This window comes from Priestia sp. BR_2 (assembly GCF_041954005.1).
Classification (GTDB): domain Bacteria; phylum Bacillota; class Bacilli; order Paenibacillales; family Paenibacillaceae; genus Paenibacillus_AQ; species Paenibacillus_AQ lautus_A.
This window is the reverse complement of sequence record NZ_JAVFHM010000338.1, coordinates 171,006-228,676: the sequence shown is the minus strand read 5'-3', so window position 1 is coordinate 228,676 and position 57,671 is coordinate 171,006. Positions and strand designations below refer to the sequence as shown.

Annotated in this window: 55 protein-coding genes and 1 other annotated feature (1 of these 56 only partly in view); of the genes, 51 read left to right on the top strand and 4 right to left on the bottom strand. The window is 54.0% G+C overall.

Annotation, left to right across the window (positions count from 1 at the left end; translation table 11 throughout):
* The 6 genes from RB298_RS30265 to RB298_RS30240 all read left to right on the top strand — a co-directional run.
* Positions 1 to 15, top strand: partial view of a Na-translocating system protein MpsC family protein gene (locus RB298_RS30265; RefSeq protein ID WP_009592183.1) — the 3' end only. 360 nt of this gene lie to the left of the window's left edge; 15 of the gene's 375 nt are visible here — the last part of the coding sequence; its start codon lies off the left edge, out of view; its stop codon occupies positions 13 to 15.
* A gap of 149 nt (positions 16 to 164) precedes the next feature.
* Complete coding sequence (locus RB298_RS30260; RefSeq protein ID WP_009592193.1) at positions 165 to 944, top strand: ABC transporter ATP-binding protein; 780 nt, start codon at positions 165 to 167, stop codon at positions 942 to 944.
* A 30-nt stretch (positions 945 to 974) separates the two neighbouring features.
* Positions 975 to 1,856: an ABC transporter permease gene (locus tag RB298_RS30255; protein ID WP_090911916.1), complete on the top strand. Its 882-nt coding sequence runs from the start codon at positions 975 to 977 to the stop codon at positions 1,854 to 1,856.
* A gap of 53 nt (positions 1,857 to 1,909) precedes the next feature.
* Positions 1,910 to 2,953 carry an ABC transporter substrate-binding protein gene (locus tag RB298_RS30250; RefSeq protein ID WP_192569255.1) on the top strand — a complete coding sequence of 348 codons (1,044 nt, stop codon included), beginning with the start codon at positions 1,910 to 1,912 and terminating at the stop codon, positions 2,951 to 2,953.
* A 38-nt stretch (positions 2,954 to 2,991) separates the two neighbouring features.
* Positions 2,992 to 3,654 (top strand): cysteine hydrolase family protein, encoded by a 663-nt coding sequence (locus tag RB298_RS30245; protein WP_213577386.1) that lies wholly within the window; start codon positions 2,992 to 2,994, stop codon positions 3,652 to 3,654.
* 100 nt (positions 3,655 to 3,754) lie between these two features.
* A complete protein-coding gene (locus RB298_RS30240; RefSeq protein ID WP_096773498.1) occupies positions 3,755 to 5,158 on the top strand; it encodes an MFS transporter in 1,404 nt (467 codons plus the stop codon).
* 74 nt (positions 5,159 to 5,232) lie between these two features.
* On the opposite strand, the gene RB298_RS30235 is transcribed toward RB298_RS30240, so the two are convergent.
* Complete coding sequence (locus RB298_RS30235; protein WP_486050049.1) at positions 5,233 to 6,306, bottom strand: M42 family metallopeptidase; 1,074 nt, start codon at positions 6,304 to 6,306, stop codon at positions 5,233 to 5,235.
* A 559-nt stretch (positions 6,307 to 6,865) separates the two neighbouring features.
* Here RB298_RS30235 and spoVAC point away from each other — a divergent pair.
* The 20 genes from spoVAC to leuS all read left to right on the top strand — a co-directional run bounded on the left by spoVAC (position 6,866) and on the right by leuS (position 27,218).
* Positions 6,866 to 7,354, top strand: a complete 489-nt coding sequence (gene spoVAC / locus RB298_RS30230) for a stage V sporulation protein AC (RefSeq protein WP_015734151.1) — start codon at positions 6,866 to 6,868, stop codon at positions 7,352 to 7,354.
* A gap of 7 nt (positions 7,355 to 7,361) precedes the next feature.
* Positions 7,362 to 8,375: a stage V sporulation protein AD gene (spoVAD, locus tag RB298_RS30225; RefSeq protein WP_096773012.1), complete on the top strand. Its 1,014-nt coding sequence runs from the start codon at positions 7,362 to 7,364 to the stop codon at positions 8,373 to 8,375.
* A 4-nt stretch (positions 8,376 to 8,379) separates the two neighbouring features.
* Positions 8,380 to 8,730, top strand: coding sequence for a stage V sporulation protein AE (gene spoVAE, locus RB298_RS30220; RefSeq protein ID WP_015734153.1), 351 nt, complete (start codon positions 8,380 to 8,382; stop codon positions 8,728 to 8,730).
* 179 nt (positions 8,731 to 8,909) lie between these two features.
* Entirely contained in the window at positions 8,910 to 9,866 is a 957-nt protein-coding gene (locus tag RB298_RS30215) for an AAA family ATPase (protein WP_009592163.1), read from the top strand.
* Positions 9,867 to 9,868: 2 nt separating this feature from the next.
* The gene (locus RB298_RS30210) at positions 9,869 to 11,116 is read left to right on the top strand and encodes a DUF58 domain-containing protein (protein ID WP_192569252.1); all 1,248 of its coding nucleotides are present in this window, start codon (positions 9,869 to 9,871) and stop codon (positions 11,114 to 11,116) included.
* A complete protein-coding gene (locus tag RB298_RS30205; protein ID WP_486050046.1) occupies positions 11,113 to 13,353 on the top strand; it encodes a transglutaminase TgpA family protein in 2,241 nt (746 codons plus the stop codon). The genes RB298_RS30210 and RB298_RS30205 overlap by 4 nt, the downstream gene beginning before the upstream one ends.
* 235 nt (positions 13,354 to 13,588) lie before the next feature.
* Positions 13,589 to 14,119: a YqeG family HAD IIIA-type phosphatase gene (locus RB298_RS30200; RefSeq protein ID WP_015734156.1), complete on the top strand. Its 531-nt coding sequence runs from the start codon at positions 13,589 to 13,591 to the stop codon at positions 14,117 to 14,119.
* Positions 14,116 to 15,243, top strand: a complete 1,128-nt coding sequence (gene yqeH, locus RB298_RS30195; RefSeq protein WP_119849350.1) for a ribosome biogenesis GTPase YqeH — start codon at positions 14,116 to 14,118, stop codon at positions 15,241 to 15,243. The genes RB298_RS30200 and yqeH overlap by 4 nt, the downstream gene beginning before the upstream one ends.
* 53 nt (positions 15,244 to 15,296) lie before the next feature.
* Complete coding sequence (locus tag RB298_RS30190) at positions 15,297 to 16,163, top strand: shikimate dehydrogenase (RefSeq protein WP_452519834.1); 867 nt, start codon at positions 15,297 to 15,299, stop codon at positions 16,161 to 16,163.
* A gap of 100 nt (positions 16,164 to 16,263) precedes the next feature.
* Positions 16,264 to 16,554, top strand: coding sequence for a ribosome assembly RNA-binding protein YhbY (yhbY, locus tag RB298_RS30185; protein WP_009592173.1), 291 nt, complete (start codon positions 16,264 to 16,266; stop codon positions 16,552 to 16,554).
* A 64-nt stretch (positions 16,555 to 16,618) separates the two neighbouring features.
* The gene (nadD, locus tag RB298_RS30180; RefSeq protein ID WP_486050043.1) at positions 16,619 to 17,209 is read left to right on the top strand and encodes a nicotinate-nucleotide adenylyltransferase; all 591 of its coding nucleotides are present in this window, start codon (positions 16,619 to 16,621) and stop codon (positions 17,207 to 17,209) included.
* Complete coding sequence (yqeK, locus tag RB298_RS30175) at positions 17,193 to 17,771, top strand: bis(5'-nucleosyl)-tetraphosphatase (symmetrical) YqeK (protein WP_015734160.1); 579 nt, start codon at positions 17,193 to 17,195, stop codon at positions 17,769 to 17,771. The genes nadD and yqeK overlap by 17 nt, the downstream gene beginning before the upstream one ends.
* Positions 17,768 to 18,115, top strand: a complete 348-nt coding sequence (gene rsfS, locus RB298_RS30170) for a ribosome silencing factor (protein ID WP_009592160.1) — start codon at positions 17,768 to 17,770, stop codon at positions 18,113 to 18,115. Before yqeK ends, rsfS begins: the two co-directional genes overlap by 4 nt.
* A complete protein-coding gene (locus RB298_RS30165) occupies positions 18,112 to 19,014 on the top strand; it encodes a CvfB family protein (protein WP_486050040.1) in 903 nt (300 codons plus the stop codon). Before rsfS ends, RB298_RS30165 begins: the two co-directional genes overlap by 4 nt.
* 41 nt (positions 19,015 to 19,055) lie before the next feature.
* Entirely contained in the window at positions 19,056 to 19,826 is a 771-nt protein-coding gene (locus RB298_RS30160) for a class I SAM-dependent DNA methyltransferase (RefSeq protein WP_009589238.1), read from the top strand.
* A 434-nt stretch (positions 19,827 to 20,260) separates the two neighbouring features.
* Positions 20,261 to 21,127 (top strand): sugar phosphate isomerase/epimerase family protein, encoded by an 867-nt coding sequence (locus tag RB298_RS30155; protein WP_096773021.1) that lies wholly within the window; start codon positions 20,261 to 20,263, stop codon positions 21,125 to 21,127.
* Positions 21,128 to 21,152: 25 nt separating this feature from the next.
* Positions 21,153 to 22,322 carry a Gfo/Idh/MocA family protein gene (locus RB298_RS30150; RefSeq protein WP_486050037.1) on the top strand — a complete coding sequence of 390 codons (1,170 nt, stop codon included), beginning with the start codon at positions 21,153 to 21,155 and terminating at the stop codon, positions 22,320 to 22,322.
* A 24-nt stretch (positions 22,323 to 22,346) separates the two neighbouring features.
* Positions 22,347 to 23,420, top strand: coding sequence for a Gfo/Idh/MocA family protein (locus RB298_RS30145; RefSeq protein WP_096773022.1), 1,074 nt, complete (start codon positions 22,347 to 22,349; stop codon positions 23,418 to 23,420).
* Positions 23,421 to 23,504: 84 nt separating this feature from the next.
* Positions 23,505 to 24,386: an AraC family transcriptional regulator gene (locus RB298_RS30140; protein ID WP_096773023.1), complete on the top strand. Its 882-nt coding sequence runs from the start codon at positions 23,505 to 23,507 to the stop codon at positions 24,384 to 24,386.
* A 40-nt stretch (positions 24,387 to 24,426) separates the two neighbouring features.
* Positions 24,427 to 24,687 (top strand) — a binding site (T-box leader).
* An 89-nt stretch (positions 24,688 to 24,776) separates the two neighbouring features.
* The gene (gene leuS, locus RB298_RS30135; RefSeq protein ID WP_096773024.1) at positions 24,777 to 27,218 is read left to right on the top strand and encodes a leucine--tRNA ligase; all 2,442 of its coding nucleotides are present in this window, start codon (positions 24,777 to 24,779) and stop codon (positions 27,216 to 27,218) included.
* On the opposite strand, the gene comER is transcribed toward leuS, so the two are convergent.
* Positions 27,199 to 28,041: a late competence protein ComER gene (gene comER, locus RB298_RS30130; RefSeq protein ID WP_096773025.1), complete on the bottom strand. Its 843-nt coding sequence runs from the start codon at positions 28,039 to 28,041 to the stop codon at positions 27,199 to 27,201. The two genes, leuS and comER, sit on opposite strands and share 20 nt — an antisense overlap.
* A gap of 171 nt (positions 28,042 to 28,212) precedes the next feature.
* On the opposite strand from comER, the gene RB298_RS30125 reads away from it, so the two are divergent.
* From RB298_RS30125 to holA, 6 genes are all read left to right on the top strand, one after another.
* Positions 28,213 to 28,875 carry a ComEA family DNA-binding protein gene (locus tag RB298_RS30125; protein ID WP_192569245.1) on the top strand — a complete coding sequence of 221 codons (663 nt, stop codon included), beginning with the start codon at positions 28,213 to 28,215 and terminating at the stop codon, positions 28,873 to 28,875.
* Positions 28,876 to 28,923: 48 nt separating this feature from the next.
* The gene (locus RB298_RS30120) at positions 28,924 to 29,442 is read left to right on the top strand and encodes a deoxycytidylate deaminase (RefSeq protein ID WP_009590851.1); all 519 of its coding nucleotides are present in this window, start codon (positions 28,924 to 28,926) and stop codon (positions 29,440 to 29,442) included.
* Positions 29,443 to 29,557: 115 nt separating this feature from the next.
* Positions 29,558 to 32,272, top strand: a complete 2,715-nt coding sequence (locus RB298_RS30115; protein WP_255250443.1) for a ComEC/Rec2 family competence protein — start codon at positions 29,558 to 29,560, stop codon at positions 32,270 to 32,272.
* Positions 32,273 to 32,456: 184 nt separating this feature from the next.
* Positions 32,457 to 33,005 carry an RNA polymerase sigma factor gene (locus tag RB298_RS30110; RefSeq protein ID WP_009590814.1) on the top strand — a complete coding sequence of 183 codons (549 nt, stop codon included), beginning with the start codon at positions 32,457 to 32,459 and terminating at the stop codon, positions 33,003 to 33,005.
* On the top strand, positions 33,002 to 34,270 hold the full coding sequence (locus RB298_RS30105; RefSeq protein WP_096773027.1) for a zf-HC2 domain-containing protein: 1,269 nt from the start codon (positions 33,002 to 33,004) through the stop codon (positions 34,268 to 34,270). Before RB298_RS30110 ends, RB298_RS30105 begins: the two co-directional genes overlap by 4 nt.
* Before the next feature lie 287 nt (positions 34,271 to 34,557).
* A complete protein-coding gene (gene holA, locus RB298_RS30100) occupies positions 34,558 to 35,577 on the top strand; it encodes a DNA polymerase III subunit delta (protein ID WP_096773028.1) in 1,020 nt (339 codons plus the stop codon).
* 242 nt (positions 35,578 to 35,819) lie between these two features.
* Here holA and rpsT read toward each other — a convergent pair whose 3' ends face one another.
* Entirely contained in the window at positions 35,820 to 36,092 is a 273-nt protein-coding gene (gene rpsT / locus RB298_RS30095; protein ID WP_009590780.1) for a 30S ribosomal protein S20, read from the bottom strand.
* Between the two features lie 162 nt (positions 36,093 to 36,254).
* Between rpsT and gpr the strand changes: the two genes are divergently transcribed.
* The 18 genes from gpr to RB298_RS30005 all read left to right on the top strand — a co-directional run bounded on the left by gpr (position 36,255) and on the right by RB298_RS30005 (position 55,025).
* Positions 36,255 to 37,256, top strand: coding sequence for a GPR endopeptidase (gene gpr / locus RB298_RS30090; RefSeq protein ID WP_015734174.1), 1,002 nt, complete (start codon positions 36,255 to 36,257; stop codon positions 37,254 to 37,256).
* Between the two features lie 162 nt (positions 37,257 to 37,418).
* Positions 37,419 to 38,792 (top strand): stage II sporulation protein P, encoded by a 1,374-nt coding sequence (locus RB298_RS30085; protein WP_486050031.1) that lies wholly within the window; start codon positions 37,419 to 37,421, stop codon positions 38,790 to 38,792.
* Between the two features lie 54 nt (positions 38,793 to 38,846).
* A complete protein-coding gene (locus tag RB298_RS30080; RefSeq protein ID WP_090911872.1) occupies positions 38,847 to 39,260 on the top strand; it encodes a hypothetical protein in 414 nt (137 codons plus the stop codon).
* Between the two features lie 89 nt (positions 39,261 to 39,349).
* Positions 39,350 to 41,167 (top strand): translation elongation factor 4, encoded by a 1,818-nt coding sequence (gene lepA / locus RB298_RS30075; protein WP_036666087.1) that lies wholly within the window; start codon positions 39,350 to 39,352, stop codon positions 41,165 to 41,167.
* A 206-nt stretch (positions 41,168 to 41,373) separates the two neighbouring features.
* Positions 41,374 to 42,540 carry a radical SAM family heme chaperone HemW gene (gene hemW / locus RB298_RS30070; protein ID WP_096773030.1) on the top strand — a complete coding sequence of 389 codons (1,167 nt, stop codon included), beginning with the start codon at positions 41,374 to 41,376 and terminating at the stop codon, positions 42,538 to 42,540.
* 75 nt (positions 42,541 to 42,615) lie between these two features.
* Positions 42,616 to 43,077, top strand: a complete 462-nt coding sequence (locus tag RB298_RS30065; RefSeq protein WP_036666086.1) for an N-acetyltransferase — start codon at positions 42,616 to 42,618, stop codon at positions 43,075 to 43,077.
* 108 nt (positions 43,078 to 43,185) lie between these two features.
* Complete coding sequence (hrcA, locus tag RB298_RS30060; protein WP_015734180.1) at positions 43,186 to 44,220, top strand: heat-inducible transcriptional repressor HrcA; 1,035 nt, start codon at positions 43,186 to 43,188, stop codon at positions 44,218 to 44,220.
* A 13-nt stretch (positions 44,221 to 44,233) separates the two neighbouring features.
* The gene (locus tag RB298_RS30055; protein WP_096773031.1) at positions 44,234 to 45,769 is read left to right on the top strand and encodes a TCP-1/cpn60 chaperonin family protein; all 1,536 of its coding nucleotides are present in this window, start codon (positions 44,234 to 44,236) and stop codon (positions 45,767 to 45,769) included.
* A gap of 59 nt (positions 45,770 to 45,828) precedes the next feature.
* Positions 45,829 to 46,443, top strand: a complete 615-nt coding sequence (gene grpE / locus RB298_RS30050) for a nucleotide exchange factor GrpE (RefSeq protein ID WP_486050027.1) — start codon at positions 45,829 to 45,831, stop codon at positions 46,441 to 46,443.
* An 84-nt stretch (positions 46,444 to 46,527) separates the two neighbouring features.
* A complete protein-coding gene (gene dnaK / locus RB298_RS30045; protein WP_009590812.1) occupies positions 46,528 to 48,366 on the top strand; it encodes a molecular chaperone DnaK in 1,839 nt (612 codons plus the stop codon).
* Positions 48,367 to 48,458: 92 nt separating this feature from the next.
* Entirely contained in the window at positions 48,459 to 49,577 is a 1,119-nt protein-coding gene (dnaJ, locus tag RB298_RS30040) for a molecular chaperone DnaJ (protein WP_009590783.1), read from the top strand.
* A 235-nt stretch (positions 49,578 to 49,812) separates the two neighbouring features.
* A complete protein-coding gene (locus tag RB298_RS30035; RefSeq protein WP_486050024.1) occupies positions 49,813 to 50,184 on the top strand; it encodes a hypothetical protein in 372 nt (123 codons plus the stop codon).
* 50 nt (positions 50,185 to 50,234) lie between these two features.
* Positions 50,235 to 50,435, top strand: a complete 201-nt coding sequence (locus RB298_RS30030) for a YfhD family protein (RefSeq protein WP_009590798.1) — start codon at positions 50,235 to 50,237, stop codon at positions 50,433 to 50,435.
* A gap of 185 nt (positions 50,436 to 50,620) precedes the next feature.
* Positions 50,621 to 51,598 carry a 50S ribosomal protein L11 methyltransferase gene (gene prmA / locus RB298_RS30025; protein WP_009590801.1) on the top strand — a complete coding sequence of 326 codons (978 nt, stop codon included), beginning with the start codon at positions 50,621 to 50,623 and terminating at the stop codon, positions 51,596 to 51,598.
* A gap of 2 nt (positions 51,599 to 51,600) precedes the next feature.
* Positions 51,601 to 52,293 (top strand): site-2 protease family protein, encoded by a 693-nt coding sequence (locus RB298_RS30020; RefSeq protein WP_119849328.1) that lies wholly within the window; start codon positions 51,601 to 51,603, stop codon positions 52,291 to 52,293.
* Positions 52,294 to 52,365: 72 nt separating this feature from the next.
* A complete protein-coding gene (locus RB298_RS30015) occupies positions 52,366 to 53,136 on the top strand; it encodes an RsmE family RNA methyltransferase (protein WP_009590785.1) in 771 nt (256 codons plus the stop codon).
* A gap of 2 nt (positions 53,137 to 53,138) precedes the next feature.
* Positions 53,139 to 54,482, top strand: a complete 1,344-nt coding sequence (mtaB, locus tag RB298_RS30010; protein WP_192569242.1) for a tRNA (N(6)-L-threonylcarbamoyladenosine(37)-C(2))-methylthiotransferase MtaB — start codon at positions 53,139 to 53,141, stop codon at positions 54,480 to 54,482.
* A gap of 87 nt (positions 54,483 to 54,569) precedes the next feature.
* On the top strand, positions 54,570 to 55,025 hold the full coding sequence (locus RB298_RS30005; RefSeq protein WP_192569241.1) for an NUDIX hydrolase: 456 nt from the start codon (positions 54,570 to 54,572) through the stop codon (positions 55,023 to 55,025).
* Here RB298_RS30005 and RB298_RS30000 read toward each other — a convergent pair.
* Positions 55,022 to 55,993, bottom strand: a complete 972-nt coding sequence (locus RB298_RS30000; RefSeq protein WP_096773036.1) for a Na/Pi cotransporter family protein — start codon at positions 55,991 to 55,993, stop codon at positions 55,022 to 55,024. The two genes, RB298_RS30005 and RB298_RS30000, sit on opposite strands and share 4 nt — an antisense overlap.
* Positions 55,994 to 56,203: 210 nt before the next feature.
* Here RB298_RS30000 and RB298_RS29995 point away from each other — a divergent pair, with 210 nt between their 5' ends.
* Positions 56,204 to 57,577 (top strand): class I SAM-dependent rRNA methyltransferase, encoded by a 1,374-nt coding sequence (locus RB298_RS29995; protein WP_486050020.1) that lies wholly within the window; start codon positions 56,204 to 56,206, stop codon positions 57,575 to 57,577.
* Positions 57,578 to 57,671: the final 94 nt, after the last annotated feature.

Below are 57,671 nucleotides of genomic sequence, written 5' to 3'. Positions count from 1 at the left end.
CCGGAACTCGGGTAGAGAGCGGGCCGATCGTCAGTTTGGTACCAAGGTACACGTTGGTGTGCGGCTTGGGGCTGGACTGGCGATTTTTTGTTACATCCGCTTTTGAAAATAAATGTGTGTTGTTACTGAAAAAACATGAAAAACAAAGTAGAGGAGGAAGGGCCATGACTCACAAAATCGAAATTTCGGGCGTCAGCAAATGGTTTCGCAGAAACGGGGAAGAGATTCCGGCCATGCGGGAGACGAGTCTGGCGATCGAGGAGGGGCGTTTTGTCAGCATAATCGGTCCCAGCGGTTGCGGCAAATCCACCCTGTTCAACATTATCGCCGGCCTGATGCCTCCTTCCACGGGCAAAGTGATGGCCGACGGAAAGGATATCGTCGGTACGACCGGTTATGTGGGTTATATGCTGCAAAAGGACATGCTTCTGCCATGGCGCACCATTCTCGATAACATCATTCTGGGCATGGAGGTTCGGGGCGTTCCCTACAAGGAAGCCGTGGAGAGGGCGCTGCCCTTGATGGAAAAATACGGTCTGAAGGGCTTTGACAAGCATTATCCGAAGGAACTCTCTGGGGGGATGAAACAGCGTGCCGCGCTGCTGCGGACGCTGCTCTACGACAGGGACATCATTTTACTGGACGAGCCGTTCGGTGCGCTTGATGCACAGACCCGGTTGACCATGCAGAACTGGCTGCTGCAGATCTGGGAGGACTTTGGCAAAACGGTGCTGTTTGTCACCCACGACATCGATGAAGCGATTTACCTGTCGGATGACATCTACGTATTCTCGTCCAGGCCCGGGCGGATCAAGTCCAAAATCACCGTGACGATGGAGCGTCCACGCAAAACGGAAGACATGACGTCGCCGGCATTCATGGAGCTGAAGCATCATCTCATGGACCTGCTGTCGGCTGGGCATGAGGAAGAGCAAATATCGTAAAGCGAGAAGAACGAAAGGAGAGGGAGCCTGATGGAAACTGCACGCAAAGAGGCTTTTATCGTACATGCCGTGACACCCGCGGAGTCTGCCGCGGGTTCGTCCAAGCGGCCGGAGGTCGTGCCGTACATATTGGATGAAGAGGGACTGGAGCGCCGCAGGAGCCGGCGGATCGTTTGGGGAAGGGCCGCTGTAGCCGTGCTTGTTTTTCTGGTATGGGAAGTGTTCACCCGAATCGGCCTGCTGGACTCCTATTATTGGAGCAGCCCCAGCGCGATCCTTCGCACAACCTGGACCCAGATCACCGAGGGGACCCTGTTAAGGGATATTACGTACACGTCCGGTTCAACCATACTCGGGTTTGTGTTCGGCACCTTCCTCGGTGCACTGCTCGGGCTATCATTCTGGTGGTCGAAATCGTATGCAGGGATCAGCGAGCCGTACCTAATCATACTGAATGCGATGCCAAAACTCGCCTTAGCGCCCGTACTCGTCATTCTGCTCGGAATCGGATTCTTCTCGAAGGTGGCTCTGGCTTTCTCCATGACGGTTGTCGTGTCGGCCCTGTCGGCATACAGCGGCGTGAAGAGCGTGGACCCGGATATGGAAAAGCTGATGTACTCCCTGGGCGCCAAGCGGCATCAGGTCTTTACCAAGGTCGTTGTACCGTGGTCCATGCCCTGGATCATCAGCAGTTTACGGATCAATATTGCCCTTGCGCTGGCAGGTGCCATCGTGGGCGAGTTCATTGCCTCAAGCCAGGGCGTCGGCCGGATGATTATGTATGCAGGAACGATACTGGATATCAACCTCGTGTGGGTGGGCGTCGTCGTCCTGTCGCTGCTGTCCATGGTGATGTACTGGGGCGTGGTCGTACTGGAGAAGTGGTTATCCAAGGGCTTGACCAAGCAATAGCACTGGACACATCCACCAAAAACGAACTATTTCTATTAAAAAGGGGAATTCATATGAACAAAAAAACGAGGAAACGTTCACTGCTGTTCGCACTGGTCATGGTCACCGCCCTGCTTGGCGCCTGCGGCAACGAGAAAAGCGACGGCAGCACCGTCTCCGCTTCCGGCGACGGGAAGCTCAAGAAAATCGTGATCGCCGAGCCGCTCCACTCCACGGGCTATCTTCCCCTGTACGTCGCACAGCGCGAAGGCTACTTCGAGAAAAGAGGGCTGGACGTCGAGGTTATCCAAGCGGCAGGGGGAGCGCACGTAACCGCCGTGGTCAGCGGTGATGCCTGGGGCGTTATCGGCGGGACGGAGTCCAATGCCTTGGCCAACAACAACAATTCCGACCCGATCATCTCGGTCGTCAACGTCGTCAATCGGGCGAACGTGTATTTAATGGCTAAGAAGGGCACCGCGCCTGCGAGCGATTCCCCCGAGGACCTGAAGGCATTTTTGCAAGGAAAAAAGATTAACGCCGGCCGCCATGGAGGGACACCGAATCTCTTAACCCGCTATCTGCTGATTCAGCTGGGGCTCGATCCGGAGAAGGATGTGCAGCTGCTGGAGCCGGCCGACGGCTCCACGGTGGTGACGATGGTTCAACAGGGCGCAGCCGATATCGCCAATGGAGCCGAACCGCAAATCAGCGACGGAATTTCGAAGAACGTGTGGGAGGAGCCGTTTTACAAATTTCATGATCTCGGGGATTTCTCGTATTCGGTGCTCAGTGTGAAGAAGTCTACCATCGAGAAGGATCCGGAAGCCGTTCAAAGCTTTACCGATGCCATCATCGAAGCGCTTGAAGTCGTCCAGTCGGATAAGGAACTGGCCAAGAAGAATCTGAAAGCCGAATTCCCCACATTATCCGAGGATGCGATACAAGCTGCGCTGGACCGTGCCTATGCGGACAATCTGTGGAGCTTGGACGGGATGATTTCGGAAGAAGCGTTGAAGCATGATATGGATGTCATGATAGAGACCGGAATTTTTAAAGGGGATTATACCTATGATGCCCTGGTGGATATGCAGTTTGTGAACCAATCCAAGAAGTAAAATTTCAAATATACGGGCCTGAAGGGGAGAGTGTCACGATGAAATCTTTGAATCAACTGATGCTGGGAAGCAAAGCGGCGGTGATCGTGGTGGATGTGCAAAACGATTATTGCCATCCGGAGGGGGCATTGCCTAGAGCGGGCTGCGATGTTAGCGGGGTGGCAGAGATGATGCCGCAGCTCCATAAGCTGCTTCATTCCGCCAGGGAGCTGAATGTGCCGATTATCTTCATCCAAACGCTGCATGAAAGAGCGACGGATTCCGAGGCCTGGACGACCAGGTCCTCCGGACGCTCGGCTCAAGTGTGCCGGAGGGGAAGTTGGGGAGCGGAATTTTACGAGATCACGCCCGAGGCGGACGATATCATTGTCAATAAACACCGGTACAGCGCATTTGTGAATACTAGGCTGGATTCGGTATTAAAGACGCTGAAGATCGAGACCTTGATCATGACGGGGGTCAGCACCAATGTGTGCGTGGAATCGACGGCCCGGGACGGCTTCATGCTGGATTATCATATCGTGCTTGCGTCGGATGCCTGCGCGTCGTATTCGCAAACGGCCCATGATATGACGCTGGAGAATATCGAGGGTTATTTCGGGAAAGTTAGTGAGGTGGCGCGGCTTATCGATATTTGGATGGATAAAAAAGCCGAGGAACCGGTGCGGCCGAAATCCGCAGCGCATCCGGCCATCGGTTAGCTTGCACGGTACGCAGGTTCAAGCAGAGTGGAGCTCTCCGCATGGGGGGCTTTTTCTCTGAGCGGCACCGAAATTCATGAATAAAGCGGGTGAGTCCTGCATGAACAGCACATCAAGGATGATCGTTCAATACACCATATGTTTAGGGGCATTTCTGTCCAATCTGTCGGCCGGCATGTTCAACATCGCGCTTGTAGATATCGCAAGAACATTCGATTCCGGTATCCCCGCGGCACAGTGGATCGTGACAGCATATTTGCTCGTCATCTCCATCCTGCTCCCGGTCATGGGTAAGCTGGGGGACATGCTGGGCAGGCGGAAGATCCACAATATCGGCTATTTCGTGTTTATGGCCGGTGCGCTATGCTGCGCATTGTCTCCTTCCTTAAACGGTCTGATATCTTCCCGGATTCTTCAAGGCATCGGAGCGGCCATGTATCAAGCCACGAATATGGCGCTCATCATCTCCGTGTTTCCGAAGGAACAGCGCGGCAAAGCGCTGGGATTAATCAGCACGTTCGTGGCTGCGGGCTCCATGATCGGTCCGAGCCTTGGCGGAATCTTGATTCAATGGTTTTCGTGGCGGAGCAATTTTTGGCTGCTTACGGCGATCTCGCTGGTTGCATGGATATTCGCGCAGCGTTTCATTCCGAAGGACGAGCCGGATCAAGGCGTGAGCCGGCTGGACGTGCCGGGGGCTGCCTTTTTTGCGATATCCTTGACCGGACTGGTCACGGCCGTGAATTTGGGGGCTCAGTGGGGATGGGGTTCCTGGCAGGTTACGCTGCTGTTCATGATGTTCGGGGCAGGAGCCGCCGCATTCATCGGGTGGTGCCTGTCTTCCCGCTGGGAGCGAAAAGGGAAGGGCCATCTTCCGTTTATGAAGCTGGATCTGTTTCGGGATGCAGGCGTTAGCGTCGGAATCCTCATTACCATCATCACCTATATGGCCGCTTTCTCCGCGCAGCTTGTGCTGCCGGTGTTTTTGCTCAGCGAGCTGGGCATCGAACCTGCGACGGCAGGGCTGATCATGATGGGGTACCCGTTGTCGTTGATCATATTCTCCCCCTTAAGCGGAAGCTTGTCGGACAAGCTGGGGACATTTCCGTTATTGTCTGCCGGCTTGCTGGCCATGACGGCGGCGCTAATCGTGCTGGGCTTTGTATCGCCTGCGTATCCGATCTTCTTCCTGATTCTGCTTATCGTCCTGCTCGGCGGTTCCATGGGCTTGATCACGCCGCCGAACAATTCCCTGGTGATGGGCAGGACGTCCAAAACGGACCTCGGACTGATCAGCAGCATTTTGGCGCTGTCGCGAAATCTTGGGATGATGTTTGGCACGGCGGCGGGAGGCGCCATGCTGGCGCTTCCGGGTCAGGCGGCAGGGGGGCTTATCGGATTTCGGATGATATTTGTGCTGAATACGGCGCTGGTTGCCATCGTTTATGTCACGATGCTCATATCGTTTCGCTTCGCCAGGCATAAGGAGACGTTATCTTCGTAAAGGCAGAAAGAAAAAAAGGGTATCCCGCAGTCTGTTCAAGACCTGCAGGATACCCTTTTCCATTTTCGTTTGGCTTACGCGCGGTCCAGGATCGTCTGGAGCGTCGTGCGGTCCAAGCCCTTGACGAGCTTGATCAGAAGCTCTTTGGCTGCCTCGTAGTCGTCCGTGTGGATGATGGACGAAGAGGTGTGGATATACCGGGAGCAAATGCCGATGATGGTGGACGGAACGCCGATGCCGCTTAAATGCACTTGGCCAGCGTCCGTGCCGCCCGGCGACACAAAGTATTGGTATTTGATTTTGTTTGTCTCCGCCGTATCCTGAACGTACTCGACCATGCCGCGATGGGTCAGCATCGTCGGATCGAAGATGCGAAGCAGCGCGCCTTGACCCAATTGGCCGAACTGGCTCTTGTCGCCCATCATGTCGTTCGCTGCGCTGGCGTCCAGACCGAAGAAAATATCCGGCTGAATCAGGTTTGCCGAAGTGCGGGCTCCGCGAAGGCCCAGCTCTTCCTGCACGGTCGCACCGGCGTATACCGTATTGGGAAGCTTCTCGCCATGGAGCGCCTGGACCAGCTCGATGGCAAGGCCTACGCCGTAGCGGTTATCCCATGCCTTGGCCATGATTTTTTTCGGATTGGCCAGCGGCGTGAATTCGCAGATCGGAACGACTTGCAGGCCGGGACGAATGCCGAACGACTCCGCTTCGGCCTTGTTGTCGGCGCCGATATCGATATACATCGTTTTGATGTCGACCGGTTTGCTGCGCTGCGCTTCATCCAGCAGATGCGTAGGAATGGAGCCGACAACCCCGACGACCGGGCCGTTGTCCGTGATGATCTGCAGGCGCTGGGCAAGCACGGCTTGGCTCCACCAGCCGCCGAGCGGCTGGAAACGAACCATGCCCGCTTCGGTAATGCCGGTTACCATGAAGCCGACTTCATCCATGTGTCCGGCCACCATGACTTTCGGACCTTCATCGTTACCGCGAAGGACCGCGAGCAAACTGCCCAGCCGATCCTGCACGAACTCATCTGTATATGGAGAGAGGGCATCCTTCACCCAAGAACGGAGTTCCCTCTCAAAGCCCGGTGCAGCAGGGAATTCCGTTAATGTACGGAATAATTCCAGTGTTGATTCATTCATGACGAAATCGCTCCTTTAGAAAAGGTATGTAAGAGTTTTTCCTTTTCTAGTATGCCCCTATACATCCGAAAAGTCTACAAAGCCGGCTTCGTCAGGCTGCGTTATATAAATGTAACTGGAACAAGCACCCCCTATCCTGGACGGGAATACGATATAGAAAAACATGTGGATGTTTGTTGTCAGCGGGAAGGGGCAGAATATGAACCGCCATGGGATTGATGGATACGACTATCATGCCGAAGTCCGAGAACTTCTGCTCATTATGGTCTTGTTCATCCTACTCGTCATTTTATTGAAATACATTCTTATATAACGGCCGGCTCCAAACGAATCAAGTCAGCGAGTTTGAATTTCAGCTTTCAGGATGCTCCTGGAAGCTGATTTTCGCGTTGGCGTCACTATGGCCGGACAAGCCATGATGCGTCGGCGAGAAGGATGATTTTCCAAACATAAAGGGAGATCATTCAAAGCATAATGATATGTGAGTGATATCCATAGCGGCTTTTCAGCGTTTGTTCAAAAGGATTCCATACTTAACCAATTGCGGAGGTGTATTGAAATGTCAGGCTCCAACCAAAAGCCTAAGTCTGATATCACCACGATGAGCTCGGCGGAATATCAGACGATTGCCAAAAAGCATGAGCCTCCCCGCGCCGTGCTTAAAAATTGCTTGCGCGCTTTTTTGGTGGGAGGCCTCATCTGTCTGATCGGCCAATGCATTCAGCGTTTTTTTATGTCCGTATTCGATATGAGCACCACCGAAGCGAGCAATCCCACGGTCGCCGTATTGATCATCCTCTCCGTCATTCTGACGAGCTTCGGCGTATATGACAAAATCGCGCAATGGGCCGGAGCGGGCAGCGCCGTGCCGGTCACGGGGTTTGCGAACTCCATGTGTTCCGCTGCGCTTGAACATCGTGCAGAGGGATTGGTTCTCGGGGTCGGAGCCAGCATGTTCAAGCTGGCGGGCTCCGTGATCGTATTTGGTACCGTGGCTGCGTTCATTATCGGTATCATTTACGCTATTTTCGGCATCGAGGGGAGGTAACGCGATCATGAAGGTGATCGGTCAAACATGGCAGTTCGAGAACAAACCCGTCATTATCAGCACGGGGACGATCGTTGGCCCTGAAGAAGGGGAAGGTCCGCTGGCCAACGATTTCGACTTTGTCTACGACAATATTGAGATCAACGAAAAAACATGGGAAAAGGCGGAACGGAAGCTGCTGGAGGACGCGTCGAGAAAAGCCGTCGAAAAGGCGGGCATCAAGGAAGACCAGCTGCAGTTTTTCGTGGGCGGGGACTTGATGAACCAGATCATCAGCAGTTCGTTTGCCGCCAGACAGATGGGCGTGCCGTATATCGGCGTGTTCGGTGCTTGCTCCACATCGATGGAGAGCCTTGCGGTCGCCTCCATGCTTGTCGATTCGGGCGGAGCCCAGTATGTCATGGCTGGTACGGCCAGCCATAACTGTACCGTCGAGAAGCAGTTCCGGTATCCGACGGAATACGGATCGCAGAAACCGCCTTATGCGCAATATACGATCACGGGAGCAGGCTGCTCCGTCGTTTCGGACAAGGGAGACGGACCTGCCGTGACGTATGCCACCATCGGCAAGGTGGTCGATCTGGGCATCAAAGATCCGTTCAACATGGGGGCGGCGATGGCTCCGGCGGCGGCCGACACGATCACGAAGCACTTTAAGGACACGGGCCGGCAGGCGAAGGATTATGATCTGATCGTGACGGGCGATCTGGCCTCGGTCGGACTTCCCATTGCGAAAGACCTCCTGCAGCAGAACGATGTCATCATGGACGGCACGGTATTTGCCGATTGCGGCTTAATGATCTACGACATGGAAAAACAGAAATACGTCAACGCAGGGGGCAGCGGCTGCGGCTGCTCGGCGGTTGTCACCTACGGCCATATTTTGAAACGGATGCGCAAAGGCGAATTGAAAAAGGTGCTGGTCGTTGCTACCGGTGCCTTGCTGTCGCCCCTTTCTTACCAGCAGGGTGAGAGCATTCCGTGTATCGCTCACGCCGTAGCCTTAGAGATGGGAGGATAACAAGATGCAGTTTTTATGGGCGTTTATTATTGGCGGATTGATTTGCGTCATTGGGCAAATTATGATGGACGTTATTAAACTGACGCCGGCGCATACGATGAGTACGCTGGTGGTTGCAGGGGCCATCGCGGACGGCTTCGGATTGTACGAGCCGCTGGTGAAATTCGCGGGAGCGGGAGCCTCCGTGCCGATCACGAGTTTTGGCAACTCGCTTGTGCACGGCGCGTTGACGGAGCTGGGGAGGGACGGCTGGATCGGGGTCGTGACGGGGATATTCGAAGTAACCAGCGCGGGGATATCCTCGGCGATCATTTTCTCCTTCCTGGCAGCGCTGTTCGTTCGTCCGAAGGGATAACACCCTTGAACATCCAGAAGCAAAAGATCTCGGCTTTATGCCGGGGTCTTTTTTTTCTGCCTAATGGGCCTGTAAGAAGGAGAACAACCAAAATATCTCTACGAATGTACTCCGGGACTTCGATCATGTACAATAGTACTAAATTAAGTATTTATTCCCTTACAGGAGGTTAGTCATACATGCCCGTAAGCCAAGAATCCATGAAAATCATTACCTCGGTACGAACCAATCTGGAGTCGTGCCTGCTAGGCAAAGAATTTGAGATCCAATTGCTCCTTACGGCGCTGCTCGCTGGCGGACATGTACTGATCGAAGATGTGCCCGGCACGGGAAAGACCCAACTGATCAAAGCACTAGCGAAATCCATGCAGGGGGATTACCGCCGCATTCAATGCAACCCGGATATCCTCCCGAGTGATATAACAGGCGTTTCCGTTTTCCACCCTCGAGACGAGATGTTTTACTTCCGACCAGGTCCGGTCATGACCAATATTTTGCTGGCGGACGAAATCAACCGGGCCACAACCAAAACGCAGTCGGCCCTGCTGGAAGTGATGGAGGAGCGCAGCGTAACGGTGGACGGGGCTACCCACGAACTCCCGCATCCTTTCATGCTGTGCGCGACCCAGAACCCGATTGATTTTGAAGGCACCTATATGCTTCCGGAAGCGCAGCTGGACCGGTTCATGCTGAAGCTGAGCCTGGGTTACCCTGATGCCGCTACGGAGAAGCAGCTGATGTACCGTTCGCGCGACGGGCAGCTGTCGGACAAGCTTCAGCCTGTGACGCATATGGATAAGATTTCATCCATTCAGCGCGAGATTCGCGAGGTATTCATCGGCGAGCCCGTTGCCGATTACCTGCTGAATATCACCCGTTCGACCCGTGAGCACCCTTCCGTTATGCTCGGCGCAAGTCCACGGGCCACCCTGTCCTTCATGAATGCGGTTAAAGCCTATGCCTTCCTGCAAGAGCGGGATTACGTTCTGCCAGATGACGTGAAGACGCTTGCTCCCTACGTACTTTCGCACCGGATCATGCTGCGTCCGGAAGCCAGGCTCGACAATGCGAGTCCGGAGTCGGTGCTTGAGTTTATACTCCGTCAGGTTAAAGTGCCTGTTCAGATGGGGAGATAGGCATGCGCCGCGCGGTTTCGTTATTTTTGAATGGCATGCAGCCGTCCAGACTGGCAGCGGTATTGGCGGTATGGTGCCTATGTCTTTTGTATGTTTTATTCCAGGGAGGGAAAACCTCGCTCATGCTCTTCTCCATGGTCAGCCTCCTGACGGTCTATCTGATCGGCGCGGGTTTTGGCGGGGTCAATCGCGTCAAAGCGCACCGGGTCGTCCTTGGGGGAACGGAGCGCGGTGGAGAACAGCTTCATGCCGGCGAGCAGGTGCGCGTTAAGCTCGAGGTCCATGTCCCGGGGCTGCTGCCGATGCCCTATATGATCGTGCGCGAAGTGCTGCAGAGGCATAACGGAGACTCCTGGTCCTTTGAAGACAGCGTCATTCCGAACCTCCGGGGGGCAGGCAAACTTGTATTCCAGACGCCTCCGCTCGAACGCGGGCGATATGTTTTTTCCAAGACGGAATGCATAAGCGAAGATATCTTCGGATTGATGGAGCATAAGGGACGCATCGAGGTTCAAACGGATTTCCGCGTTCTGCCGAGAACCATTTATATTCCAAAGTGGCAGCGGAACATTAGGAACTCCAGATTGGGCGGGACGCAAACCACGGTGTCGGCTTCAAGACGGGAAACCACGCAAATTAACGGCGTCCGCGATTATGTATATGGCGACCGGATCTCCCGGATTCACTGGAATGCAACGGCGAAGACCGGCTCGTGGAAATCGAAGGAATTCGAGCATGAGTCCTTCCCCAGAACGATGATCGTTCTGGATTGCGCCGCCGACGGATACGACAATGCCCAGCAATTCGAGCTTGCCGTATCGGCAGCCGCTTCGCTGATCGAATACGGGGCCAAGGAGCATGCGGGGACGGGGCTGTTCACGGCTGCCCAGGAAACCCAAATGTTCGCTCCGGCCGATCACGCCGGGGAACGGATGCGCATGATTCAGCATTTGGTTGACGTGGATTATAACCGGAAGAGCAAGCTGATTGCGTCCCTTGAGAAATCCTATCGCCATTTTCCCAAAGGAGCCTTGTTCCTGCTGATCAGCCCGATGAGCGGCAAAGAGGCTTCTGAGATCATGCGCTGGGTGGAGACCAGAGGGATGAACCCTTGCTTCTTGCAAATCGCTCCTTCCAAAGAAACAGCAAAACGCGATGAATCGATTTCGCTCCTGCAATCCCGGGGGATCTCAAGTTATTCGGTTGCTTCCCTCGATGAGCTTCCGGCTGCGCTTGGAGGTGGTGCATGATGAAGTTATGGCTGGACAAACTATCGACGACCTTCTTCAGCACGTTAACGATGCTGTGGATCTGGATCATGGGGATGCAGTGGGTATCCTTCACGGAAACGATATGGCTGTCGGAAACGACCGCCATCGTTATCGCGGCTCTAACGATTACGGCGGTTACCGAAGCGCTGCTGCCGATCAAGCAGGGTTACCGAGTGGTTCTCCAGTTTCTATTGATCCTGTATTGCGTATACAGTTTGCTGAAAACTTCCGGCAATCCGGTTCCTGTCTTCGGAGCGGAAAGTTTCCTGACCGAAGAACTCCTGTATCTCTTTCCTTATTTATGGTTTGCTATCGCTGCTTGGGCCATGTTCCTCTTTCTTGCCCGCTGGGCCAAAACCAAGGGACGCGTCCTTCTTGTAGTCGGGATCCACGTCATTAGTTTTGCCATTTTGGATTCCTTCACGAAAATCGTGCTGTGGGACGAGATTGCTTGGGTCGTCGGGGCCGGAATGGGCTGGCTCGTATCCAGCCACTTCAACCGGTTCCGCAGACGCTTTCCTCAAGGATGGGTCAATCTGTCGAAGTATCCGTTTAAGATTATCGCCAATATTCTGGTCATTTTCTCATTGATTATCGTGGCCGGCGTGAACATGCCCCACGTGAAGCCGACACTGACCGATCCTTATACGGCATGGAGAGAGTGGAACGGGGTACCGTTATCCGGCGTCGGCACATCGGGGACCGGAACCCTTATCGAGTCGGCGTCCGAAAGCATGTCCGGTTACGGAAGAGAGGATAACGATCTTGGCGGCGGTTTTAATTTTGATTATTCGCCGGTGATGTCGATCACCTCGGAAGAACGCAGCTATTGGCGCGGCGAAACCAGAGCCGTGTACTCGGGCACGGGCTGGGCTGACGGAGCCAGCAGCGGTCGATCCGGGACGGGAGTCGACATCGGCGACTCCTTGCCGGGAGAAGCCGGCACATCCGTACCTACCAAAAAGCTGGAACAATCGGTAACGATGCTGAGCGACACGGTGTATCCGGTCTTGTTCGGGGCCTACAGCGTTCGTCAGCTGGAAAGCCTGGATGAGGACATCGATCCGGACCGGCTCAGCTGGGTGACCGAAGGCGCGGAGATGCATTTGGACGACGTTCGCGATGCGGACTATCCGAAGAGTTATACCTTAACGTCGGAAGTTCCCGTCATCCCGATCGATGAGCTGAGCGCCAGAACTTATGATGAGCTGTATTCCGGCTCGTTCGACGAAGCCTACGTCCAGATGCCGAGAAATTTCCCGGACCGCGTATCGGATCTGGCCGAAGAAATTACGGCGGACGGAGACACGCCGTATGAGAAGGTTATGCTTTTGCAACAATATTTAACGAGCAACTATACCTATACCAACACCCCCGACCTTTCGCTCAAAAAAAGCGACGATTTCGTAGATGCCTTTTTGTTCGAAATCATGGAAGGGTATTGCGATTACTTCTCCACGTCCATGGTGATGATGACTCGGTCGCTGGATATCCCTGCTCGCTGGGTCAAGGGCTACGCCCCCGGCAGGATGACGGCTACGGAATACGTTCCGGTCGACGGTCAAACCTCGATCGAGCCTGATAACTATACCGTTACGAACGCTGACGCCCATTCCTGGGTTGAAGTATACTTCGGCGAGTACGGCTGGGTTCCGATCGAAGCGACTCCGGGATTCAGCATGCCGATTCTGACGGCAGACACCGAGGCTGAGCCCGTCATCGAGGAGGAAGTCGAAGAGGAAGAGAAGGCCGAGGACGAGGCAGCTCCTGCCCCGACTTCTGATAATCCATCATCCGGATGGGTTAAAGTCATAGTAACGGCTGCGGTGGTTGTCATCGTGCTGTGGATTCTGTATATCATGTGGAGAATGCGCATCAGCCTGCGCTTCGCCGGGGCACGGATTCGGGCAGGCAAGCCGCTGACGGCAGCGGATAAGGTGATTGCCGAGACGGAACGCTGGATCCGTTCCGTGCAGCGCAAGGGGTTGGTAAGGCAAGAACATGAAACGCTCCGTGAATCGGTTCGCCGCTGGGCATTTGCGCATCCTGAACTGGAAGCAGAGCTGAGACCGCTGCTGCAGCAGTTCGAGGCTGCCCGTTACAGCCCTGCGGAAGTGAAGGAAGAGCAGTGGCGCTCGGTCCAACAGGATGCCGAGAAGCTGAAGAAGTCCATCAAGAAGGTCCGCATTGTGCCGGACAAACGTCTATCAACGTAATCCAAGAAGACAGACCGCGTCACAAGTGGTTGTTCTTGCGATATCAGGATAGCTTGATATGAATACGTTCTGATATCGGTCATTTCAAGACCGCCCGGTCCGCTTCGACGGCTGCCGGGTGGTCTTTTGCTGGTAAAGATTGCAATCCGGAAAAAAGGAAGGCGCCGGCCGTGATTATTTTTACTAAGGAACCGGAATATGGTATAGTTTTTCGTATGAAATTGAGGTGACGAATTTGTTTGAAATGTTAATCCCAAAGCTCCGTGTCAACACGGTTTTTGATATTAACCTGGAGGAATTATATGAGCAGGGGTATCGTGGAATCATTACCGATTTGGACAATACCCTTGTTGGGGCCAAGGCGCCGCTTGCCACGCCGGAATTGGTCGTTTGGTTCAAAAGAGTGAAGGAGATCGGTTTCCAGCTCATCATCGTCTCGAATAATCAGCTCGAGCGCGTATCTAAATTCGCGACGCCGCTGGACATCCAGTATGTGCATGAAGCCCGCAAGCCAAGCAATACTCCGTTTCGCAAAGCGATGAACATGATGGAGCTCACTCCGGAGAAAACGGTTGTTGTCGGCGACCAGATGCTGACCGACGTATACGGCGGGAATCGGCTCGGCTTGTATACGGTTCTGGTTATGCCCATCGCCATCAACGATGAAGGATGGTTTACCCGCCTCGTCAATCGTCGGGTGGAACGCATCGCCTTGACCCGTTTGCGCAAAAAAGGATTATGGATGGAGGAGGAACCGAAATCATGACGTTGCCTACAGGCGGAGATGACATCAAGAAGTGCAGCGGCTGCGGCATACAGCTTCAGAGCGCTGCGCAGGACAAGCCGGGCTATTTGCCGGAGAAGGCTTGGGACCGCGACCCGGTGATTTGCCAGCGCTGTTTCCGTATCAAGAATTACAACGAGGCTTCTTCGGTCGCCGTAGACCAGGATGAATTTTTACGGCTGCTCGGACAGATCGGCGGCAAGAATGCGCTGGTCATTCACATCGTGGATCTTTTCGATTTTGAAGGAAGCCTGATTTCAGGTCTGCAGCGGTTTGTCGGCAACAATCCGGTGATTCTGGCGGTTAACAAAACCGATCTTCTGCCGAAGGTGACCAATTGGAACAAGGTTCTGAATTGGGTGCAGAAGCAGTGCAAGGAGCATGGTCTGAGAACGGAAGACATCGTGCTCTGCAGCGCGAAGAAGAACCAAGGCTTTGAGCGGCTGCTGGAGACGGTTGCGCATTACAGGGGCGACCGGGATGTCTATGTAGTCGGCGCCACGAACGTGGGGAAATCCAGCTTGATCAATCGCCTGATCCGCGACTACAGCGATCTGGACCAGGAGCTGACTGTTTCCCGTTATCCCGGAACGACGCTCGATATGGTCAATATTCCGCTGGATGACGGCCGGTATATTATTGATACGCCCGGCATTGTGTACCCATGGCGCTACAGCGAGCTCGTGAGCCGTGAGGATTTGGGGACGGTCATGCCGGAGAATCCGCTGAAGCCGATGGTATATCAGCTGAACGAAGGGCAGACCCTCTTCTTCGGAGGTTTCGGCCGCTTTGATTTTCTGCAAGGGGAACATCAATCCTTTACTTGCTTCATCAGCGGCCGGCTCGGCATTCATCGGACCAAGCTGGAACGGGCGGATTCGCTATTTGCGGAGCATGCCGGGGAGCTGCTGTCCCCGCCGACCAAGGAACGGCTTGAAGAGCTTCCGGAATGGACGAGACACGAAATTCGTATTCCTAAGGGTGCGCGCCAAGACGTGTTTATCTCGGGACTCGGCTGGATCAAGATCAACGGTGAGCAGGGAGCGCTTGTAGCGGTTCATGTACCTAAAGGTATCAAAGTCTTGTCGCGTCCATCCCTGATATAAGTGATATATCCCAATGGTAACCGTCCGGCTATCATGGGAGAGGCAGAGGAGAAATGAAAGTGAATCCAATGAACGAGCGTGATTATTTGCTCCTTGGCGTAATGGGGGATCCGATCGGCCACTCGAAATCGCCGGCCATGCATGATGCGGCGATCAACGCCCTAGGTTTGTCAGGAGCGTACGTCCCCCTTCATATTCGTCCGCATGGCCTGGGCGACGCCATCCAGGCCGTCAAAGCACTGGGATTTCGAGGGGTGAACGTAACGATCCCGCACAAGGTGGAAGTCATGAAGTATTTGGACGTCGTCGATGAAGGGGCGCAGCGCATCGGTGCCGTGAACACCATCGTCAATGACAACGGCAAATTGACGGGTTACAATACGGACGGCATCGGATATGTTCGTTCATTAAAGGATGAAGCCTGTCCCGACCTGAAGGGAAAGCGCATCGTTGTCATTGGTGCGGGCGGAGCCGCAAGAGGCATCATCTATGCCCTCATCGGCGAAGGGCCCGAGAAGATATCCATTGTAAATCGGACGTCCGCCAAAGCATTGGCGCTTGCCGAGGAGTGGGGCTCGCTTGCGGACTTGAGAGGGTACGGAGAGGAACAGGCCGGAGAGGCGTTGTCGGATGCCGATGTAATCATTAACACGACCTCGGTGGGCATGTTTCCCCGGGTTTCGGAGCTTCCCATTCCGTCGGAGTCCATACGTGAAGGGACCGTTGTCAGCGATTTGATCTACAATCCGTTGAAGACCGAGCTGCTGCGGCAAGGGGAGCTTCGGCGATGCACCATACACGGCGGGCTTGGAATGTTCATTAATCAAGGTGCCTATGCATTCGAATATTGGACGGGTCTGACGGCACCCGTGCAGGCCATGAAGGAAGCCGTTCTGACCAGCTTCCACTCGGAGTCTTAATATCTTTGTTTATTGATTAATGCTTATGCAAAAGCTACAATATAGCTTTCGACAAGCGCCAGGTTTTAATAATTGAATGTTTAAGGAGTAATGACCAAGCATGTTAACAGGAAAGCAAAAACGACATTTACGCTCGCTCGCCCATCATCTGGATCCGCTGTTCCAGGTAGGCAAGGGAGGCAGCAACGAGCATCTGATCCGTCACATTTCCGAGGCGATCGAGAAGCGGGAACTCATGAAGGTATCCGTGCTCAACAACTGTCTTGAAGACCCGCGCGAAATCGCCCAGGAGCTTGCTGAAGGAGCCGGAGCCGAGCTGGTGCAGGTCATCGGCAAAACGATCGTGCTTTATAAAGAATCGAAAGACCACAAAACCATCGAACTGCCGTAGGGGGACCGGACGGCTCCAGCTTAGCGGATATTAATAACTCTCTAATTAGGGGAGGTGAACCCGGATGAAGGTGGGGATAATGGGAGGAACCTTCGATCCCATTCATATCGGGCATATGCTCGCAGCCGAATGCGCGCGGGACGCTTACGATCTGGAAGAGGTGTGGTTTATGCCAAGCCACATCCCGCCGCATAAGGAAGATGCCGGCGTAACGGGCCTGATGAGGCTGGAGATGACCGCTGAAGCCATAGCCGGTCATTCGTCTTTTCGCACGTTGGATTGGGAAGTGAAACGCGGCGGCGTCTCCTACACGGTAGATACGGTCAGAGAGCTGCGCGATGCGTACCCCGAGCATGACTTCTACTTCATTATCGGTGCGGATATGGTTGCGTATCTTCCCAAGTGGAACCGGATCGGCGAACTGGCGGAAATGCTGACTTTTATCGGGCTTAACCGTCCCGGAACCGAACTATCGGTGGATGATCTGCCTGATTTTCTGCAAAAGGCGGTTGTCACGGCCGAGATGCCGCTGATCGAAATCTCCTCCACCATCATTCGGAGCCGGGCGGCATCAGGTTCGTCCATCCGTTATATGGTGCCGGACCGAGTATACGATTATATTGTTAGGAGCGGTATTTATGGACTACAGCCGTGATGAGCTCATAGAAGCCGTATCCTCCCAGATGCCGGCCAAGCGCTGGGAGCATACCAAAGGCGTCATGGAAACCGCGGTCATCCTTGCCGGCAGGTTCGGAGCCGACCCGGTTAAGGCGGACTTGGCCGCCATCCTGCATGACGTGGCTAAATACTGGCCCGTGCAGAAGCTTCATCAGATGATGGTGGAGCATAAGCTCTCCGACGAGCTGCTCCATTATGACAAACAGCTTTGGCATGCTGAAGTCGGGGCATTCGTAGCGGAACACGAATATGGCGTAACGGATGCCGAAGTGCTTGACGCCATTCGGTACCATACGTCGGGGCGCATCGGCATGACGCTCCTTGACAAGGTGGTCTGCCTGGCGGATTATATGGAACCGGGGCGGGATTTCCCCGGCGTGAATAATATTCGCGAACTGGCCAACCATAGCCTTGAAGAGGCGCTTGCAGCCGGTTTTGATTCGACGATTGGATATCTGCTCTCGCGCAGACAAATCATTTTTCCGTTGACGGTGCTTGCCCGCAACGATCTAATTAAGCAATTGGAGGCGAATTCATGACGTTGAAACCGAATGAATTGTTAAATGTGGCAGTAGCTGCCGCTGAAGATAAAAAAGCGATGGATATCGTGGTCCTGGATCTCAGAGGGATTTCCCTGATCGCCGACTATTTTGTCATTTGCCACGGTAACTCGGATACCCAGGTTCAAGCGATCGCAACCGAGGTCCGCAAACGGGCTCATGACGAGGGCGTGGCATTGCGCGGACTGGAAGGAATGGATGCTGCCCGTTGGGTGCTGATGGACCTTGGCGACGTGATCGTTCATATTTTTCACCGCGATGAGCGGGAATACTACAACATCGAGCGTCTGTGGTCGGATGCCAAAGTGGTGGAGAACGTATGAGTCTGATTGCCGGCACATTAACGAAACTCGTTGTATCCAGGGAAGTGTCCCCTTACGGTTATTTTCTGGATGGCGGAGATCGGGATGTGCTTCTTCACTATTCGGAGCTTACGGGTAAAATCGAGCCGGGGGATACGATAGAAGTCTTTATATTCTTCGATACGGAAGACCGCCTGGCTGCAACGATGAAGAAGCCGTACCTAACGCTGGGCGAAACGGCGAAGCTTGAAGTGGCCGACGTCCATCCGCGCCTCGGCTGTTTCCTTGAGATGGGACTTGGCAGGCAGCTGCTGCTTCCGATCCGGGAATTGCCGGAGCTGCGGGAGCTTCACCCGCAAGTGGGAGACCACGTGTTTGTGATCATGGAGCATGATAAGCAAGGCCGGCTGCGAGCGAAACTCGCCGGGGAACAAGAGCTAGCTCCGCTTGCGTTCCATGCGCCGGATTCGTGGAAAGGCCAATGGTTTACTGCCCTGGTGTATAAACCGCTCCAGATGGGCACGTTTGTCATCATCGACGGCGGCGTGGTCGGCTTCGGCGCGATCGGCATGATCCATTCCTCGGAACGGACGCGGATGCTGCGTCTTGGCGAAGAGGTAAAGGTTCGGGTCAGCCATATCCGGGAGGATGGCAGGGTCAATCTGTCCATGGTTCCGCAAAAAGAGATCGGACGGACCGATGATGCAGACCGGCTGCTGGCTTTTCTGAAGGAGCGTCCCGGCCATGCGATGCCGTATTCGGATGAAACGCCGCCCGACATCATCAAGCAGCGTTTCGGCATCAGCAAATCCGCCTTTAAACGCGCCCTTGGCAAGCTGATGAAGGAAGGCCAGGTTACGCAGAAGGACAGCTGGACGTATATGGTCAAAAAAGAGGAGAACTCCGGTTCAAACGAATAACCCGGCAACGCAGGGGAAGCTTCTAAGAAAGTGGTGTCATCATGTTGTCTTACCGCAAGTTTGCTTACGTATATGATCAACTCATGGAAGACATGCCGTACCCGGACTGGATCCGCTTTGCGAGAACCGCCTGGGAGAAGCACGGAATGCCAAAAAGCGTCGTCGAGCTCGGATGCGGGACAGGCAGCATCACCATACCGCTCGTCAACTCCGGTTTTGAAGTAACGGGGATTGACCTGTCAGCGGATATGCTGTCGGTTGCAAGGCGCAAGCTGGAGGGCACGCCTCAGGGACATCGCTTGTTCCGGGAAGGGAGCGTCCGCTGGGTGCAGCAGGACATGCGTTCCTGGGAGCTGCCCGAGCAGGTGGATTCCGTCATTTCATTTTGTGATTGTGTGAACTACCTGCTGGAGGAGAAGGACATCCGCTCCGCTTTTGCAAGGACCTACAACGGTCTCAAGGAAGGCGGCACGTTCCTGTTTGACGTGCATCACCCCAATACGCTGCTGCGATACGACGAAGAGCAGCCATTTGTTCTGGATGAACGGGAAGTGTCCTATATATGGACATGCGACCTGGACGAACGCAGGATGGAGATTGAACACCATCTCTCCATTTTTGCACGGGATGACCAAGACCGAACGATCTACCGCCGCTTTGAAGAAACGCATGTCCAGCGGGGATACGACCCGGAATGGATGAAGGTTGAGCTGATTAAGGCCGGATTCCGGGACGTGAAATGCTATGCCGATTTTGAGTGGACGGAAGCGGGTCAGGATGCATCCAGGCTGTTCTACGTTGCCGTAAAATAAACGAATACCCTATGAGAAGGCACGCTTCTTCGTCTATTCAGGACGGAGGAGGTGCCTTTTTTGGTTATATAAGAGTGCCTAAACTTCGAGTCCGGGCCTCTTCGAAAATCGCTATGGATGCGACGGCTCATCGCGGTCTGTTCTCAAGGGAAACACGTCGATGGACACTGTGCTTGTATCAACGGGAGCTGCATTATATTCAAAGACATTTCTTTTCGGCTTTATTTGACTGTGGTTAAGGTTCATGGGAAGGGATATGGGTTTGCTTTCGGTACTGTGCTACGATGGGGGATAGATAGGATCATCAGATATGAGAACGCTATCTTTCGGGAGGCTTTTAACCATCCGGAACGCACTGAATGACATCATATGAGTTCAACGTTGGTCAAATGATGCATAAGCTAATAAATTTGGTCGAGAGAGGATGAATGATTATGAAACTGTCCGTATTTACGGTCGCCACCCCTGATTTACTGCCGGAGGAATTGGCCCAAGCGGCGGCGGATGCCGGTATCGAAGGGATCGAGTGGCGCTTCAAGGAGATTCCGGAAGAGGCTGCCGGAGAGAAGCCTTCCTTCTGGCGGCATAACCGCTGCTCCATTGATCCAAACGGCACGCAGGAAGATTGGCTCAGATTTAAGCAAGCAGCCGACAAGCATGGCCGGCGCAGTCTTGCGGTCGTTCCTTATCTGACCTGCGGCGACGTGGAAGCGACGGAGAAGGTCATGCAAGCGGCCAAGCTGGTCGGAGCCTCTTTCATTCGCGTTGGGATTCCGGGATATGACCGAACGCGCAATTACAACGAGCTGTACGACCAGGCGGTCCGTTACCTCCATGAGGTGCAGGATCTCGCTGCCGCTTACGGGGTTAAAGCCGTGGTGGAAACCCATCATCTTACGATCACTCCGAGCGCCGGACTGACGCACCGGCTCGTATCCCACTTCAATCCGCAGCATATCGGCGTGCTGTATGATCCGGGCAACATGGTCCATGAAGGTTACGAGAACTACCGGATGGGCTTGGAGCTTCTCGGTCCCTACCTGGCTCATGTCCATGTGAAGAACGGGGGATATCGAAAAACGCCTTCGAAGGATGGAAGCTCGGCATCCTGGTCCGGAGAATGGGTCTCGCTTGACCAAGGGGCCGTCCCATGGAAGCAGGTCATACAGGATTTGCAGTCGGTCGGCTATGAAGGTTACTACGGAATCGAGGATTTTAGCGGGACGTTTGAATCCAGGGAGATGCTGCTTCGTTTTGCCGAGCAGATGAACATGTGGGCAGACCATAAACAAAGCGTATAGGACACTTATGAAGGAGGCGATAGATATGGAACAGGTAAGAGTAGGGGTTATCGGACTGGGGATGGGTTTTTCGCATGCCAAATCGCTTGCCGCTGGGCGGATTGCGGGGGCGCGGCTTATCGCCATATGCGACCTCAACCCGGCCAAGCAGGAAGAAGCGAGGGCTACGCTCCCTTCGGACGTGAAAATTTGGAGTGACACGGACGCTATGATCTCTTCGGGAGAGATCGATGCGGTGATTATCGCAACGCCCCATTATGCCCATCCTCAAGTGGCCATCGCGTGCCTGAACAAAGGACTCCACGTCCTGATTGAGAAGCCGGCGGGCGTGTATACGAAGCAGGTGCGGGAAATGAACCGCGCGGCCGAAGCCAGCGGCAAAGTGTTCTCGATCATGTACAATCAGCGCTGCAATCCGCTGTATAAAAAGCTTAGAGAGCTCATCGCGGCCGGCGAGCTCGGCGAAGTGCGGCGAATGAATTGGATCGTCACGAATTGGTACCGCTCACAGAGTTATTACGATTCAGGCGGATGGCGCGCGACTTGGGCGGGAGAAGGCGGAGGCGTCCTGATTAACCAATCTCCGCACCAGCTGGATCTGTGGCAGTGGACAACCGGCATGATGCCGAAAAGAATCCGCGCATTTTGTTCGTTCGGCAAGTACCGGAACATTGAAGTGGAAGACGATGTGACGGCTTATGCGGAATACGAGAACGGCGCCACGGCCGTCTTCATTACGACAACGGGGGAAGCGCCGGGCACGAATCGGTATGAAGTGACGGGAGACCGCGGTAAAATCGTCATCGAGGACGGCAAGCTTACCTTCTGGCGTCTCCGGGTGCCTGAACCGGAGTTCAATCAGCAGTATACCGGGGGCTTCGGCGAACCGGAATGCTGGAAATGCGAGGTGCCGATTTCGGGGGACAATCCGCAGCATAACGGCATCATCCAGAACTTTGCGGACGCCATTTTGCACGGAACGCCATTGATTGCGCCGGGCGAAGAGGGAATCCACGGATTGACCCTGTCCAATGCCATGCATTTGTCCACCTGGACCGACAATTGGGTCGACCTGCCGTTGGACGAAGATCTGTATTACGAGATGCTGCAAGAACGGATAGCGAATTCGTCCACCCGGAAAACGGTCAAGGAGATCGGGCCGGTGGATATGAGCAAGACGTTTGGCGCTTATTAAATTACAATCGGGGAGGCTCTTGGTATGGACCGCAGCAATGGAATGCTCTATGCGCCGGTGGGCAAGGCCCAGCCGGTGTGCAAGCCCGGAGAATTTATTTTTGCAGCCATGTCGCTGGAGCATGGCCATATATACGGCATGTGCAACGGCTTGATTGAGGCCGGGGCGACGCTGAAGTGGGTGTATGACTCAGACCCCGCCAAGGTTGCTGCTTTTTGCAAGGCATACCCGGAGGTTGCCGTGGCTTCCTCCGAGGCCCAGGTGCTGGAAGATACCGAAGTTCATCTGGTGGCGGCTGCCGCCATTCCTTCGGAGAGATGCGAGCTTGGCCTGAAGGTCATGTCGCACGGTAAGGATTATTTCACGGATAAAACGCCGTTCACCACGCTGGAGCAGGTGAACGCTGCACGCGCGAAAGCCGCGGAGACGGGCAAGAAATACATGGTCTATTACAGTGAACGGCTGCATGTGGAGAGTGCCGTCCATGCCGGGAAGCTGATTCAGGACGGGGCGATCGGGCGAGTGGTGCAAGTGATGGGAACCGGACCGCACCGTTTGAATGCGTCCTCCCGCCCGGACTGGTTTTTCCGTCATCAACAGTACGGGGGCATCCTGTGTGACATCGGCTCCCACCAGATCGAACAATTTTTGTTTTATGCGGGATGCCGCGATGCCAAGGTGCTCAGCAGCAAGGTGGGCAATTATGCGAATCCGGAATACCCCGAGCTGGAGGATTTCGGAGATGCAACGCTGGTGGGAGACAATGGAGCCACCAATTATTTCCGCGTCGATTGGCTGACGCCCGGAGGACTTGGCACTTGGGGAGATGGCAGAACCTTTATTCTGGGAACGGAAGGATACATCGAGCTTCGCAAATACATCGATATCGCAAGGCATCCGCAGGGGGATCATCTGTACTTGGTTAACGGTGAAGGAGAGTTTCATATGGAACTCCAGGGGAAAGTGGGCTATCCGTTTTTCGGGGAGCTTATCCTGGACTGCCTGGAACGCACGGAACATGCCATGTCCCAGGAGCATGCCTTCAAGGCCGGAGAATTGTGCGTGATTGCCCAAAATGAAGCCGTGCGTATTCCCTAAAATCATTTATAATAGAGAAAACCCCGTTACGTTGAGGGTTGGGGGTTAGACGACTCCAAAATCGCTAAAGGGGCGATTCTCTAAATGACCTCATCTGTCGATATGATGCCAGGCTTTGACCGCATGCAGCTTCAAGCGCCGTTCGATCTGACCTACTACAATGAACAGCCGCTGTCGGGAGGGCGGTTTCACTCGCATGCTTTTTATGAAATTTATTATTTCCATGAGGGACGCTGCACGTATTTGATCGGCGATTCCGTGTTCACCCTGAAACCGGGGGATCTGCTCCTGATGAACGGGCTTACGCTGCACTGTCCGAACGTTGAACCCGATTCCAGATATGTCAGGAGCATTTTGCATTTTGATCCGGCCTGGGTCTGCAGGGGGCTTTCGGAGACGGCCAAATCGATATTGCTGGACCCCTTCGAAACGCTGCGGAATCATCGCATGACGCTGACGGGGGAGAACCGGGAAGAATTCGAAGGGATGCTGGCCGATATACACCGCCTGTCGTCCTCCACGGCCGGCTTTCGCCAGGAGCGGATGACCCTTCGAATCCAGGAGATGATGTACGTCATCGCCGATTGGTGCCAGGCCGCCGTGCAGGATCACGACTCGATCTCGGAGAAGGAGCGGCATGTCCAGCATGTCGTCTCGTTTGTCGAGGAAAATTATATGCTGGATTTGACGCTGGAGGGAATCGCCCGCGACATGCATATCACGAAACACTACTTATCCTCCTTATTCAAGGAAGTGACCGGAACGACGGTGTTCAAATATGTGTATCACCGGCGGATCAACCAGGCCAAAATCATGCTTAGGCTCCACCCCCATCTGAGCATAACGGAGATCAGCCAGGCGTCCGGTTTCAAGCATTTGGCCCATTTCAGCCGGATGTTCAAGGCCATGGTCGGGACCACGCCGGAACATTACCGCAGAAGCGGAGAAGAGCTTTCGTTGACTTGACCGCGCTTTTTGGGTATAATAGCCACATTAAAACGGTAATATGAACGCGATGATGAGGATCAATCGTTCCAATTTCGATCATGCAGAGAGCCGGTGTCTGGTGAAAACCGGTTGACGATAGGGATGAACTCGCCTCGGAGCAATGGTGTTAACCCGGCCGTCGGAGGGCTGTATTCCGGCAGAATCGGCCGACGAAGCATCGTCGTCTTATCCGCGATAAGGATGCAAAGGGAGCGAAAGGCAAAGCATGCCTTTGGCTAACTAGGGTGGTACCACGGGAATCAAACCTCTCGTCCCTAGCGATCAACGCTATGGATGATGAGGTTTTTTTGTTTTTTTGGGCAATGGCGCAGGCCTTGCCTCTCGACTGTGAAGGAGGAGCAATGAAGTATGACGGACAATCAACCAACCGGCCACGGCTACCAGCCGCAGGCCATCGAACCGAAGTGGCAGCAATACTGGGATGAGAACAAAACCTTTAAAACGGAAGATTCCTCGTCCAAACCGAAATTTTACGCGCTGGATATGTTTCCGTACCCATCGGGCGCAGGCCTGCACGTAGGTCACCCGGAGGGATACACGGCAACGGACATCGTGTCCCGCTACAAGCGGATGCGCGGATACAACGTGCTTCATCCGATGGGATGGGACGCCTTCGGCCTGCCGGCAGAGCAGTATGCGATGGACACGGGCAAACATCCTCGGGAGTTCACCGTGCAGAATATCGATACGTTCCGCCGCCAGATCAAATCCCTCGGGTTCTCGTATGACTGGGACCGCGAGATCAGCACCACCGATCCGGAATATTACAAATGGACGCAGTGGATCTTTATCCAGCTCTACAAACGCGGCTTGGCCTATGTGGCCGAGGTTCCGGTGAACTGGTGCGAAGCGCTCGGCACCGTGCTGGCGAACGAGGAGGTCATCGACGGCAAGAGCGAACGCGGAGGCCATCCGGTCGTACGCAAGCCGATGCGCCAATGGATCCTGCGCATTACCGAATATGCGGATCGCCTGCTGGAGGATCTGGACGAGCTGGACTGGAGCGAAAGCTTGAAGGATATGCAGCGCAACTGGATCGGCAAATCCACGGGCGCCGAGGTCCGTTTTGACATCGAAGGGTATGATGGTCATCTGGAGGTGTTCACCACTCGTCCGGATACGCTGTTCGGGGCAAGCTACTGCGTCCTGGCACCGGAGCATGACCTCGTGGACAAAATTGCGACAGCCGATCAGCGCGAAGCGGTGAAGGCTTATCAGGATCAGGCAGCACGTAAAAGCGACCTGGAGCGGACGGATCTGGCCAAGGATAAAACCGGCGTATTCACGGGCGCGTATGCCGTCAATCCGGTAAACGGCGCCAAGGTACCGATCTGGATCGCGGATTACGTGCTTGCCGGCTACGGCACCGGTGCCATTATGGCGGTTCCGGGACATGACAGCCGGGACTGGGAGTTTGCGAAGCAATTCGGTCTTCCGATCATTGAAGTCGTTCAAGGCGGAAACGTCGAGGAGGAAGCATATACCGGCACCGGCGCGCACGTGAATTCCGGCTTCCTGAACGGGCTGGATAATGAAGAGGCTATTCAGGCGATGAATGAATGGCTGGAGAAAGAGGGCAAGGGCAAGAAGAAGGTAACCTACCGTCTGCGCGACTGGCTGTTCAGCCGTCAACGCTATTGGGGCGAGCCGATTCCGATTCTGCATCTGGAAGACGGAACGATGAAGACCGTGCCGGAAGATCAGCTTCCATTGCTTCTGCCGGATGTAGACCAGATTAAACCGTCCGGAACCGGCGAATCGCCGCTGGCCAACGTGACGGAGTGGGTGGAGACGGTTGATCCCGAAACGGGCATGAAAGCCCGCCGCGAAACCAATACGATGCCGCAATGGGCCGGCAGCTGCTGGTACTACCTGCGTTACATCGATCCGGATAACCATAACGAACTGTGCTCCAAGGAGAAACAGAAGGAATGGCTGCCGGTTGACCTGTACATCGGCGGCGTGGAGCATGCTGTGCTGCACTTGCTGTATGCGCGCTTCTGGCACAAAGTATTGTATGACCTGGGCGTCGTCGATACGAAGGAGCCTTTCCAGAAGCTGGTCAATCAGGGCATGATCCTGGGGAACAACAATGAGAAAATGAGTAAATCCCGCGGCAACGTCATCAATCCGGACGATATCGTGAACGAGTATGGCGCTGACACGCTGCGCGTATACGAAATGTTCATGGGGCCGCTGGAAGCGACGAAGCCATGGAACACCAACGGCGTTGAAGGAACGCACCGCTTCCTTTCCCGCGTATGGCGTCTGTTCATCGGAGACGACGGTCAATTGAATCCTAAAATCGTGGATGGCGAGGGTACGGACGAATTCAAACGCACGCTGCACAAAACGATTAAGAAAGTGACCGACGACTTTGAGCATCTGCGCTTTAACACAGCGATCAGCCAGTTGATGATATTCATCAACGAGGGGTACAAGAGCGAAGTGCTTCCTCGCAAGGCGATGGAGAACTTCGTCCAACTGCTTTCCCCGCTTGCCCCTCACCTGGCTGAAGAGCTGTGGAGCCGTTTAGGCTACACGGAGAGCGTAACTTACGTGCCATGGCCTGAGTTTGACGAGGCTTGGACCGTAGAGGCAGAAGTCGAGATCGTGGTGCAAGTCAACGGCAAAATCGTGGAACGCGCCAAAATCGCGAAAGACATGGACCAAGAAGCCATGCAACAACATAGCCTCTCCCTTCCAAATGTCAAGCAGGCGCTGGAAGGCAAGAGTATTCGCAAAATCATTGCCGTACCGGGTAAACTGGTCAATATCGTGGCCGGTTAATCGTAAAACCGAAGGCAGCATCCAGTTTGGCCAAATCCTCCTCATACTTGTCGTGTGTGGTTTGGATCAATTGGTAGAACAACCCGTTCAGGTTCGATTCCAGCAGTGCCAGAGCCTGGGCCGTGATGCCTCCGGGAACCGCCACCCGCTTTTGCAGCTCTTCGGGGGAGAAGCCCTCCTCCGTTAGCAGCTTGCCGGTGCCAAGCAGCATTTCGCCGGCTAGTGCATTGAGGGACCTGCGGTCGATTCCGGTCATTTCAACGGCAGCGTCGATCCATTTTTCCATGAATAAACTTAAAAAAGCAGGCCCGCAGCTGGAGAAATCGGAAGTGATTCGCGTGTGCGATTCCAGTATATTGAGCGGCCTGCTGATATAAGACAGGAGGCTTTCTATAAGCTGCCTGTCTTCTTCTTTTATTCGGGAACCATACATGCATAACGATGCTCCGCCTCCGGTGATGTTAGTGATGCTCGGTATGATTTTCGCTACCTTGCAGGGCAGCGATGATTCCAGATGGATCAGTTGGACCGGACTTGTGATGGATATGGCGATTTGCCGGGCTTCGAGCCGATCCTTGATTTCGCCGATGACCGCTTTGAATTCCAACGGCTTGATACATAAAAATAGCAGGTCGCTTTGAGAAGCCGTCTCCGTGTTACAGCTGCATACCGTCAGACCGGGATGACGTTTTGCCAGCTGCAGCGGCTTTTCTGGGCTTCGGTTGCTGACCCGAATCTGCTCAGGCAGGAGTGCGCCCGATTGAATGAAGGCATCGATCAACAGACTACCCATGCTGCCCGTACCGATAAAACCGACCTTCATGTGTATGTTCCCTCCTTTCGCGCTTTACGGCAGAAATGTACCGTCCTTACGTCTAATGTATGCGGGGAAGATGCCGATTCATGACGGTTTTTCATGCGATTCCGGTGGGGAAGCCGAAGATTATTCCAGAGTTTGTACGAATTGAACTTTGAAGTTAAGGAGAGGTCTTGGATGAAACGGATATCTTTAGGTTGGAGTCTTGCCGCAACGCTTGCGGGCTGCGGACTCATCTTGTTTGCCGGCGGTACGGAACAGGGAATCGAGGGCTGGCAGCCGTTAAACGAACAGCTGGAGCAAGTCATGACCATGGAGGAGAGCGCCGGTGCGAAGGCGCTTGCTTCCGATTCCCGGGATAAGGATGCGGGAGGGGCTGCAGCACCTGCTGACGCTCGAAGGGATTCTGCTGATGCTGCAAAGACCGCTCAGGGTGGACAAGGCGAGCCCGCTACGAACGCGAAGGAACCGGTGCCAAGTCTGGACTCGGCTGCTGCGGCCGGGAACGGCCAAGGAGCGGAAGCCTCACCATCTTCAGCTTCTGATCAGGCAGCCGTTTCGCCGGCTTCATCCCCGCCGGAGGCTGTCGGTCAACCGGTCTCTGCCAATGAACCTCCAGCGCTGCCGCCGTCCATTCCGGATCCGTCCGGATTGATCAATGTGAATACGGCGGATGCAGCCACGCTGATGGAGCTGCCCGGCATTGGCGAGGCCAAGGCCAAGGCGATTATCGATTACCGGAATCAGTTCGGCCCGTTTCGAACTCAGGCCGACTTGATGAACGTAAAGGGCATCGGGCCCAAAATGCTGGAGAAGATGAAGCCTTACGTAGGACTTTAGCTATGTGCTACAATAAAGGAGATATTGACAAGGAACAGGTGACAGATGATGAGTGCAGATCAACGTAAAGATTGGGATACTTATTTCATGGATATTGCCTTTATGGTATCTACCCGTTCTCAATGCCCTCGGCGTCATGTGGGAGCGGTGCTGGTGCAGGGCAAGAAGCTGCTCGGGACGGCTTATAACGGCGCGCCGATGGGGGTGCCGGATTGCTCGGAAGCAGGTTGTATGATCGCGGAGGATTATGAATTGGTCGTGCAGGACGGCAAGGAAAGCATGGTGAAGAAGCAGCGCTGCATCCGCACGATTCATGCCGAGCAGAATCTGCTGCTGTTCACGGACCGGATCGACAGGGAGGGCAGTACGGTGTACGTGACAGACGAGCCTTGCTGGACCTGTGCGAACATGCTTGCCAACAGCGGCATTGTCGAGGTTGTGTTCCATCGTCCTTATCCCAAGGACTCCGGCAAGGTGTCCCGCATGATGGAACAGAAGGGGATTTCGTTTCGGCAGCTTGAAGCATACGAGCCGCCGCGCGAAACTTTGATGACGGTAGCGGAATAAATCATGCATTGACGATTGCGAATGATAGGAATAGAAAGTTATGGAGGAAGAACCTTTGACTGCGATTTGCAGGCAAGGGTTCTTTTTTTATTTCGTCAAGAAGGGGATACATTCAATGATGAAACGAAGGCCATTACTTGTGTTTACCGTGTTATGGGTGATCGGCAGCGGTGCTGCATGCCTATATGACGGATGGAAGCTCGCCGTGATTGCGGTCGGGCTAATTCTTCTATTATTAGCTGTATGCCAGTGGGTGGGCGCAGGGCGCCTGTTTACGATCTGCATGCTATTCTCATTGTGCGTATCGGGCTCGTACTGGGAATGGCATGATGCGGCGAATGTAAGTGATTTCGAGTCGGTCCTTGCAGCGGAAGAGTCGACTGAACCCATTCCTGTTACTGCGTTCGGGGTGATTTCTTCTCCTGTCGAGGTGGATGGCGACCGGGCTGATTTCCAGGTAACCTTGCAGCGGGCTGATCTGATTCAATCCAATCACCCGGTTGTGCAAAAACAAGCCGATCCGAATGACAGCATGATGCTGAATACAGACGATATCGTTATGGTCCAAGTAAAACTGCTGAATAAAACGGAGCTGGAGATTGTGAACCAATGGCAGCGCGGGGACCGCATACAGCTGAGCGGGGAAATGCAGAGGCCTGGAGTGGCCCGAAATTTTGGCGGGTTTGATTACCTTCAGTATTTGCGTACTCAGAAGATTCATTGGATCGTCAAAGTGAAGGGCTCGGACCAAGCGGTGATCGAACCGCCAGACAGCTGGAAATTAAGCCATGTTCTCAGATGGAATGATGCCCTTCGCGACAAGCTTGGAAGCAAGCTGGATCAATTGTACGGCGGCATCCATGCGGGGTATATGAAGGGACTCGTCATTGGCAATCAGGATGACTTGGATCCCGATACATTCATGGAGTTCTCGCGTTTGGGATTGACTCATATTCTTGCGATATCGGGCATGCATGTGGCCGTGGTTGTAGGATGCCTGCTATTCGTATGCACAACCCTTCGAATGACGAGGGAGGCCTCGCTGACTGTGGTGATGTGGCTGATTCCCGTATATGTCCTGCTGACCGGGGCGAGTCCTTCCATCGTGCGCGCGGGCATCATGGGAATGATCGGTTTGTATGCAGCGCGGCGGCGGCTTTTGAAGGATGGGCTGCATATCCTCAGCGTGGCCGCGCTTGCTATGTTGGTGTGGAATCCGTATTTTCTCGTGAACGTCAGCTTTCAGCTGTCCTTCATCGTGACGGCGGGTTTGATGATATTCGTGCCCAAGCTGATGCCGCTGCTGGCATTCTTGCCCCGCTGGCTCGGGGGAACCGTCGGCATAACGGTCGTGGCGCAGCTGATTTCCTTTCCGCTCACCATCTATTACTTCAACCAGGTCTCGCTTATTTCCGTTTTCGCCAATCTGATCCTCGTTCCGGTCATTAGCCTGGTCGTTCTGCCTTTAGGCATGGTGTCTCTGTTGATGGGATGGGTATGGATGCGCGGGGCGGGCTGGCTGGCCGCCGTGACCGAATGGTTAAACCATATCACGTTCCGGATCGTTGAATGGATGAATGGTTCCTCGGTTTTTATGACATTGTGGCCGTCCCCGTCGTTAGCCTGGATACTGTGTTATTTCGTTGTCCTGTATGCTTTGCTGTCCATCCTGAACAAGAGATTCAAGAATCCCGAGGGCGGGCAGAACGGTTCGAATGATACGGAGCCATTGGACGGACGCCCGCCATGGGGTGGTAGAGCAGACTTGTCCGGCGTGGACACGCTGCCGATCGTGGGTCGATTGGCCGGTGCTTTGCGATGGAGAGGCTTCCTTCGTGCCAGTCATCATATCGAACGGTATGCCCCGGGAGCTGCGATAGCCCTGCTGACCGGGATTTTGATTGTTCTGCTGTACAGCGGCTATCAGTCGCCGTCTACGCAAGGGGCGGGACTGGTGCAATTCCTGGATGTGGGACAGGGAGATTCGATATTGGTCACAACGCCTTCGGGCAAGCATGTTCTCATTGACGGTGGCGGGACGGTGAATTTTCGCAAGGAGAAGGATGCCTGGAAGGAAAGGAAAGCTCCGTACGAGGTAGGAGCGAAAGTGGTGGTGCCTTTGTTGAAAAAACGGGGCGTGCACCAGCTTGAAGCCGTCATCATGACCCACGGGGATCAGGACCACATAGGGGGACTCCTGGCTGTTTTGCAGGAAATCCCCGTGAAATCCGTCGTGTTTAACGGGACCTTGACCGAATCCGCTTCCTTCCGGAAGCTGATGTTATCCGCGGTTGAACAGCGCATTCCCGTATATCGGGCAGGAGCGGAATCCGAATGGAAACTTGACGGTCACACGGAGATCCGATTTTTATCCCCTCTTTTCCCAGAAAGTGGAGAAGTCATCAAAGCATTACCGTTGATTAAGGAGCAAAATCATGCTTCACTAGTATTTGTCCTTCAGATGAACGGGAGCCACGTCTTATTTACGGGGGATACGGATCAAGCAGCCGAACGGAAAATACTGCAGCACCTGGAGGGGCAATCCCAAGATGACGCAGCCTCACGGCTTGCTGCCGAAGACCGGATCGACGTCATGAAGGTGGCCCATCACGGAAGCAAGACATCCACATCCGCGCCATGGCTGAATGCATGGAAGCCGACGGCTGCGGTAATTTCTGCCGGCGTCAACAATATGTACGGTCACCCTCATCCGGACGTGGTCGGCCGGTTGGAACGTTTTCAATCCATCATCTATCAAACCAATCTTCATGGCGAAATCCAGATGAGGATCAAGAACGGGCATATTGAGACGCGAACGAAGATTCCATGAAGACGCCCGCTGTTCCTGGGACCGGGTTTCGTAGTATGATCTTTATAGGAAAATGCAGCGGATGACTATAATCTTTATATTTGGTATAGTTAGATGAAGTTTCCTGAAAAAATTAATAGGTTACATACTGCAACATTTTTTAATTCTATCCGTCTGTATGTATGCAGGGAGAGGGGGATCCACTGTGGTGGAGCAGGGACTCATAAGAGCCGCTCAATCGGGCGATCGCGACGCTCTAATCACCCTATTGCGAGAAATTGAGCAACATGTTTACCGAACTGCTTATTACATTTTAAACAATGAACAGGATGCCATGGATGCAGCCCAGGAAGCACTGATACGCGTATATACGAAGATCAACTCCTATGAGGAGAAAGCCCAGTTCAAGACTTGGGTCCAGCGGATCGTTACCAACATATGCATCGATAAATTCCGCAGAACGAAGCCGACGGTTTCCATCGATGAGCATGACATGGTGTTTCGGGATCATCTCGACGTGGAAAGGGAAGTGATGTCGGGCTATCTGGCCCAGGATATCCAGGAGGCCATTAACCAACTGCCGGATCATCATCGCACGGTCATTGTCTTAAGGTATTTGCAGGACCTGTCCTACAACGAAATCGCTGATTGTCTGAACCTTCCGCTCAATACGGTGAAATCCTATTTGTTCAGGGCCAGGCAGCAGCTGCAGAATATGCTCCAAGAGCATCAGAAAGGTGGTGTATCAGGATGAATTGCCAAGAGGTGGTGGAACGCATGCACCGCTATTTGGACCGGGACCTTACTTCCGATGAGACGGCCCAAATGTATCAGCATATTGCCTTGTGTCCCGAGTGTGCGGAGACCTTTAACATATTAAAGTCATTAAACAGAGAGCTTGAAGATCTTCCGGCCGTTACCCCGCCTGTCAGTCTGGTAGACGCTATCATGCCTAAACTGGATGCCATCGACCGTGATCGCGAGAGCCTTGTCGCACCTCCGGCCGTGAAAAGCCAGGAGCCTGCCGAAATGATGCCGGACATTCGGCGTCCGCGGCGTGCGGGCAGCTGGTGGAGCACGGTTGGCGGAAGAACGGCGATCGGGGCTGCCGCCGCTGTACTTATTCTCGGCGTCGCTATTTTTAATTATGAACCGAAGATGTTATCCGATGCGGAGATTCCGTATGAAGAGGCGAGCACGACCAGCGCGGGAGCGAATGAGGATTCGGCCGAGACGGAGATTCAGGATATGGTTCAGCCGTTTGCCGCCGATGGCGGCGCGGAGACTGGCGGTACGGCGAACGAGGGGAGCGATCCTTCCGCAGGTTTGCGGAGTTCGCCGCCGGAATCGTCGGAATCCGATCCGAATCCGGGCCCGAACGACGAATCCAAGGAGAAGACAGAGCCATCGGATGGGGCTAAAGACACCAGGGAAGATGCAGCAGTCCCCGATGCTCCGGTTCAGAAGAACAATGATGGGCAGCCTCAAGCGCCAGACCAACCTGCAACAAGCAGCAATGAGGTACCCAAAAAAAATGACGCAAGCCCTTCGAACCCTCCGGCCGACGAGCCTGGGCAGAACTCGGAGAGCATGAGCATCCAGACTTCGCCTAATGAAGCAATGGACGTCCAAACCGAGATGGTGCCGCCGATCAGCGACCCTGCCGGCGATGCAGGCGCTGGAAGCACGGAATCTTCCGACCGTTCCACCGGATCGTACCAAGGGCTGGCGATGGTGCCGGAACAATGGCCGTCCCCGGATGGTCTGTACAGAGCCTCCCTGGAGGCCGAATATCTGGTGATCTATCGCCTGCCGTCGGGAGACCAGACTTCAGCTGAAGCGGTCGAAACGGTCGAGAGGATTCCGCTTGGCGGAAGCTGGGTATCCGGTCAATGGTCCGAGGACGGCTTAACGTTCAAGTACAAGGTACAGACGAACAAAGAGCTGGTTGAATCCGTCTACTCCATAGAGAAGGCTCAGCCGCCGGCGTCTGCGGGGCAGAAGCAGCCTAAACCATAGAATTATACAGATATAAATACATTCGGCGCACCAATGCCGGGAGATATGAATACAATATATTAGAGAGAGCATTATACCAACTACCGTCGTATGACCGGCGGCGAGGTGTTTCTAGAGCATGCTTGCCGGCGTTTATATAGATGTGTTGGGACGAAGGGACCTTGCCGCTGCCTACAGCCGAGGTCTCTTTGTTTTCGCGTGGGCGATTTCGTTTTTTATGTTGGACGTCTATCGCATTCGGGCACTGTTTTTTGGTATAGTGTACAGAGTAGAAAGGGGGGACGCCGATGGATGCCAAAGCGGCGGCCAAGGCGGTCAAGCAGGGAGACGTGTCTTCCGTCTATTTGCTGTACGGCAGCGAGAAATTCCAGATGAAGGAGTTCGCCGAATTTCTGGAAGCCCAGCTGATCCCGAAAGAAGACCGGGATTTTGCGCTGGTTCACATGGATTTAGGGGAAGTTCCGATACAAACCGTGGTAGAGGAAGCCGAGACGGTTCCTTTTATGGTTCAGAAAAAACTGATATTCGTCCGGGATACGGCTTTTTTTACGGCTGCAAAAGATAACGGGAAAGTGGATCATCGTCCAGAGGCTTTGCTGGATTATTTGACCAATCCCGCAGACTATAGCGTGATTGTCTTTATGGTGGGGCAGGAAAAGCTGGATGAGCGCAAGAAGGTAGTCAAGGCGGTCAAGAAGTCGGGGGTTGCCCTCTCCTTCATGCCTTTGGGCGGGGACGAACTTCTTCGCTGGGTGGACCAGCAGGTGAAGAAAGGCGGCTGCACGCTGCGCGCAGGCGCGGCGGAAGCGCTTGTTCGGAATGCGGGAACCAGTCTCCAGGCTTTATCGGGTGAAATCGAGAAGCTGTGTTTGTATGCGGGAGCCGACGGAGCCATTGATGTTGCAACCGTGGATATGCTGGTGGCGCGCAGCACGGAACAGAATGTGTTTGCGCTCGTGGAGGATATCGCCAATCTCCGATTGGACAAGGCGCTCGGGATCTATTATGAGCTGCTGAAGCAGCGTGAGGAGCCCATCAAGATTGCGGCCCTGATTACCAGGCAGTTCCGAATCATTCTTCAGGTGAAGACGTTATCCACCCAGAGCTACTCGCAGCAGCAGATTGCTTCCCAAATCGGGGTGCATCCTTATGCGGTGAAGATTGCTGGCGAGCAGGCCCGCAAGTTTCAGACGGCACGTCTTGAAGGCATATTGAACCATCTCGCCAATCTGGATTACCAGATGAAGACCGGGGCCGTGGATAAGGTGCTCGGAATCGAGTTGTTTCTGCTGCGGCTTGGCGCGTAAGCGAACCGAAATAAGTCAAGAGCGTACGGGGACGCGCGAGCGGCCGTACGCTCTTTTTCATCTAGAGATCAGAAAGTATGACCTGCAGAGCTAAACCAAGTTGACCCCGCATGAAAAACATCCGCTATAAGCGGTCAATTCTCGGAAGAGTGTGCATCGATGAACGTTTTTCTAATCACAAAAAGCCCTGAGCAGCGTGAACTGTTCAGGGCTTTTTCCATGTCGTATTCAACAAACGTTTCTTACGCTTGGGACGTAAGAGCGTTTAGTCTTTTCGCCAGACGGGATTTCTTGCGGGCAGCTGCGTTCTTATGGATCAGGCCCTTCGTTACGGCTTTATCAAGCTTCTTGGAAGCAGCTTGGAAAGCTACTTTAGCAGCTTCGATTTCTGTACCGTTCAACGCTACGTCAGCAGTTTTAACAGCTGTGCGAAGCGCGGATTTTTGAGAAATGTTAAGCGCGTGGCGTTTGTCATTTGTCTTTACACGTTTAATCGCGGATTTGATGTTTGGCATTACATTCACCTCCTGTAAGGCATTTCAATAGAGCGAAATGATTCACAACTTAAAATATTTTAGCATGGGGGTGGACAAAAAGCAATACTCATTCGGACTTCTGCATAATCTCTCCCCTACTCTCGCACACTACTAGCAATATGAGGAGGAGTGTGAATTTAGATGGATCTGGATCTGCAAAAATACTCGGTCCGAACGGATCTGGCCGTGGAATCAAGAGAACTGGCTGGAGGCACAGGAAGCGCGCCCATTCCCGGGGTTATGGAGGACGTGGTGCAGGAGGACGGAATCAAGATTACAAGGCTGGATGTGGAGAACGATGCTGCCTCTCAGCAAATCGGAAGGGTGAAGGGGCATTACGTCACGTTGGAGGTTCCCGATCTTCGCAAGGGCGATACGGGGCTTCAGGATCAGGTATCCGTTGTTTTCGCCCGCGAGTTTGAAGCTTTCATGTCCCGGATCGGGATTGGACCCAAGGCAAGCGTGCTCATTGTCGGGCTCGGCAACTGGAACGTGACGCCGGATTCGCTGGGACCGCTCGTGGTGGAGAACGTGATGGTGACCCGCCAGTATTTCGAGCTCATGCCGGATCGGGTGGCCCCGGGCTATCGCCAGGTAAGCGCCGTTGCGCCGGGCGTTCTCGGCCTGACGGGGATTGAGTCGAGCGAAACGGTTCAAGGCATCGTGGAACAGACGCGCCCCGAGTTGATCATCGCCATCGACGCACTGGCTTCGCGTTCGCTGGAGCGGGTGAACACGACCATCCAGATTGCGGATATCGGCATCCATCCCGGCTCCGGCGTCGGCAACAAGCGCAAGGGATTGACCCAAGAAATTCTCGGGGTGCCGTGCATTGCGATCGGCGTTCCGACCGTCTGCTACGCTTCCACCATCGTCAATAATGCGATTGAGCTGATGAAATCCCACTTCGGGGAAGGCGCGCCGGAGACGGGCAAGATTATGGGAATGCTGCACGATATCCCCGAAGGCGAGCGCCTCGCCCTGGTGAAGGAGGTTCTGGAGCCGCTGGGCCATGACCTTATCGTAACGCCTAAGGAGATTGACGAATTTATAGAAGATATCGCCAACATCGTGGCGACCGGCCTGAACGCGGCGCTCCATGAAGCCGTGGATCCCGGCAATGTAGGCGCGTATACCCACTGACCCATAGTAAAAGCTCCGAATCTATCGGAGCTTTTATATTTTTCCAGGATCTAGTTCTATCGAATCTCCCCGGTTCATAGATTTGAAGTATAAGAGATTACAGAGTCGCGGGAACGGCTGGATGAGGTCGGCATCTCCCGGCGAACCGAGGAGGACATCGCTATGAACAATCGCAAGTTCCGCATCTGGAATATTGCCAGAATGAAACGGAAGGTTATGGAAGGTCTGAGCATGGGGCGTACGTTAATTATACTGATGCTAGGCTCTCTTATATTTTTTATTTTGCTAGGGCTCGGGGGAATGGCGGAACAGCGGATGAATTCCTCGCCCGTGTCGTCGATGAAAGGATTGGCCGCTTCGTTATCCAGCCATTTTTTCATCGATATGATCGGCATGGAGATGCCGCATATGACGGCTTCCAAAGAGACCTCGAGCTTCTCCGGCGAAAAAATGTCTACGTTCGTCTTTGAGCTCCTGACGAGCGTAAACCCGAAGGATCCGAAGAGCCTCCTTGCGGGAGAGCTTCCCGGCATGAAGGCTAATCAACCGGTTCAGCTGTCGCACGGCTCCGGTAACGAGGATGGCGAGGCACCGGCCGATTACCGGCCGGATCCGGCGGAAGAGCAGGCGGAGGGAGAGCCCGCCGAGACCAGGGAAGAGCCGACGCAAGGCGAACAAGGGAACAGCGGCAATGAAGGAAAGGGCGAGGATGCTCCGGATCAGGGCGGGAAGGACGATCCCGGCAGCAAGAATGAACCCGGAAGCACCTCCAAGGACGGAAAGACAACGAACGGGAAGAAATCCGTGCTCATCTATCATTCCCACCCGCAGGAAGCGTATAACCCGCTGCTCTCGCATCCATCCGATAATCCGGGGGCGGTATCCCCGACCAAGAACGTCATGCTGGTGGGCAGCTTCCTGAGCAAAAGGCTTGAAGCCAACGGAATCGGCACCCTGCACGACAAGAGCGATTATCAATCTACCGTGGAAGGATATAACTATAACTATTCTTATAAATACTCGCGCCAGATGGCCATGGAGGCCATGTCCCAGAACGACGGCATCAACTATCTGATCGATATCCACCGGGATTCGCAGCGATACAACAAAACGACGGCTACCGTAAACGGCGTCAATTACGCCAAGGTGTACTTCATCATCGGACATGCGAACGAGAACTGGAGACAGAACGAGGCGTTTGCAAGCAAAATCAATGCCAAGCTGGAGAAGTCCTATCCCGGCGTTTCCCGGGGCGTGTGGGGCAAATCGGCGGACCAAGGGAACGGAGAGTACAACCAATCCTTGTCCCCGAACAGCATCCTGATTGAAATCGGCGGCATCGACAATACGAAGGAAGAATTGCAGCGAACGGCCGAAGCGCTGGCCGACATCATCGCCGACGTGTACTGGCAGGAACAAGAAGCCGAGAAGGCCAGTGTGAAAAAAGAGAGTGATCCAGCGAAGAGCAAGTCGGCTTCAGCAGCCAAGGACGGTAGAGATAAAGGTGCCGAGGATAAAGCATCCAAAGCAGGTTGAAGGTAAGGGGTCATTAACGGAGCAGGAATGAAGGGGTAAATCAAGGAGGGGCTTATGATGTCGAGATTGGGAAAACGGTTTGTGGCGCTAATCATATGGACAGGTATCGGCATATTGGTCGGCATGCAGCTTGGAGGGGCCAAAGGGCCAGTGCCGGCCGACGGTACCGGGGGAACGCAGACCGTGGTGCAAGGCCATGTTCAGGATCCGCAAGGCGGTACGGCCCAGGGAAATGGTTGGGGAGGGACGCGGAAGCATCCTCCCGCCCCTGAATCCGTCGACCAGGAACCGGACGCCCGTAAGACGGCAGTGCCCGAATACGAGCCGTCGCCCAGCGACATTCTGCTCCCCGAACGCTCCCAACCGCCTGCCGATGTGCTTGCCGACAAAACGGCCGGACTGCTTCAGCAGCTCTCTGACCAAAGCATCCGCTGGGTCGTGTCGATGTTCGGATCGATTACGGAATAAATTTCGCCTTTATTCTCAGCATTGCTGTGCATCCCCTCAACTGGTATAATAAGTTGATTCAAACATCTGGTGGTTGTTGGGGGTTAGGCATGACAGACGTACAAGTAAGACAACAAAAAATTCGTAATTTCTGTATCATTGCACATATAGACCATGGGAAATCGACGCTTGCCGACCGTATTTTGGAATTTACGGGCGCATTAACTTCGCGTGAAATGCAGGAGCAGGTACTGGATCAGATGGATCTGGAGCGAGAGCGCGGAATTACCATCAAGCTGCAGGCGGTTCGCCTGAACTACAAAGCCGATGACGGCGAGGAGTATATATTGAACCTGATCGATACTCCGGGACACGTCGACTTCACGTATGAGGTATCCCGAAGCCTGGCCGCTTGCGAAGGCGCGCTGCTCGTTGTCGATGCCGCGCAGGGAATCGAAGCGCAGACATTGGCCAACGTATATCTGGCCTTGGACAACAATCTTGAAATTTTGCCTGTCATTAACAAAATCGACCTGCCGAGCGCCGATCCCGAACGGGTGAAGCAGGAGGTCGAGGATGTGATCGGGCTCGATGCCAGCGATGCCGTTTTGGCTTCCGCGAAAGCGGGCATCGGAATCAAGGAAATCCTGGAGCAGGTGGTTCAGAAAGTGCCTGCGCCAACGGGTAGTTCCGAAGAACCGCTGAAAGCGCTGATTTTCGACTCCCATTATGATCCTTACAAAGGCGTCATCGTATATGTTCGCGTCATTGACGGCAGCATCAAGGCCGGCTCCAAGATCAAGATGATGGCCACCGGCAAAACCTTCGAGGTGATCGAGGTGGGTGCCTTTAAGCCGCGCATGTCCATCGTGGACGAGCTTAACGTCGGCGATGTCGGTTTCATCGTTGCGGGCATCAAGAGCGTGGGCGATACGCAGGTCGGGGATACGGTAACGGATGCCAAGCGTCCGACGGCCGAGCCGCTCCCGGGTTACCGTAAAATCAATCCGATGGTGTTCTGCGGATTGTATCCAATCGAAACATCGGACTACAACGATCTGCGCGAGGCGCTCGAGAAGCTGCAGCTGAACGATGCATCGCTCAGCTTTGAGCCGGAGACGTCCAGCGCGCTCGGATTCGGCTTCCGCTGCGGATTCCTGGGCCTCCTTCATATGGACGTCATTCAGGAGCGGATCGAACGCGAGTTTAACATACCGCTGATTACGACCGCGCCGAGCGTGATTTACCGCATTACGCTGACGAACGGAGAGCAGATTCAAATCGATAACCCTTCCCATTATCCTGAGGTCGGCAAGGTCGATTATGTCGAAGAGCCTTATGTTAAAGCAGCCATTATCGTGCCTAATGATTATGTCGGAGCGATCATGGAGCTTTGCCAAAACAAACGCGGCGAATTCGTCAACATGGAATACCTGGACACGACGCGCGTCACCATTACCTATGAAATTCCGTTGTCGGAAATCGTGTACGATTTCTTCGATCAGTTGAAATCGAGCACCAAAGGATATGCTTCATTCGATTATGAGCTGTCCGGATACCGCCGGTCCAATTTGGTCAAAATGGACATTCTGCTTAATGCCGAGCAGGTGGATGCCCTGTCCTTTATCGTGCACAAGGACCGCGCCTACCACCGCGGACGGGCGATTTGCGAGAAGCTGCGCGAGCTGATTCCTCGCCAAATGTTCGAGGTGCCGATTCAGGCATCGGTCGGTACCAAGGTCGTGGCCCGCGAAACGGTTAAAGCGATGCGCAAGAACGTGCTTGCCAAATGTTACGGCGGCGACATCTCCCGTAAGCGGAAACTTCTGGAGAAGCAGAAGGAAGGTAAGAAGCGGATGAAGCAGGTGGGCAGCGTCGAAGTGCCGCAGGAAGCCTTCATGGCCGTTCTGAAAATCGACGACAAGTAATAGGAAGCCAATGGCAGGGGAACGCCTTTGAGTTAAAGAGCTGCTCCTTGCCTGTATAGCCTTCTCGATGTAAATGATGGGAAAGCCGATTCTCGGCTTTCCTTTCTTTCATTCCAAGAGGCATAGCGTTATAGTAGAGAAGGAACTTTCAAGAAGTTACTTAAAGTAAGTCATGCCAGAGCGGTATATGAGGGGGCAAGAAAAGAATGACGGCAAACGATCAACGGACGGAAGCGGTGTACATCCATATTCCGTTCTGTACCAATAAATGTTTTTACTGCGACTTCAATTCCTACGTGTTAAAGGATCAGCCGGTAATGGATTATTTGCGAGCGCTGGATAAGGAAATGGAGCTGACCGTTCAGGCTAATCCGCCGGGACGAATCAAAAGCATCTTTGTAGGCGGCGGGACGCCAACCGTGCTGAAGCCGAACGAAATGGAATACTTCTTGCAGAGCGTGAAGCGCCATTTTCCGGAATGGTCCGATAGCATCGAATTTTCAATGGAGGCGAATCCCGGCACCACGGATCTCGAGAAGCTGTCCGTCATGCGCCAAGGCGGGGTGAACCGGATCAGCTTCGGGGTGCAGGCCTTCCAGAACACATTGCTGACCGGCATCGGCAGAATTCACGATACGGATGACGTATACCGGAGTCTCGATAACGCCAGAAGAGCAGGCTTTGACAACATGTCCATCGATTTGATGTTCGGTCTCCCGAATCAAACCTTGGACATGCTTGCGGAAAGCGTGGATAAGGCATTGGAGCTCGAACTCCCGCATTATTCAATCTACAGCCTGAAGGTCGAAGAGAATACGCTGTTCCATACGATGTACCAGCGAAACCAGCTTCCGCTTCCGGATGAGGAGGACGAGCTGAATATGTACCTTCTTTTAATGGAACGGATGAAGGCTGCCGGATATAAGCAGTACGAAATCAGCAACTTTGCGAAACCCGGCTTCGAGAGCCGGCATAATATGACGTATTGGCGCAACGAAGACTATTACGGCCTAGGCGCGGGGGCGCACGGATATGTCGGCCGTCAGCGCCATGTGAACATCAAAGGGGTCAATCCCTATAATGAAGCAGCCAATAAAGGCCTTCCAAGATTGGAGAGCTTTGAGATATCTAAGGAAGAAGCGATGGAGGATTTCCTGATGGTCGGGCTGCGCGTGCTGGACGGCGTCTCGCGCAGCCGGTTCCGGGAGCAGTTCGGGATCTCCATGGAGGATGTTTTTGCCGGTCCGCTGAATAAAATGGTAGGCGCGGGCCTCCTCGATGCCACCGAAGACGGGTATAAGCTGAGCAGCAAAGGCATTTTGTTTGGCAACGATGTGTTTGGCGAATTCATAGGAAGCCTGACGACAAATTAATCTATTGAACTTATATGCGCTCTGTTGTATATTTATTCATAACATGACGGAGCGTGTAAAGGGGAGACGGACAACATGTCGGCGGTATGCAGAAAAGCAAAGTTAGAGGATGTCGAGCCGCTGTATCAGATGATTCAGGGTTATGCCGAGAAGGGGATTATGCTCCCCCGGTCCAAAAAAGTGCTGGAGAAACAAATCGGAGAATTCGTTGTAGCTGAATCCGAAGGGCACGTCATTGGCTGCGGTTCATTGTGTCAGCTGGGAAGCGATTTGGTCGAGATCCGTTCGCTCGGCATCTCGGAAGGATATAAAGGGCAAGGCATCGGCTCCATGCTGGTGGACACCCTTCTGGAAGAAGCGAAACGCCGCGAACTTCCGAAAGTAATGGCCTTGACGTATGAGGTATCTTTTTTCATCAAAAACGGCTTTGCCGTCGTAGAGAAGGAGATTTTTCCGGAGAAGGTATGGACCGACTGCATCCACTGCAAGAAGCAGCATGCTTGTGACGAAATAGCTGTTCTTAAAGTACTGAACTGACTTGACAATCCTCAGGTCGGTTTGGTATTTTTGTTATATCGGTTAGCACTCGATGGCGATGAGTGCTAACGAAAGCGAAAATGAGCAGTCAGCAAGGAGGGAAGCGACATGTTAACAGATCGTCAGCGCATGATTTTGAATGCCATTGTGGATGACTATATCCGTTCTGCCGAGCCGGTTGGTTCAAGAAGCATTTCCAAGCGAGGGGACGTCGGCTACAGCCCGGCAACCATTCGCAACGAGATGGCTGATCTGGAGGAGCTCGGGTTTCTGGAGCAGCCCCATACTTCAGCTGGACGAATACCGTCGCATAAAGGATATCGATATTATGTTGATCATCTCACGTCGTCGTTTTCCTTGAACCCTGCGGAACTGCATATGATGAAATCATTTTTTGCAGAAAAGCTGAACGTGATGGAGCAGATGATACAGCATACAGCCGGCATTCTGTCTCAAATGACTAATTACACTTCCATCCTGCTGGGACCGGAAGTTTTTCATACGTCTTTGCGCCATTTCCAGCTTCTTCCTCTCCATGAGGATCAAGCGGTGGCCATCATCGTTACCAGCACAGGGCAAGTCGAGAACAAGGTTGTTTCGATTCCGCAGGGCGTGTCCGTATCGGAACTGGAGCAAGTGGTAAATCTTCTGAACAAGAAGCTGGTCAATGTGCCTCTATATAAACTCAAGACTCGTTTGTATTCGGAAATTGCCGAGGAAATGCAGCGGCATATTTCACATTATGAGGATCTGATGAGTATGCTGGATATCGCTCTCAACAACGAACCGGATCACCGGGGGGTCTATCTGAGCGGCACGACCCACATGCTGAACCAGCCGGAGTTCAAGGATGTTGATAAGGTTAGGGAAATATTCGAGCTTCTGGAGCAGACTCCCGCACTGATGAAGCTCATGGCACCTGCTCCCGGGGAGCACGGTGTCCAAGTGAAGATCGGCACGGAGAATACGCATGAGGCCATTTCGAACTGCAGTTTGATCACTGCGACGTATTCGATCGACGGCAAAGCGCTTGGTTCGATCGGCATTCTCGGTCCTACAAGAATGGAATATGCACGGGTGATCGGCATCTTGAATGTGTTATCCCATGACCTGACGAAGCTGCTGTCACACTGGTACAAATAAAGGAGTGAGACAGATGAGCCAAGGACAACATAGCCAAGTGGACGGAGACGAGCGTTATTCCACGCTGCTGAACAACAGCAATGCCGTCCGCGCAGTTACGTCCGCCGTAGAAGGCACGCTTGGCCCCAAGGGGCTCGACGTCATGCTGGTTGGCCCGCGCGGCGAAGTGGTCATCACCAATGACGGAGTGACGATTCTGGACAAAATGGATGTCACCCACCCCGCCGCGCGCCTTCTGATTCAGGTGGCTCGGGCGCAGCAGGAGAAAATCGGCGACGGTACCACAACGGCAACCGTGCTTGCGGGCGCCCTCGTGCAGGAAGGGGTATCCCGCATCACGCGCGGGGTGCCCGCTTCCAAGGTGGTTGAGGGCCTGCGTCAGGGAGTCGAGAAATCGATGCAGCTCTTGTCGAAGCGTGTCCGGCTGATCGGCGGATTGGATGATCCGCTGCTGGAACGGACGGTGCATGTCGCCGGGCGTGAACGGAAGGACATCGTGGAGCTGGTTATGCAAGCCGCGCGCAAAGCCGGAATCGACCGTCTGCAGGATCCTTCCTACTCGCTCGCAGACAGTATAATTGCGCTGGAGAATGCCGAGAATGAAGTGTTCGAGGGGGTTCTGCTCCGGCAGCGGCCGATCTTCGCCAGGGAGTCCAAGTCCTACGACGATGCCAGAGTGCTGGTGCTGTATGATTCCCTGGAGCCCGACGACATCGACGAAGAGGCGCTTACAACCGAAGCCGGATTCGCGCAGTATATGGATCTGCGAAAAGTGTTCGCGTCGGATTTGGACAGATTGTCCGAACTATCCGTAAAACTCATCCTCCTCGAAAAGGGCATTCATCCGGATGCGGAGCAGTTTTGCCTGGATCACGGGATGATGGTGGTGCCGCGCGTATCGCGTGCGGATCTCCGCAAGGTAAGCGACATGACGGGAGCTACACCGATACGCCGCAAGGCGTTACATAAAGACTCGAAAGAGCTTGCGGCCCTTCTGGGTCATACCCCGCGCGTCGCTTATGATGAAGGCATCGAAAAAATCCGCCTGTCCTGCGGCAGCAAGGACCGCATTGTGACGGTGATCGTCGGGGCAAGCACTTCGGAAGTGGTAGGGGAGGCCGCCAGGATTGCGGGCGATGCCGCTTCGGCACTGCAGGCTGCCGTATCCGGCGGGGTGCTTCCAGGCGGCGGGACAAGCGAACTGGCCGTGTCTTATGAACTGGAACGGATCCGGGAAGCCCAGAAAGGCATGGAAGCCTTCGGCATGGAGGCAGTTTCCGCCGCGCTGCGAAAGCCGATGTCGCAGATTCTTCTGAACGCCGGTTATAATCCGCTTGAGAAGATGGAGGAGGTCCGAGCCGCACAAATCCGAGCCGACTCCGACTGCATGGGGATTGACTGCGACAGTGGGCGGGTTGTCGACTATGAAGAGCTGGGCGTGCTGGATCCGGCCCCGGTCAAACTTCACGGCCTGCGGGCAGCCGGCGAGGTTGCGGCTGCCGTGCTGCGGATTCATCATGTGATCAAGATGAAGGAAATAGGCGAATAACGCTAAGATAGATGAGTTATAGACCGTCTGGTTTAGAATATGAAGGAGGTGAAGGCGTCTTGAATAATGAGCACAAGGATGCCGTTCAAGATACAGTTACAGAAGAAACGATCGAAGAAACTTTGGAAAACACGCCAAACACGGGTGAGAGCGGGTCTCCGGAGGAGGCCGTGAATCCCGAGCAGGAGATTCCCGTAACGGAATCGGCTGATGAAGCCGCAGGTTCGGCCGAGCTTGAGAAGCTTCAGGCCGAGCTGCAGGAGCAGCAGCAGCGTACCCTGCGGGTACAAGCGGATTTCGATAATTTCCGCCGCCGCACGCAGAAGGAGAAAGAGGATCTGGGCAAATATGCTTCCTCCAAACTGATTACGGAGCTTCTGCCCGTCATCGACAACTTTGAGCGTGCCCTCCAGGCATCCGAGGAGAACCCGGAATTTGAATCCTTCTCCAAGGGCGTCAACATGATCTTCCGTCAATTGGAATCCGTTCTTGCTACCGAAGGCTTGAGCGCAATGAAGAGTGTGGGCGAGCCGTTCAATCCGGAGTACCACCAAGCGATCATGCAGGTGGAGAGCGATGAGTACGAGGAAGGCATCGTGGTTGAGGAAGTGCAGAAAGGGTACATGTTAAAAGATAAAGTATTGAGACCTGCCATGGTTAAAGTGAGCATGTAAACGACTTTCGATAGTCGTTTATCATATAAAAATGATGAATGTCATGCGGGGATTCGCATGAATGAATAAGGAGGAAAATTTTACATGAGCAAAGTTATTGGTATCGACTTAGGAACAACCAACTCCTGCGTAGCCGTCATGGAGGGTGGGGAAGCGGTAGTTATCCCGAATCCGGAGGGTGCCCGCACAACCCCGTCGGTTGTCGGATTTAAGAAAGACGGCGAGCGCATCGTCGGGGATACAGCCAAACGCCAAGCGATCACCAACCCGGATCGCACCATCATTTCCATTAAGCGCCATATGGGCACGAATCACAAAGAATCCATCGACGGCAAAGACTACACGCCGCAGGAAATCTCCGCCATCATTCTGCAGAAGCTGAAATCCGATGCGGAAGCATACCTGGGCCAGCCTGTAACCCAAGCGGTTATTACGGTTCCCGCATATTTTAATGACAGCCAGCGTCAGGCTACCAAGGATGCCGGCAAAATCGCGGGCCTTGAAGTTCTGCGTATCGTCAACGAGCCGACGGCTGCGGCATTGGCTTACGGCATGGAGAAATCCGAAGACCAAACCATCCTGGTATATGACCTTGGCGGCGGTACATTCGACGTTTCCATTCTGGAACTGGGCGACGGCTTCTTCGAAGTAAAAGCAACCAGCGGGGACAACCAACTGGGCGGCGACGACTTCGACCAAGTGATCATCGACTATCTGGTAGCCGAATTCAAGAAAGAGCAAGGCATCGATCTGAGCAAAGACAAAGCAGCCGTTCAACGTCTGAAAGACGCAGCGGAAAAAGCGAAAAAGGAATTGTCCGGCGTACTGACAACAACGATCTCGCTGCCGTTCATCACGGTTGCAGACGGCGTTCCTCAGCACCTTGAGATCAACCTGACCCGCGCGAAATTCGAAGAATTGTCCGCTTCCCTTGTAGAGCGTACGCTTGGACCGACTCGTCAAGCGCTCAGCGATGCAGGTTTGACAGCGAACGATATTCATAAAATCGTCCTGGTCGGCGGTTCCACTCGTATTCCTGCCGTGCAGGAAGCGATCAAAAAATTGACGGGCAAAGAGCCTCATAAAGGCGTAAACCCGGACGAAGTGGTTGCGCTTGGAGCAGCGGTTCAAGCCGGCGTATTGACCGGTGACGTTAAAGACGTCGTATTGCTCGACGTGACCCCGCTGTCCCTCGGTATCGAAACCGCAGGCGGCGTATTCACCAAAATGATCGACCGCAACACGACGATTCCTACAAGCAAATCCCAAGTGTTCTCCACTTATGCGGATAACCAGCCGAGCGTGGAAATTCACGTGCTGCAAGGCGAGCGCGAAATGGCAGCCGGCAACAAAACGCTGGGACGCTTCATGCTCGGAGACATTCCTCCTGCACCGCGCGGCGTTCCGCAAATCGAGGTTACCTTCGATATCGATGCCAACGGGATCGTAAACGTGTCGGCAACGGATAAAGGTACCGGCAAGAGCCAGAAGATCACCATCACGTCCTCCAGCGGCCTGAGCGACGCTGAAGTTGAACAAATGATGAAAGACGCTGAGCTTCATGCCGAAGAAGACCGTAAACGCAAAGAGCTGGTGGAGGCTCGCAACAATGCCGACCAACTCGTGTACACGACCGAGAAAACACTCAAGGACCTGGGCGACAAAGTCGATGCTTCCGAAGTGGAAAAAGCAAACGAAGCGAAAGACAAAGTGAAGAAGGCGCTTGAATCCGATAACCTGGAAGAGATTAACGCTTCGGTAGAGGAGCTTACTCAAATCGTACAGCAGCTGTCCGTGAAGCTGTATGAGCAAGCGGCACAAGAACAACAAGGTGCTGAAGGTGCCGAGTCCGGCGCTCCTAAGAAAGACAACGTCGTGGATGCAGATTACGAGGTTGTTGACGAAGATAAAAACAAAGGTTAATCTGAATAGATTGTATGGGAAGGTCAAAGCTGCGCATCTTCGCACTTTGGCTTTCCTTATGTAAAGAGTAATAAAGAGATTGGGGTGAAACCGTGGCTGATAAGCGTGATTATTATGAGGTGCTCGGTGTCGGCAAGGATGCATCGGACGATGAGATCAAGAAGGCGTACCGCAAAATGGCCCGCCAGTATCATCCGGACGTGAACAAAGCGGCGGACGCGGAAGCCAAATTCAAGGAAGTGAAAGAGGCTTACGATGTATTGAGCGATGGTCAGAAGCGTGCGCGTTATGACCAATACGGTCATATAGATCCGAACCAAGGCATGGGCGGAGGCGGTTTCTCCGGTGATTTCGGCGGTTTTGGAGATATATTCGATATGTTCTTTGGCGGCAATGGACGCCGTGATCCGAACGCGCCTCAGCGGGGGAACGATCTGCAATACACGATGACGGTTGAATTCAAGGAAGCCGTATTCGGCAAGGAAACGGACATTACCATTCCGAGAACGGAGACTTGCGATACATGTCACGGCTCGGGAGCGAAGCCGGGCACGCAGCCGCATACCTGCTCGGTGTGTAACGGAAGCGGGCAGCAGGAGGTCGTGCAAAATACGCCGTTTGGACGTATGGTGAACCGCCGCGCCTGCTCGAACTGTAACGGAACCGGGAAGATCATCAAAGACCGCTGCTCGACTTGTAACGGCAACGGCAAGGTGAAGAAACAGCGCAAGATTCACGTTCGTGTACCTGCAGGCGTGGATGACGGAGCTCAGCTGCGCATGACGGGCGAAGGCGAAGGCGGATTCCGCGGCGGTCCGGCCGGCGACCTGTATATCGTAATCCGCGTGAAGCCGCATGACTTCTTTGAACGCGAAGGGGACGACATTTATTGCGAAGTGCCGCTTACCTTTGCCCAAGCCGCGCTTGGCGACGAGATCGAGATTCCGACGCTAACCGAGAAAGTGAAGCTGAAGATACCGGCCGGCACGCAGACGGGAACTTTCTTCCGCTTGAAAGGCAAAGGGGTGCCACGGCTGCGCGGTATGGGACAGGGTGACCAGCATGTCAAGGTTGTGGTCATTACGCCTAGCAAGCTCAGCGATGAACAGAAAGAGCTGCTTCGTCAATTCGCTTCGCTTGATGGCGAACAGACCCATGAACAGGAACAGTCCTTTTTTGACCGTGTAAAAAAAGCTTTCCGCGGTGATTAATCCACGATAGGGGTAATTCCCTCATAGCATAGCAAAATAGCAAAAAGCAGCAGGCTCTAAAGGTTTCCCTACCTTTGGCCTGCTGCTTTTTGGTTTGCGGCAGAAGAAGCAGCAGGGATATCCCGTTGCTTTACAGGTTCGTATTTCTCAAGAATAAAAGGTTTGACAATGAAGCAACCTAGGATAGTTCCATCTCGGAAGATGCAATCTTGAATAGGAAATGCAGGTGAATGAAGTGGCAGAGAAAAACATTTTGGCCTATTTCAAAAGTCCGGAAGAAGCCCGGCATGCCGCCCGCAAATTGCAGTCGCTGCGCGTTGCCGATATGTCCATCGACCGGTTTAGCGCCGATCCCGGCGGGGAGCTCAACAATCCGATGAATCCGTTGACAGGCAACATCGCAAGTTTATCAACGATGACCTTAAATGCGGATATTTCGGGGCCGGGAGCCGGAATTCTCGGAGCTGCGGACCCAGCGGCCAGCGGGATGAGCACCGGCGGTGAAGATGGAACCGAAGGCCGGGATATTTTGCTGACGGTTGTACTGGACGAAAGCGTCTTCCCGCAAGCCATGCGGTTAATCGAAGAATCCGGCGGCATGATTTAAGGTTCCAGGCACCGCTCTGAGTGTTGATATCGGAAAGGAGAATGACACCCATGATGAGACGCGTAAAAAAAGGGAAGATCTCGAGCAAAACCGAGAAGATGATTGCGCTGCAGTCCGCCAAGGCGGAGGATGTGGAGTTTTCGGCTATGGAAGCCGATCACGATGATGTGGAAGCGCTGCGCCGAAGCGAGGCAGCGGATGAACGCCAATTGAAGAAAATTTTGGATGAAACCAGCAAAAATGTAGATTAATCGCTACCGATGTGGAATGTGGAAAAGCCCGCTTGCCTTCTTTTAATGGAGGTTGCAGCAGGGCTTTTTTGAATTTGATGAATGACTTTGAAAAGTTATCATGGTATTTTAGTGCAAACTTTGTATCCGGGGTCCTCAATATAGTACAATGATACTTACGTATAAACGAGGAGGAACAATTGCACATGTTATGGCGTGAATTAACGATACATACCACGGAGGAAGCCGTGGAGATGATTACGAATTTCCTGCATGAAGCGGGAGCCGGAGGCGTTTCGATCGAGGAGTCCGGTACTACGAACAAAAAGCGGGACACCTCTCTGGGACAGTGGTTTGACGAGATCGTTCCGTTTAACGATATTCCTGAAGGCCAGGCCGTCATCAAAGGTTACTTCGACGAGACGGTGACGCTGGAAGCGATCCGCGATGAAATAACGCCGCGCGTCAATGAGCTGAAGGAATTCGGTATCGAAACGGGCGAAGTGCGGTATGAGATGAAGACGGTGGACGAGAATGATTGGGCTACGGCCTGGAAGCAGTATTTCAAACCGATCCGCGTCTCCGACAGGCTGACCATCAAACCGACGTGGGAAGAGTACACCCCGGAATCAGAGCACGAGTCCATCATCGAGCTGGACCCGGGCATGGCCTTCGGCACAGGAACGCATCCGACGACTTCGTTATGCTTGCGTACATTGGAGATGGTGATCAAGGGCGGAGAGGAAGTCATCGATGTCGGGACAGGCTCAGGCATCCTCTCCATCGGCGCAGCGCATCTGGGCGCTTCACGAATTCTGGCTCTCGACCTGGATCCGGTCGCGGTATCCAGCGCGACGGAGAACACCCGCCTGAACGGCCTGGAAGACCGGATTACGGTGAAGGAAAGCGATCTGCTCTCCGTACTCACGGATTCGTCCGATGACTCGGATCTGGGCGTGACGCTGCCGGTACAAATCGTGGTGGCAAACATTTTGGCCGAGGTTATTCTGCTGTTCGTGGACGACGTATACCAGGCTCTTCAACCGGGAGGCGCTTATATCGCTTCGGGCATTTACAAGAACAAGGAAGAGATCGTGGAGAAGGCTTTGATTGCTTCCGGTTTCGAAATTGCGGATATTTGCCGCGAGGATGATTGGGTTGCATTCGTGGCGAGGAAGAACTGATTATGGATTTTTTGGACCAACTGCTATTTTACCCGTTGGAGCAGCTTCCTTTTTACCTGATTGCTTTGATCATCGCATTTACCGTGCATGAGTTCTCGCATGCCTATTTTGCCAATAAATTTGGAGACCCGACGGCCAAGCTGCTGGGCAGGGTCACGCTGAATCCGGCGGTGCATTTCGATTTTCTGGGAATTCTTCTCCTGCTGATTGCAGGTTTCGGCTGGGCACGGCCGGTGCCGGTCAATCGGGAGAACTTCAGCAACCCGCGCCGCATGAGCATCATCGTGGCTGCGGTCGGTCCGCTGAGCAACCTTCTCTTGGGAATACTGGGGGCTCTCATTTATGCCGTTTTGTATCAAACAGGGATGATTCCTCCTGTCGGATTAACCAAGACGGATCAAGCGGTGCATTTGTTCTTTAATATCTTTATATTGCTCAATTTCTTTCTATGCCTGTTCAATCTGGTTCCATTGCCTCCGCTGGACGGCTACCGGATTCTGGAGAATGCGCTGCCGCCGCGTCTTAGCGCGAGGATTCAGAAGTTTGAGCAATGGTCGATCCTTTTCTTCCTGTTGATCATACTGTTGCCTGTGTTCCAGGATTATACGATCAAACCCCTGTACGATGCGGCACATGCACTGTCTTCCAAATTTTTGGACATGTTCATTATGATGACCGGCGGTTACCGGCTCTGATTTACTCTGGTCAGTTTGCGCGAAAAGTTGTATGATGGGGTTTGGCGATTTTTGAGTTAGGTGAGGATAGAGATGCAGCGATATTTTGTGACTCCCGCGCAATTCGAGGGAGACCGTGTTGAGATTACGGGCGACGATGCCCGTCATATTGCCAAGGTCATGCGAGGCAGGCTTGGCGATAAATTGATCGTGAGCGACGGGGTATCCCGCGAGGCCTTGATGGAGATTGAGCGCATCGATGCAGGCAGCGTGTTTGCCGTTGTGATTGAACCCATGGAGATGTCGCAGGAACCGCGTCTGCAAGTGAGCATTGCCCAGAGTTTGCCGAAAGGCGACAAGATGGAGACCGTCATCCAAAAGTGCACCGAGATCGGCGCGGTGTCCTTTGTTCCCTTCCTGTCGGAAAGAACGATCGTTCAGTACGATGCCAAAAAGGAAGGGAAGCGGCTGGAGCGCTGGCGCAAAATCGCGAAGGAGGCGGCTGAACAGGCGCATCGCAACCGGATTCCGTCTGTTGAACAGCCTCTGACGTGGAAAAATCTGCTTGCAGCGTTTTCCGGCTATGATGCCGTATATTTTTGTTATGAAAAAGAGCAGGGTTCCCAGCTGAGGGACGTGCTGAAGCCTTTTGCAGAGCAGGCGCTGCGTGAATCGGCCAAGCCTGCCAGCTTGCTGCTGGTCGTTGGACCCGAGGGCGGCTTTACGGAAGAGGAATGCCGAGCGGCCGAAGCTGCGGGAGCCGTAGCCGTTGGACTCGGAAGGCGGATCCTTCGCTGCGAGACCGCCGGCATGACGGCGCTGGCCTGCGCACTATACGAATCTGGAGAAATGGGGGGCGTTTGAACATGCCATCCGTAGCGTTTTATACGTTGGGTTGCAAAGTCAATTTTTACGATACCGAGGCCATCTGGCAATACTTCAAGAATGAAGGCTACGACCAGGTGGACTTCGAACAAACCGCTGATGTTTATTTGATTAACACCTGCCACGTTACCAACACAGGGGATAAGAAGAGCCGCCAGATGATCCGGCGCGCGGTTCGCCGAAATCCCGAGGCGATCGTGGCCGTAACGGGCTGTTATGCCCAAACCTCGCCGGCGGAAATTCTGGATATCCCGGGCGTGGATCTCGTCATCGGGAACCAGGATCGCGAGAAAATCATGGATTTCATCCATGACATCGAAAAGACGCGCCAGCCGATTAACGCCGTGCGCAATATCATGAAGACCCGGGTATTCGAGGAAATGGACGTACCGGATTTCGCGGAACGTACTCGCGCATTTCTGAAAATTCAGGACGGATGCAACAACTTCTGCACGTTCTGCATCATCCCTTGGTCCCGCGGTTTGTCGCGAAGCCGTGATCCGAAGAGCATCATCAAGCAGGCGCATCAGCTGGTCGGAGCGGGTTATAAGGAAATCGTGCTGACCGGTATCCACACCGGCGGATATGGGGATGATCTCGAGGATTACAGATTGTCCGATTTGCTGTGGGACCTTGACCGGGTTGACGGTTTGGAACGGATCCGCATCAGCTCCATTGAAGCAAGCCAGATCGATGAGAAGATGCTGGACGTGCTGAACCGCTCCAGTAAAATGTGCCGCCATCTTCACATTCCACTCCAAGCAGGGGATGATACGGTACTGAAACGGATGCGCCGTAAATATACGACGGAAGAATTCTATAACAAGATGGGCCTGATTCGTCAAGCGATGCCGGATGTGGGCATTACGACGGACGTCATCGTCGGCTTCCCTGGCGAAACGGATGAGATGTTCCGGAACGGATATGACCTGATGAAGGCGATTCAATTCTCGGAAATGCATGTATTCCCGTATTCGAAGCGTACCGGCACGCCGGCGGCACGAATGGAGGATCAGGTGGACGAGGAAGTGAAGAATGCGCGGGTGCACGATCTGATCGACTTGTCGGAGCAGCTTCAGCTGGCTTATGCCGAGCGTTTCGTGGGCCAGATTCTGAACGTGATACCGGAGCGCGAATACAAGGGAGCCCCTAATGGCGGAAAGATGCAGGGGTACAGCGATAATTACCTGCAGCTTGTATTCAACGGATCGCCTGATCTCGAAGGCAAGCTGTGCCGCGTAAAAGTAACCAAAGCCGGTGTAAATGAATGCGAGGGCGAACTCCTCAGCGTCATGGATCATGGATTAAAGGCAGCTGCCCAGTAATATTCCATAGCGGCCATACCAGACAAGGATTTCATTTCCTGGCTACCGGAAGTGGAGTCCTTGTTGTACATGAAGGAGGAACAGGACATGGCATATACACAAATTTCCGCGGGCGGCGTTGTATACCGTTATCATGAAGGGGCGCTTCAGATCCAGCTCATCTTGGACCGTTATGGAAAAACCTCGCTTCCCAAAGGCAAGATGGAAGCCGGTGAAACCGTCGAGCAGACGGCTCTCCGAGAAATACGCGAGGAGACAGGTATAGTCGGATCCATCACTTCTCCAGTGGACATTATTGCATATAAATACCATCATCCCGAATTCGGCCTGGTCGACAAGGAAGTTCACTACTACCTCGTTAAGGCGGAAGGAGGCATCCTAAAACCCCAAATCGAGGAAATCAACGGGGTGGACTGGTTCGAGCCTCTTGCCGCATGGAGGAAGCAGCGTAGCAACGGGTACAATAACAACGATATCATCCTGCGTAAAGCGCTGATGCTGCTTGAAGTCGCTATTCCGGCGGATGAAGATATGAAATTTTAGGACGGCAACCGCTTGTTCCAGAAGGGCAGATAGCATAGAGGAAGCGCGATCAGCGAGCATGCGATGTTAAACAGGGTTTGCGCATGGGCGATTTGTCCGGCCGGATCTGCGGCTAACCATCCGGATACGGCGGTTAATCCCGCTGTGAACGGAATGAAGAGCAGGACTCCGCCGATATTAAGCCCCAAATGGGACCAAGCCACGAATCGTCCGGCGCGGCTGCTGCCAATCGCCGCGATGAGCGCCGTCACGCAGGTGCCGACATTGGAGCCCAGCACGATCGCGACGCCGATCTCGGGAGGCAGCGCTCCGCTGGCGGCGAGCCCCATAGCCATGGCGATGACGGCGGCGCTGCTGTGCATCAAAGCCGTCAGGATCGCACCGGCTGCAATGCCCCAGAGGACGCTTTGCGAGGCGTAGTCAAGGAACCATTGGAACAAACCGAGGCTTTGAAGGGTCGGCCCAATGGATTGCATGATTTGTATCGCGAGCAGCACCAGCGAAAATCCGGCGACAGCGAGGCATAAAAATTGGCTGCGGATCAATTGGTTTTTTAACTTGTCGTGACTCGCAGGTACGCGCTCGCTGACAAGAACGGCTCCGACCCACAGCATCAGCGAGAGGACAAGCAGAGGCATGGCGGCTTGTCCGATCTGCAGGCTGATGAGTTCGGTGGTTACCGTCGTGCCGATGTTCGTGCCGAGAATAACGCCCAAGGTACCGGACAGGCTTAACAATCCGGCATTGGCAAAGCCTATCGCCAGCACGGTTACGGCGGTGCTGCTCTGCAGCAGGGCCGTAACCGCCGTGCTGGCAACCATGCCTTTCAGGGGCGTGGATGTCGCTTTGTGGAGCCACTTATGCAAGAGCGGTCCGGCCCAGCGCTGGAGGGCGACCTCCATGACCTTCATGCCGAACAGGAACAGGACAAGACCATAGCAGACGGGAAACCAGAGCGTGGATAGCATGATGTTCTCCTTTTTGTAAAATAAGGTGGGAGCGCAGTTTCCAGCAAAGCCGAAAGTCATCGGTCATCGCAAGAAAACGATCTCTTCACGCGGTCGGGTAACTGTGAAAGCACGTCGGTCGACGTTTTTCTTAATTACGTATATGACCCTTGGCGGACATGCATGCCTAATTGCAATAAACCAGGGGATAACTTTAAGGAGTGAAATACAGTGCCATCGGTTATTTTGGAGCGCAGTCGAAAAAAGAGACTGGAGCAGGGGCACCCCTGGGTGTATAAAAGCGAGATTGCTTCTGTCGAGGGCGAGCCCGAGCCGGGCGATATCGTATCGGTGTTCAATCACCAAGGCCGTTTTCTCGCCTCCGGGTATTACAATCCGTTATCACAAATCACCGTGCGCACCGTTTCGTATGAACCGGTCGAGGCGATGGACAAGGCTTTTTTCGCGGCCAGATTCCAGGAATGCCTGAAACACCGGGAGCGGTTTATCGGAGGCGAGAATGCTTACCGGCTGGTATACGGCGAGGCTGATTTCCTGCCGGGGCTGATCGTGGACCGTTTTGCCGACGTGCTGGTCGTGCAGCTACTGACGCTGGGCATGGACCGATGCCGTGCGGACATCGTGGAGGCGCTTGTCGAAGTGGTACAGCCGAAAGGAATTTACGAGCGCAGCGACGTTTCCATCCGGGAACTGGAAGGGCTGGAACAGCGCAAGGGAACTCTTTACGGGGAGTGTCCCCGCCACGTCGTCGTGACGGAGAACGGCTTGAAGATCAAAGTGGATATCGAAGAGGGCCAGAAGACCGGATATTTCTTTGATCAGCGGGAGAACCGGGCATCCATCAAACCATTAATGACCGGTTGGGGAAGCCGGAGCGGGATTACGCTACAGGCCGTGGAGCGGGAAGGTGAGACGAAGACCCTGCCGGTGAACAAAAGCGGAAAAGAAGTTACGTTCCCGTATTGGGACGGCGCAACGGTGTTGGAATGCTTTTCGCATACGGGCAGCTTCACGCTGCATGCATGCAAGTACGGCGCCAAGAAAGTCACCTGCCTCGACATATCGGAGCATGCCATCGAAAGTGCCAAAGAGAACGCGGAATTGAACGGATTCCAGGATCGCGTGGAATTTGTGGTGGATGACGCCTTCCAATATTTGCGCAGCCAGGTAAAGGGTTTGGAAGAGCGCGAGCTGCGTGCCCAAGGGGATCAGAAAGTGGATACCTCGAAACCGTTGACCGCGGGCGGGGGGCGATCCTGGGACGTGGTCATTCTGGACCCGCCGGCGTTTGCCAAAACCAGGTCGGCCGTCAAGGGGGCTTGCCGCGGGTACAAGGACATCAACCTCCACGGCATGAAGCTGGTCAACGAGGGCGGATATCTGGTTACGGCAAGCTGCTCGTACCATATGCGGCCGGATTTGTTCCTGGAGACGATCCAGGATGCGGCGAAGGATGCCGGCAAAATTCTGAGATTGGTGGAATGGCGTGCGGCCGGCAAGGACCATCCGCAAATTCTTGGGGTCGACGAGGGACATTATTTGAAATTCGCCGTCTTTGAAGTGCGCAGCAAATCAAAACTGTAGACACCCCAGTTTGGCGGTTCATGTAAAGGATCTTGCTATGGTGGATAACCACGATGGCAGGGTCCTTTTTCATATGTCCGAAATCGTTGGGAAT

What these genes read in the sequence shown, in the direction of transcription:
- RB298_RS30240 (WP_096773498.1), top strand. Translation starts at nt 3,755, where the DNA reads ATGAACAGCACATCAAGGATGATCGTTCAATACACCATATGTTTAGGG.
- RB298_RS30160 (WP_009589238.1), top strand. Translation starts at nt 19,056, where the DNA reads ATGTTGTCTTACCGCAAGTTTGCTTACGTATATGATCAACTCATGGAA.
- RB298_RS30125 (WP_192569245.1), top strand. Translation starts at nt 28,213, where the DNA reads ATGAAACGGATATCTTTAGGTTGGAGTCTTGCCGCAACGCTTGCGGGC.
- RB298_RS30190 (WP_452519834.1), top strand. Translation starts at nt 15,297, where the DNA reads ATGAAAGTGAATCCAATGAACGAGCGTGATTATTTGCTCCTTGGCGTA.
- spoVAD (WP_096773012.1), top strand. Translation starts at nt 7,362, where the DNA reads ATGAAGGTGATCGGTCAAACATGGCAGTTCGAGAACAAACCCGTCATT.
- holA (WP_096773028.1), top strand. Translation starts at nt 34,558, where the DNA reads ATGGATGCCAAAGCGGCGGCCAAGGCGGTCAAGCAGGGAGACGTGTCT.
- RB298_RS30085 (WP_486050031.1), top strand. Translation starts at nt 37,419, where the DNA reads ATGAACAATCGCAAGTTCCGCATCTGGAATATTGCCAGAATGAAACGG.
- yhbY (WP_009592173.1), top strand. Translation starts at nt 16,264, where the DNA reads ATGTTAACAGGAAAGCAAAAACGACATTTACGCTCGCTCGCCCATCAT.
- RB298_RS30155 (WP_096773021.1), top strand. Translation starts at nt 20,261, where the DNA reads ATGAAACTGTCCGTATTTACGGTCGCCACCCCTGATTTACTGCCGGAG.
- RB298_RS30065 (WP_036666086.1), top strand. Translation starts at nt 42,616, where the DNA reads ATGTCGGCGGTATGCAGAAAAGCAAAGTTAGAGGATGTCGAGCCGCTG.
- RB298_RS30000 (WP_096773036.1), bottom strand. Translation starts at nt 55,993, where the DNA reads ATGCTATCCACGCTCTGGTTTCCCGTCTGCTATGGTCTTGTCCTGTTC.
- yqeH (WP_119849350.1), top strand. Translation starts at nt 14,116, where the DNA reads ATGACGTTGCCTACAGGCGGAGATGACATCAAGAAGTGCAGCGGCTGC.
- mtaB (WP_192569242.1), top strand. Translation starts at nt 53,139, where the DNA reads ATGCCATCCGTAGCGTTTTATACGTTGGGTTGCAAAGTCAATTTTTAC.
- RB298_RS30215 (WP_009592163.1), top strand. Translation starts at nt 8,910, where the DNA reads ATGCCCGTAAGCCAAGAATCCATGAAAATCATTACCTCGGTACGAACC.
- RB298_RS30015 (WP_009590785.1), top strand. Translation starts at nt 52,366, where the DNA reads ATGCAGCGATATTTTGTGACTCCCGCGCAATTCGAGGGAGACCGTGTT.
- hemW (WP_096773030.1), top strand. Translation starts at nt 41,374, where the DNA reads ATGACGGCAAACGATCAACGGACGGAAGCGGTGTACATCCATATTCCG.
- gpr (WP_015734174.1), top strand. Translation starts at nt 36,255, where the DNA reads ATGGATCTGGATCTGCAAAAATACTCGGTCCGAACGGATCTGGCCGTG.
- RB298_RS30020 (WP_119849328.1), top strand. Translation starts at nt 51,601, where the DNA reads ATGGATTTTTTGGACCAACTGCTATTTTACCCGTTGGAGCAGCTTCCT.
- rsfS (WP_009592160.1), top strand. Translation starts at nt 17,768, where the DNA reads ATGACGTTGAAACCGAATGAATTGTTAAATGTGGCAGTAGCTGCCGCT.
- RB298_RS30255 (WP_090911916.1), top strand. Translation starts at nt 975, where the DNA reads ATGGAAACTGCACGCAAAGAGGCTTTTATCGTACATGCCGTGACACCC.
- RB298_RS30245 (WP_213577386.1), top strand. Translation starts at nt 2,992, where the DNA reads ATGAAATCTTTGAATCAACTGATGCTGGGAAGCAAAGCGGCGGTGATC.
- leuS (WP_096773024.1), top strand. Translation starts at nt 24,777, where the DNA reads ATGACGGACAATCAACCAACCGGCCACGGCTACCAGCCGCAGGCCATC.
- spoVAC (WP_015734151.1), top strand. Translation starts at nt 6,866, where the DNA reads ATGTCAGGCTCCAACCAAAAGCCTAAGTCTGATATCACCACGATGAGC.
- hrcA (WP_015734180.1), top strand. Translation starts at nt 43,186, where the DNA reads ATGTTAACAGATCGTCAGCGCATGATTTTGAATGCCATTGTGGATGAC.
- RB298_RS30105 (WP_096773027.1), top strand. Translation starts at nt 33,002, where the DNA reads ATGAATTGCCAAGAGGTGGTGGAACGCATGCACCGCTATTTGGACCGG.
- RB298_RS30250 (WP_192569255.1), top strand. Translation starts at nt 1,910, where the DNA reads ATGAACAAAAAAACGAGGAAACGTTCACTGCTGTTCGCACTGGTCATG.
- prmA (WP_009590801.1), top strand. Translation starts at nt 50,621, where the DNA reads ATGTTATGGCGTGAATTAACGATACATACCACGGAGGAAGCCGTGGAG.
- RB298_RS30005 (WP_192569241.1), top strand. Translation starts at nt 54,570, where the DNA reads ATGGCATATACACAAATTTCCGCGGGCGGCGTTGTATACCGTTATCAT.
- RB298_RS30145 (WP_096773022.1), top strand. Translation starts at nt 22,347, where the DNA reads ATGGACCGCAGCAATGGAATGCTCTATGCGCCGGTGGGCAAGGCCCAG.
- RB298_RS30235 (WP_486050049.1), bottom strand. Translation starts at nt 6,306, where the DNA reads ATGAATGAATCAACACTGGAATTATTCCGTACATTAACGGAATTCCCT.
- RB298_RS30055 (WP_096773031.1), top strand. Translation starts at nt 44,234, where the DNA reads ATGAGCCAAGGACAACATAGCCAAGTGGACGGAGACGAGCGTTATTCC.
- RB298_RS30165 (WP_486050040.1), top strand. Translation starts at nt 18,112, where the DNA reads ATGAGTCTGATTGCCGGCACATTAACGAAACTCGTTGTATCCAGGGAA.
- RB298_RS30115 (WP_255250443.1), top strand. Translation starts at nt 29,558, where the DNA reads ATGATGAAACGAAGGCCATTACTTGTGTTTACCGTGTTATGGGTGATC.
- RB298_RS30260 (WP_009592193.1), top strand. Translation starts at nt 165, where the DNA reads ATGACTCACAAAATCGAAATTTCGGGCGTCAGCAAATGGTTTCGCAGA.
- RB298_RS30140 (WP_096773023.1), top strand. Translation starts at nt 23,505, where the DNA reads ATGACCTCATCTGTCGATATGATGCCAGGCTTTGACCGCATGCAGCTT.
- rpsT (WP_009590780.1), bottom strand. Translation starts at nt 36,092, where the DNA reads ATGCCAAACATCAAATCCGCGATTAAACGTGTAAAGACAAATGACAAA.
- RB298_RS30150 (WP_486050037.1), top strand. Translation starts at nt 21,153, where the DNA reads ATGGAACAGGTAAGAGTAGGGGTTATCGGACTGGGGATGGGTTTTTCG.
- lepA (WP_036666087.1), top strand. Translation starts at nt 39,350, where the DNA reads ATGACAGACGTACAAGTAAGACAACAAAAAATTCGTAATTTCTGTATC.
- comER (WP_096773025.1), bottom strand. Translation starts at nt 28,041, where the DNA reads ATGAAGGTCGGTTTTATCGGTACGGGCAGCATGGGTAGTCTGTTGATC.
- RB298_RS30120 (WP_009590851.1), top strand. Translation starts at nt 28,924, where the DNA reads ATGAGTGCAGATCAACGTAAAGATTGGGATACTTATTTCATGGATATT.
- nadD (WP_486050043.1), top strand. Translation starts at nt 16,619, where the DNA reads ATGAAGGTGGGGATAATGGGAGGAACCTTCGATCCCATTCATATCGGG.
- RB298_RS30210 (WP_192569252.1), top strand. Translation starts at nt 9,869, where the DNA reads ATGCGCCGCGCGGTTTCGTTATTTTTGAATGGCATGCAGCCGTCCAGA.
- yqeK (WP_015734160.1), top strand. Translation starts at nt 17,193, where the DNA reads ATGGACTACAGCCGTGATGAGCTCATAGAAGCCGTATCCTCCCAGATG.
- RB298_RS30030 (WP_009590798.1), top strand. Translation starts at nt 50,235, where the DNA reads ATGATGAGACGCGTAAAAAAAGGGAAGATCTCGAGCAAAACCGAGAAG.
- dnaK (WP_009590812.1), top strand. Translation starts at nt 46,528, where the DNA reads ATGAGCAAAGTTATTGGTATCGACTTAGGAACAACCAACTCCTGCGTA.
- spoVAE (WP_015734153.1), top strand. Translation starts at nt 8,380, where the DNA reads ATGCAGTTTTTATGGGCGTTTATTATTGGCGGATTGATTTGCGTCATT.
- RB298_RS30080 (WP_090911872.1), top strand. Translation starts at nt 38,847, where the DNA reads ATGATGTCGAGATTGGGAAAACGGTTTGTGGCGCTAATCATATGGACA.
- RB298_RS30205 (WP_486050046.1), top strand. Translation starts at nt 11,113, where the DNA reads ATGATGAAGTTATGGCTGGACAAACTATCGACGACCTTCTTCAGCACG.